Origin of the sequence: Nocardia sp. NPDC051929, from assembly GCF_044548645.1 — a bacterium.
Lineage (GTDB): Bacteria > Actinomycetota > Actinomycetes > Mycobacteriales > Mycobacteriaceae > Nocardia > Nocardia sichangensis.
The window spans coordinates 112,008-155,932 of record NZ_JBIUCG010000023.1; the positions used below are offsets into that span (position 1 = coordinate 112,008).

43 protein-coding genes (2 of these 43 cut by a window edge) are annotated in these 43,925 nt (G+C 68.7%); 22 read left to right on the top strand and 21 right to left on the bottom strand.

Going from position 1 to position 43,925, the window contains the following annotated elements; genetic code table 11:
- Positions 1-17, top strand: partial view of an MMPL family transporter gene (locus ACIHAX_RS28880; protein ID WP_397280676.1) — the final stretch only. It extends 2,101 nt beyond the left edge of the window; the window shows 17 of its 2,118 coding nt (coding positions 2,102-2,118); the start codon falls outside the window, past its left edge; the stop codon is at positions 15-17.
- On the opposite strand, the gene ACIHAX_RS28885 is transcribed toward ACIHAX_RS28880, so the two are convergent.
- The 7 genes from ACIHAX_RS28885 to ACIHAX_RS28915 form a co-directional block, all read right to left on the bottom strand.
- Positions 1-805 carry the 5' portion of a sterol desaturase family protein gene (locus ACIHAX_RS28885; RefSeq protein ID WP_397280678.1) on the bottom strand. Its footprint begins 23 nt before the window's first position, so the window shows 805 of its 828 coding nt (coding positions 1-805); it begins with the start codon at positions 803-805; the stop codon falls past the left edge of the window. The two genes, ACIHAX_RS28880 and ACIHAX_RS28885, sit on opposite strands and share 40 nt — an antisense overlap.
- A 4-nt stretch (positions 806-809) precedes the next feature.
- A complete protein-coding gene (locus tag ACIHAX_RS28890; RefSeq protein ID WP_355072674.1) occupies positions 810-1,523 on the bottom strand; it encodes a GntR family transcriptional regulator in 714 nt (237 codons plus the stop codon).
- A gap of 206 nt (positions 1,524-1,729) precedes the next feature.
- Positions 1,730-1,903: a CsbD family protein gene (locus ACIHAX_RS28895; RefSeq protein ID WP_355072675.1), complete on the bottom strand. Its 174-nt coding sequence runs from the start codon at positions 1,901-1,903 to the stop codon at positions 1,730-1,732.
- A gap of 202 nt (positions 1,904-2,105) precedes the next feature.
- A complete protein-coding gene (locus ACIHAX_RS28900) occupies positions 2,106-2,933 on the bottom strand; it encodes a hypothetical protein (protein ID WP_379252936.1) in 828 nt (275 codons plus the stop codon).
- A 674-nt stretch (positions 2,934-3,607) separates the two neighbouring features.
- Positions 3,608-4,903, bottom strand: a complete 1,296-nt coding sequence (locus ACIHAX_RS28905) for a bifunctional o-acetylhomoserine/o-acetylserine sulfhydrylase (protein ID WP_355072679.1) — start codon at positions 4,901-4,903, stop codon at positions 3,608-3,610.
- Positions 4,904-4,951: 48 nt separating this feature from the next.
- Positions 4,952-5,467 carry an OsmC family protein gene (locus ACIHAX_RS28910; protein ID WP_355072680.1) on the bottom strand — a complete coding sequence of 172 codons (516 nt, stop codon included), beginning with the start codon at positions 5,465-5,467 and terminating at the stop codon, positions 4,952-4,954.
- Positions 5,468-5,548: 81 nt separating this feature from the next.
- A complete protein-coding gene (locus ACIHAX_RS28915; RefSeq protein WP_355072682.1) occupies positions 5,549-6,688 on the bottom strand; it encodes an AI-2E family transporter in 1,140 nt (379 codons plus the stop codon).
- A gap of 147 nt (positions 6,689-6,835) precedes the next feature.
- On the opposite strand from ACIHAX_RS28915, the gene ACIHAX_RS28920 reads away from it, so the two are divergent.
- Positions 6,836-8,296, top strand: a complete 1,461-nt coding sequence (locus tag ACIHAX_RS28920; RefSeq protein WP_364427586.1) for an SDR family oxidoreductase — start codon at positions 6,836-6,838, stop codon at positions 8,294-8,296.
- A gap of 18 nt (positions 8,297-8,314) precedes the next feature.
- Here the strand turns inward: ACIHAX_RS28920 and ACIHAX_RS28925 are convergent, their stop codons facing one another.
- Positions 8,315-9,376, bottom strand: a complete 1,062-nt coding sequence (locus tag ACIHAX_RS28925; protein WP_397280681.1) for an alpha/beta hydrolase — start codon at positions 9,374-9,376, stop codon at positions 8,315-8,317.
- A gap of 235 nt (positions 9,377-9,611) precedes the next feature.
- Here ACIHAX_RS28925 and ACIHAX_RS28930 point away from each other — a divergent pair, with 235 nt between their 5' ends.
- From ACIHAX_RS28930 to ACIHAX_RS28945, 4 genes are all read left to right on the top strand, one after another.
- Positions 9,612-11,033, top strand: a complete 1,422-nt coding sequence (locus tag ACIHAX_RS28930) for a condensation domain-containing protein (protein ID WP_397280683.1) — start codon at positions 9,612-9,614, stop codon at positions 11,031-11,033.
- Complete coding sequence (locus ACIHAX_RS28935) at positions 11,030-12,670, top strand: MFS transporter (RefSeq protein ID WP_364427592.1); 1,641 nt, start codon at positions 11,030-11,032, stop codon at positions 12,668-12,670. Before ACIHAX_RS28930 ends, ACIHAX_RS28935 begins: the two co-directional genes overlap by 4 nt.
- Complete coding sequence (locus ACIHAX_RS28940; RefSeq protein WP_364427595.1) at positions 12,667-13,566, top strand: glucosyl-3-phosphoglycerate synthase; 900 nt, start codon at positions 12,667-12,669, stop codon at positions 13,564-13,566. The genes ACIHAX_RS28935 and ACIHAX_RS28940 overlap by 4 nt, the downstream gene beginning before the upstream one ends.
- Positions 13,567-13,690: 124 nt before the next feature.
- A complete protein-coding gene (locus ACIHAX_RS28945) occupies positions 13,691-14,977 on the top strand; it encodes a VWA domain-containing protein (protein WP_397280686.1) in 1,287 nt (428 codons plus the stop codon).
- Between the two features lie 85 nt (positions 14,978-15,062).
- On the opposite strand, the gene ACIHAX_RS28950 is transcribed toward ACIHAX_RS28945, so the two are convergent.
- Complete coding sequence (locus ACIHAX_RS28950) at positions 15,063-15,338, bottom strand: hypothetical protein (RefSeq protein ID WP_355072692.1); 276 nt, start codon at positions 15,336-15,338, stop codon at positions 15,063-15,065.
- A 316-nt stretch (positions 15,339-15,654) separates the two neighbouring features.
- On the opposite strand from ACIHAX_RS28950, the gene ACIHAX_RS28955 reads away from it, so the two are divergent.
- The 3 genes from ACIHAX_RS28955 (at position 15,655) to ACIHAX_RS28965 (ending at position 17,842) form a co-directional block, all read left to right on the top strand.
- Positions 15,655-15,948: a hypothetical protein gene (locus ACIHAX_RS28955; RefSeq protein WP_195077704.1), complete on the top strand. Its 294-nt coding sequence runs from the start codon at positions 15,655-15,657 to the stop codon at positions 15,946-15,948.
- A gap of 137 nt (positions 15,949-16,085) precedes the next feature.
- On the top strand, positions 16,086-17,507 hold the full coding sequence (locus ACIHAX_RS28960) for a DUF1254 domain-containing protein (protein ID WP_397280688.1): 1,422 nt from the start codon (positions 16,086-16,088) through the stop codon (positions 17,505-17,507).
- A 143-nt stretch (positions 17,508-17,650) separates the two neighbouring features.
- Positions 17,651-17,842, top strand: a complete 192-nt coding sequence (locus tag ACIHAX_RS28965; protein WP_397280690.1) for a hypothetical protein — start codon at positions 17,651-17,653, stop codon at positions 17,840-17,842.
- Between the two features lies 1 nt (position 17,843).
- Here the strand turns inward: ACIHAX_RS28965 and ACIHAX_RS28970 are convergent, their stop codons facing one another.
- Positions 17,844-18,287, bottom strand: a complete 444-nt coding sequence (locus ACIHAX_RS28970) for a hypothetical protein (protein ID WP_364427606.1) — start codon at positions 18,285-18,287, stop codon at positions 17,844-17,846.
- A gap of 246 nt (positions 18,288-18,533) precedes the next feature.
- Between ACIHAX_RS28970 and ACIHAX_RS28975 the strand changes: the two genes are divergently transcribed.
- Together ACIHAX_RS28975 and ACIHAX_RS28980 are read left to right on the top strand one after the other, a co-directional pair.
- The gene (locus tag ACIHAX_RS28975; protein WP_397280727.1) at positions 18,534-19,763 is read left to right on the top strand and encodes a cytochrome P450; all 1,230 of its coding nucleotides are present in this window, start codon (positions 18,534-18,536) and stop codon (positions 19,761-19,763) included.
- Between the two features lie 8 nt (positions 19,764-19,771).
- Positions 19,772-20,497, top strand: a complete 726-nt coding sequence (locus ACIHAX_RS28980) for a TetR/AcrR family transcriptional regulator (RefSeq protein ID WP_355072698.1) — start codon at positions 19,772-19,774, stop codon at positions 20,495-20,497.
- Between the two features lie 7 nt (positions 20,498-20,504).
- Here the strand turns inward: ACIHAX_RS28980 and ACIHAX_RS28985 are convergent, their stop codons facing one another.
- Positions 20,505-22,517, bottom strand: coding sequence for a TerD family protein (locus tag ACIHAX_RS28985; protein WP_397280692.1), 2,013 nt, complete (start codon positions 22,515-22,517; stop codon positions 20,505-20,507).
- A gap of 85 nt (positions 22,518-22,602) precedes the next feature.
- Here ACIHAX_RS28985 and ACIHAX_RS28990 point away from each other — a divergent pair, with 85 nt between their 5' ends.
- Complete coding sequence (locus ACIHAX_RS28990; protein ID WP_364427613.1) at positions 22,603-23,100, top strand: hypothetical protein; 498 nt, start codon at positions 22,603-22,605, stop codon at positions 23,098-23,100.
- Positions 23,101-23,114: 14 nt separating this feature from the next.
- Here the strand turns inward: ACIHAX_RS28990 and pabB are convergent, their stop codons facing one another.
- Positions 23,115-25,334: an aminodeoxychorismate synthase component I gene (pabB, locus tag ACIHAX_RS28995; RefSeq protein ID WP_397280694.1), complete on the bottom strand. Its 2,220-nt coding sequence runs from the start codon at positions 25,332-25,334 to the stop codon at positions 23,115-23,117.
- 89 nt (positions 25,335-25,423) lie between these two features.
- On the opposite strand from pabB, the gene ACIHAX_RS29000 reads away from it, so the two are divergent.
- From ACIHAX_RS29000 to ACIHAX_RS29010, 3 genes are all read left to right on the top strand, one after another.
- A complete protein-coding gene (locus ACIHAX_RS29000) occupies positions 25,424-26,479 on the top strand; it encodes a phosphotransferase family protein (protein WP_397280696.1) in 1,056 nt (351 codons plus the stop codon).
- A 73-nt stretch (positions 26,480-26,552) separates the two neighbouring features.
- The gene (locus tag ACIHAX_RS29005) at positions 26,553-27,083 is read left to right on the top strand and encodes a DinB family protein (RefSeq protein ID WP_355072707.1); all 531 of its coding nucleotides are present in this window, start codon (positions 26,553-26,555) and stop codon (positions 27,081-27,083) included.
- Positions 27,084-27,226: 143 nt separating this feature from the next.
- Entirely contained in the window at positions 27,227-28,357 is a 1,131-nt protein-coding gene (locus ACIHAX_RS29010) for an NDMA-dependent alcohol dehydrogenase (RefSeq protein ID WP_355072708.1), read from the top strand.
- 88 nt (positions 28,358-28,445) lie between these two features.
- Here ACIHAX_RS29010 and ACIHAX_RS29015 read toward each other — a convergent pair whose 3' ends face one another.
- Entirely contained in the window at positions 28,446-29,639 is a 1,194-nt protein-coding gene (locus ACIHAX_RS29015) for a serine hydrolase domain-containing protein (protein ID WP_364427624.1), read from the bottom strand.
- 42 nt (positions 29,640-29,681) lie between these two features.
- On the opposite strand from ACIHAX_RS29015, the gene ACIHAX_RS29020 reads away from it, so the two are divergent.
- Together ACIHAX_RS29020 and ACIHAX_RS29025 are read left to right on the top strand one after the other, a co-directional pair.
- Positions 29,682-30,515, top strand: coding sequence for a serine hydrolase domain-containing protein (locus ACIHAX_RS29020; RefSeq protein WP_397280699.1), 834 nt, complete (start codon positions 29,682-29,684; stop codon positions 30,513-30,515).
- Positions 30,516-30,610: 95 nt separating this feature from the next.
- Entirely contained in the window at positions 30,611-31,144 is a 534-nt protein-coding gene (locus ACIHAX_RS29025; RefSeq protein WP_355072714.1) for a DUF3145 domain-containing protein, read from the top strand.
- Between the two features lie 26 nt (positions 31,145-31,170).
- Here the strand turns inward: ACIHAX_RS29025 and ACIHAX_RS29030 are convergent, their stop codons facing one another.
- The 4 genes from ACIHAX_RS29030 to ACIHAX_RS29045 form a co-directional block, all read right to left on the bottom strand.
- Entirely contained in the window at positions 31,171-31,701 is a 531-nt protein-coding gene (locus ACIHAX_RS29030) for a VOC family protein (RefSeq protein WP_364427629.1), read from the bottom strand.
- Positions 31,702-31,769: 68 nt separating this feature from the next.
- A complete protein-coding gene (locus ACIHAX_RS29035) occupies positions 31,770-32,984 on the bottom strand; it encodes an FAD-dependent monooxygenase (protein WP_397280701.1) in 1,215 nt (404 codons plus the stop codon).
- 45 nt (positions 32,985-33,029) lie between these two features.
- Positions 33,030-36,128: a BTAD domain-containing putative transcriptional regulator gene (locus tag ACIHAX_RS29040; RefSeq protein WP_397280703.1), complete on the bottom strand. Its 3,099-nt coding sequence runs from the start codon at positions 36,126-36,128 to the stop codon at positions 33,030-33,032.
- Positions 36,129-36,406: 278 nt separating this feature from the next.
- The gene (locus ACIHAX_RS29045; protein ID WP_397280705.1) at positions 36,407-37,249 is read right to left on the bottom strand and encodes a methyltransferase domain-containing protein; all 843 of its coding nucleotides are present in this window, start codon (positions 37,247-37,249) and stop codon (positions 36,407-36,409) included.
- Positions 37,250-37,320: 71 nt separating this feature from the next.
- On the opposite strand from ACIHAX_RS29045, the gene ACIHAX_RS29050 reads away from it, so the two are divergent.
- Together ACIHAX_RS29050 and ACIHAX_RS29055 are read left to right on the top strand one after the other, a co-directional pair.
- Positions 37,321-38,016 carry a class I SAM-dependent methyltransferase gene (locus ACIHAX_RS29050; RefSeq protein WP_397280729.1) on the top strand — a complete coding sequence of 232 codons (696 nt, stop codon included), beginning with the start codon at positions 37,321-37,323 and terminating at the stop codon, positions 38,014-38,016.
- Between the two features lie 10 nt (positions 38,017-38,026).
- A complete protein-coding gene (locus ACIHAX_RS29055) occupies positions 38,027-38,842 on the top strand; it encodes a class I SAM-dependent methyltransferase (RefSeq protein ID WP_397280707.1) in 816 nt (271 codons plus the stop codon).
- Between the two features lie 66 nt (positions 38,843-38,908).
- Here the strand turns inward: ACIHAX_RS29055 and ACIHAX_RS29060 are convergent, their stop codons facing one another.
- Positions 38,909-39,508, bottom strand: coding sequence for a TetR/AcrR family transcriptional regulator (locus tag ACIHAX_RS29060; protein ID WP_364427644.1), 600 nt, complete (start codon positions 39,506-39,508; stop codon positions 38,909-38,911).
- A 61-nt stretch (positions 39,509-39,569) separates the two neighbouring features.
- On the opposite strand from ACIHAX_RS29060, the gene ACIHAX_RS29065 reads away from it, so the two are divergent.
- A complete protein-coding gene (locus tag ACIHAX_RS29065) occupies positions 39,570-40,934 on the top strand; it encodes a flavin monoamine oxidase family protein (RefSeq protein WP_397280709.1) in 1,365 nt (454 codons plus the stop codon).
- Between the two features lie 52 nt (positions 40,935-40,986).
- Here ACIHAX_RS29065 and ACIHAX_RS29070 read toward each other — a convergent pair whose 3' ends face one another.
- On the bottom strand, positions 40,987-41,406 hold the full coding sequence (locus ACIHAX_RS29070) for a heme-binding protein (protein ID WP_397280711.1): 420 nt from the start codon (positions 41,404-41,406) through the stop codon (positions 40,987-40,989).
- 97 nt (positions 41,407-41,503) lie between these two features.
- Between ACIHAX_RS29070 and ACIHAX_RS29075 the strand changes: the two genes are divergently transcribed.
- On the top strand, positions 41,504-41,935 hold the full coding sequence (locus ACIHAX_RS29075; protein WP_364427653.1) for a MarR family transcriptional regulator: 432 nt from the start codon (positions 41,504-41,506) through the stop codon (positions 41,933-41,935).
- Between the two features lie 511 nt (positions 41,936-42,446).
- Positions 42,447-42,689: a hypothetical protein gene (locus tag ACIHAX_RS29080; protein WP_397280713.1), complete on the top strand. Its 243-nt coding sequence runs from the start codon at positions 42,447-42,449 to the stop codon at positions 42,687-42,689.
- A 10-nt stretch (positions 42,690-42,699) separates the two neighbouring features.
- Here the strand turns inward: ACIHAX_RS29080 and ACIHAX_RS29085 are convergent, their stop codons facing one another.
- A complete protein-coding gene (locus ACIHAX_RS29085; protein WP_397280715.1) occupies positions 42,700-42,855 on the bottom strand; it encodes a hypothetical protein in 156 nt (51 codons plus the stop codon).
- A 158-nt stretch (positions 42,856-43,013) separates the two neighbouring features.
- Positions 43,014-43,925, bottom strand: coding sequence for a GAF domain-containing protein (locus ACIHAX_RS29090; protein WP_397280717.1), 912 nt, complete (start codon positions 43,923-43,925; stop codon positions 43,014-43,016).

Genomic DNA, 43,925 nt, shown 5'->3' on the forward strand with positions numbered 1-43,925 from the left:
GGCCGCGGAACAAGTAGCCGCCGCGGGCGCGCCACGAGGGCGCGCTACGCAGGTCCCGCCAGATCGAGGCGAACTCGTGGGTGGCGACCTTCGCCAGATTGAACGTCTCGATGTTCTTGGTCAGCCCGTAGCGGACGCGTTCGTCCTCCGGCTCGAAGGTGCCGAACAGCCGATCCCAGATGATCAGGATGCCGCCGTAGTTCTTGTCCAGGTAGCGATCGTTGGAGCCGTGGTGCACCCGGTGATGGGACGGGGTGTTGAACACGAATTCCACGGGACGCCATAGCGTCGCGACCCGCTCGGTGTGGATGAAGAACTGGTAGACGAGGCTGACCGACTGTTGCAGCAGGATCATCCAGGGCGGGAAACCGGCCAGCGCCAGCGGCAACCAATAGGGCAGCGAGCTGAACGGGGTCCACGGCTGGCGCAGCGCGGTGGAGAGGTTGTAGAACTCGCTGGAGTGGTGCACCACGTGGCTGGCCCAGAACACGCGCACCGTGTGGTGCGTGCGGTGATACCAGTAGTAGGCGATCTCGTCGGCGAAGAACAGCGCGACCCAGGTCAACGGATGGTCCGTCGGGAGATGGAACGGGGCGGCCAGGTACGCCGCGGCGTACACCGCGACGACCGCGAGTTTCCAGCCGAGGTTCACCACCACGTTCCCCAGCCCCATGAGCACGCTGGTGCGCGCGTCGCGGAACTGGTAGCCGAGTTGGTCGTCGTCGGGCAGCAGGTGGAAGGAGGCCGCTTCGAGGGCAAGGCAGAGCACGAAAACCGGTATGGCGTGGGCGATCAGGTCGAACAATGGGTCAATCTTTCGGTGCTGCTTGGGCGTCCACCAGGCGGGTGAGCAGGGCGTAGGCGGTGTCGTAGGCCGCGGCCGAATCGCGGCGGGCAATGTGTTCCGCGAGCGCGCGATGGGCGCCGGGATCGATGTATTCCTTGTTCAGGCCCAGTTCGGCGACGACTTCCATCCCGATCCCGAAATAGCCGGAGACCAGGGTGTTCAACGCCAGCCGGTAGGCGAGATTGCCGGAGCCGTCCAGGATCGCCACCCAGAACGCCAGATCGGCATCGACCACGGCGCCGAACGGGGCGGTGGCGTCCGGATAGGCCGCGGCGGCGCGTTGCACCGTCGCCAGTTGGTCGGCGTCGGCGTGCTCGGCGCACAACCGGGCCGCGTCGGCGGCGACCGAACGCCGCATCACCGCGATGTCGTGCAGGATCCGTCTGGCCGGTACCGCGCCGGAGCGAGTGAGCGCGGTCAGGATGTCCAGGCCCGCGTGCGAGCGCCAGTCGAGAACCCGGGTCTTGCCACCGGGCGTGACGCGGACCAGCCCGCTCTGCTGTACGCGCTTGAGCGCTTCGCGGACGGCGTGGCGGTTCACCTGGAACATCTCGGCCAGCTCGCGCTCGGAGGGGAGCGTCGCCTCGGGGGCGAGTTTGCCGCTCAGGATGGCGTCGATGATCTGGCCGAAGACCGTATCGGAGACGGCGGTGCGGGCGACCGCGGCGAATTCCATGTCACCGAGTCTCGCGTATGGCGGTCAACAGGTCAACTGGTTGGACCAGTTCCTGGAAAGCAAGGCGGATGCCCGCTTCATGCGGCCATCCGCCTACGACCTATCTGCCTCCGCTTTCGCTCGGCCGTGCGCGGTGCTACCACGCGTTCGCTACGGCCGTGCGCGGCGCCAGGCACGGACAACGTCCGATAGCGCACGTGCAGCGGTCAGTGCCGGAAGGCGTCCTTGACCTTCTCGCCGGCGTCCTTCAGGTCGGACTTGATCTGGTCGGTGCGGCCTTCGTCGCGCTTCCCCCGGTCACCCTTGGCCTCTCCGAGCTTTTCTTTGGCCTGACCAGCGACTTTATCGGTCTTGTTCTTCGCCTTGTCGACTGCGCTCATGTCACAACCTCCCTTTGAAGCGACCGGCCGGCCATCTTCAGCCGGTCTTCTCGGCAGTAGCCCGTAATCGGGCGGCCAAACATCGGCCATTCCTCGTAAAAAGCGGAAGACCCGGCGGGCAACCGGGTCTTCGCGGAAATCGTGCGTATTCGAAATCGCCGCCGAATCCGCATGCTGCGTGCGGTCTCCGGCGCGCCGGGAATTACGCGGCCGGAACCGTGGGCGGTGTCAGAAGGCCTTGCAGCACACCGACACCCGCGCCGAGGGCCGCACCGACGGCGATGGCAGGGGAGGCGACGAATCCATAACCGATGGCGGCGCCGAAGGCCATGACGGCCACCGTCCCGGTCGGAAACATCGGCAGGCCCGCGATGGCGCCGCAGATGGCGCCGATGACCGCTCCGATCGAGGCGACCGGCGCGGCCACCATGCTGCCCGCCGAGGCGCCGATGGCGGTGGAGCCGATCAGGTCGGCGGCGATGCGGTCGGAACGCGACGGATCGAAGCCCGCCGAATCCAGGGTCTGCGCGATGCCTGCTTCCGGGCCCGCGATCGCGTCGTTGAACATCTTGCCCTGCTCGGGAGTCATGAAGTCCGGGCGGCCGATCACCACCGAACCCACGCGCAGCGTGCCGGGCGGCGCCTCGATCGGCGCGACCGCGGGAGCCGGGGCGGCGGGGTTGGGCAGGTGCAGCCGCTGCGGCTCGACCGGCGCGAGCAGGTTCGGATCCGGCATCGGCCGGTTGACGCTCAGGTCGTTGCGGCCCGCGGAAACCGGGGGCGCGGGCGGAAAAGCCTCGGGCGGAAAGGCTCCGGGGTCCGCGGGATCGGCCGCCGGGGTGATGAGGCCAGGGCCGGGCGCCGGGGCGAACGGGATCTGGACGGAGATCTGCGGCAACAGCGGGTCGGCGGTGGCGGTCGCGGCGGCGCCGACCAAGGACAACGGAATGGCGCCCGCGACGACCAGAGTGGCGGCGCGGCGGAAGAACGGGTGTGCTGGAGTTTCGATTTCGGGTACTGCTATGCCCATGGACTTACCCACCTCATTCTGAAGAGGACATGTACCTACCCTTCTAGTTCGATTCAGAAAGCCCCACGGATGCGCGGAAGTTCGAATTATTTTCCATTGCGGCGAAACGCGCCCCTGCCAATCGAATCCGCGTGACAGCGCCGAATAGTCCTGTCGCTGTGGTCAACCGATCGCGACTGCGCGACTGCCGGTTTTCTTCAACCGAAATCAGGGAAACCACCCCCGAAACGGGGCCATGCCCCGCTGTGTGGGCTCCGAGCCACGCAGCGGCCTGATCAAGAGCCCATCCGATCCCCGTCATGTGGGGGCGTTCGAGGTGGTCGGCGAACTGGTCAGCACGACACTCCGCGACGGCTACCTCACCTCGGAGCGGATGCGCTTCTTCGCGGCCAAGTTCCGCGAAGCGGCCCAGGCATCCGACAAAGCGGTCGAAGCGCCCCGCAGTGACATCGACACTCGGGTATCGAGCACGTTGAAGCAGTCTGGCTACTGGTCCTGGGCATGTACGGTGACCGTGTACGGGGTGCTGAGGAGGGGCTGCGTTCGCGGACTCCAGCGAGTTTGCGCGCAATGTTTTTCGCGGTTAGCAGCGCGCCCAAGGCGGGTGTGCGGCTCCCGTGCGGGAGGAGTTGACCACCCGATCCCCGCCGGGCACACCCGGCGGGGCCAACGCGTCAGGATGCCGCGTCGAATCCGGCGCGCAGGTCGGCGAGGATGTCGTCGATTCCCTCGATGCCGACCGCGAGTCGGACCAGGCCGGGGGTGACGCCCGCGGCCAGTTGCTCTTCCGGCGTCAGTTGCGAGTGGGTGGTGGAGGCCGGGTGGATCACCAGCGAGCGGACGTCGCCGATGTTGGCCACGTGGCTGTGCAGGCGCAGCGCCTCGACGAACCGCTTGCCCGCGTCCACGCCGCCCGCCAGCTCGAAGCCGATCACCGCGCCGGTGCCCTTCGGGGCGAGGGCGCGGCCGCGCTCGTACCACGGCGACGACGGCAGGCCCGCGTAGGACACCGAGGTGACTTCCGAACGGGTGGTGAGGAATTCGGCCACCGCCTGCGCGTTCTGCACGTGCCGCTCCACCCGCAGACTCAGCGTCTCCAGGCCCTGGCTGATCAGGAACGCGTTGAACGGCGAGACCGCCGAGCCGAGGTCGCGCAGCAGTTGCACGCGCGCCTTCAACGCGTAGGCGGGCGCGCCGAGTTCGGCGTACACGACACCGTGGTAGCTCGGGTCGGGTTCGGTGAAGCCGGGGAAGCGGCCGCCGGTCCAGTCGAACTTGCCGCCGTCCACGATCACGCCCGCGATGGCCGCGCCGTGTCCGCCGAGGTACTTGGTGGCCGAGTGCACGACGATGTCGGCGCCATGGGCCAGCGGCTGGATCAGGTACGGCGTGGCGACGGTGTTGTCCACGATCAACGGCACACCGTTGTCGTGGGCGACGCCCGCGATCCCCGGGATGTCGAGGATGTGGTTCTGCGGGTTGGAGATCGTTTCGCCGTACAGCGCCTTGGTGTTCGGGCGGATGGCGGCTTTCCACTGCTCGAGGTCGTCGGGGTCGTCGACGAACGAGACCTCGATGCCGAGCTTGGGCAGCGAGTAGTGGAAGAGGTTGTAGGTGCCGCCGTAGAGCCGGGGGCTGGACACGATGTGGTCGCCCGCTCCGGCGATGTTGAGGATCGCGAAGGTCTCCGCGGCCTGCCCGGAGGCCAGCAGCAGAGCGGCCACGCCGCCTTCCAGGGCGGCGATGCGCTGCTCCACCGCGTCCTGGGTCGGGTTCATGATCCGGGTGTAGATGTTGCCGGGCTCGGCCAGACCGAACAGCGCCGCCGCGTGCGCGGTGTCGCGGAAGGTGTAGGAGGTGGTCTGGTAGATCGGCAGGGCGCGGGCGTTGGTCGTGCCGTCCGGAATCTGTCCGACGTGGATCTGCTTCGTCTCGAAGCTCCAGTCCTGCGACAGGTCGGGTTCGGTCATCGGGAAGGTCCTCCTTCTGGTGAGTGATCGAGCTGGTTGGGACGGCGGCTAATCGGTGATCAGCCTGGTGTCGACCGGAGTGCGCCCGGTCGTGAGATCCAGTACCGGGCAGTGTGCGTCGACGGCCTGCTGGAGTTCGGCATAGCGCTGCTCGGTCTCGGGCCCGCTGAGGCGGACGGTCACCCGCACCGCCTGGAAGCCGGGGCGAACGTTCTCATCCAAGCCGAAGAACCCGCGCACGTCGAGATCGCCTTCGGCGCTCACCGCCAGTTCGTCGATCGTGATGCCGAGGCGCTGGGCCCAGAACCGATAGGTCACCACTTGACAGGCGATGAGCGACGCCAGGTACACCTCGACCGGATTGGGCGCGGTGTCCGCGCCGCCGAGCGCGGGTGGTTCGTCCACGCGCACGGTGTGCCTACCGAGCGTGATCGCGCTGCCCACTGTCCCTTCCGGAGTCCCGGAGGCACGGAACACCACCAGCGCGTTCGCCGGGTCGTCGGCGACCGCCTTCGCCGTCGCGTCGGCGATGTCGTTGAGCGGGGTGCCCACATCAGTTGTCATGTCCACTGACGCTAGAAACCGCAGGGGGCGACGGCGATAGTTACATTCGGACTGAGTGCAAGGATGGTGCGCGGTACTGCGTCAGTCCGCGGGTTCGCTCTCCGGTTCCGGCGGTGGCGCGGTGGCCGCGTCGATCTGCTCGCCGAGGTAACGCAGGACCACCGCGGCGATCGCGACGACCGGCACGGCCAGGAACGCGCCGACGATCCCGTAGAGCGAGCCGCCCGCGGTGACCGCGAGCAGCACGATGACCGCGTGCAACTGCATGCTGCGGCTCTGCAACACCGGTTGCAGCACGTTGCCCTCCAGTTGCTGTACGGCCACGACGATGCCGAGCACGATCAGCGCGGTGACGAAGCCGTTGCCCACCAGCGCGACCAGCACCGCCAGGGCGCCCGCGACGAACGCGCCGACCATCGGCACGAATCCGCCGAGGAACGTGATCACCGCGAGCACCAGCGCCAGCGGTACCCCGAGGATGACCAGACCGGCGCCGATGAGCACCGCGTCGACCAGGCTGACCAGCGCCTGGGTCCGGATGAACCCGCCGAGCACGACCCAGATCCGGCTGAGCACCTCTTCCAGGTGCCTGCCGCCGCGGCTGCCGGAGACGCTGTGCAGCCAGGGCAGGAAGCGCGGCCCGTCCTTGACGAAGAAGAAGCTCAGTACCAGCACGAGGAACAGGGTGATCAGCGCCGACGTCGCGGTGGTCACGCCGCTGAATACGCCGGTGGCGATCTGCGCGGAACTCGACTGCAACCGGGACACGATGGCGTCGACCGCCGAATTCAACTGCTCTTCGCGGATTCGCAACGGCGGCCCCTGCAACCAGTCGCGCACCTGGTTGACGCCCGCGCTCGCCTTGTCGGCCAGTTCCGGGACCTGGTCGACCACCGAGGGCACGATCAGCGCGATGACACCGGCGAGCACACCGAGGAAACCGAGCACCGCGAGCGAGGCCGCCGCGGCGGGCGGCAAGCCGCGGGCGGTGAGCCAGCGCACCGGCGGCCACAGCACGGTGGCGATCACGATCGCCAGCGCCACCGGCAGGATCACTACCCACAGCCGGGCGACCAGGAAGCCGAGCACCCACGCGCCCGCCGCGATCGCGACGATGCACACCGCCCACTTGGCCAGCCACAGCAGGCCCACACCGATGACATCACCGCGATCACGCGGCGTGAGTTCGTCCGGTTTGTCGCTTTTGCTGCGTTCGCTCACCGGCCCAGTCTGGCACGCGCCACGAGATCGAGCGGGACTCGTGATCAGGCGACGCGGTCGATTCCGGGTTCTGTGCGCACTGGAGTCGCTGTTTGGCCCCGGCATCCCCGGTCATCACCTGAGCAGGTCATCGGAAGGGTGGTTGCCGTGCGGTGTGTGGTGTTCGGTGCGACCGGCTACATCGGCGGACGGCTGGTGCCGGAGTTGCTACGCGCGGGTCACTCGGTTCGCGTGCTGGCACGCACACCCGGCAAGCTCGCCGAGGCCCCCTGGCGCGATCGCGTCGAAGTGGTGGCGGGCGACGTGACCTCGGCCGCCGACGTGCGCGGCGCGCTGGCGGGGCAGGAGGTGCTGTACTACCTGGTCCATTCGCTGACCCGCGCTGACTTCGACACGGTGGACCGGGAGGCCGCCACGCTGGTCGCGGCCGAGGCGGCGCACGCGAGGCTGACCAGGATCGTCTACTTGGGCGGCATCGTCCCGGGTGCGCAGCGGCTGTCGCGGCACCTGGCCTCCCGCACCGAGGTCGGCGAGATCCTGCAGGCGGGCGCGGTACCCGCCCTGGTGCTGCGGGCCGCGGTGATCATCGGTTCCGGCTCGGCCAGTTTCGAGATGCTGCGCTATCTGACCGAGCGTCTGCCGCTGATGGTCACCCCGCGCTGGGTGCGCAACCGGATCCAGCCGATCGCGGTGCGTGACGTGCTGTATTACCTGACGCGGGCGGCGACGCTGCCCGAAGGCGCGGGCGGCGCGTTCGACATCGGCGGCCCGGACGTGCTGACCTACGTACAGATGATGCGCGCCTACGCCGAAGTGGCCCAGCTGCCGCGACGGCTGATCGTGCCGGTGCCGGTGCTGACGCCGTGGTTGTCGGCGCAGTGGGTGAATCTGGTGACCCCGGTGCCGCGCGCGATCGCCGTTCCGCTCATGGAGTCGCTGATCAACGACGTGGTCTGCCGCGACCACGCGATCGCGGGCCTCATCCCGGACCCACCGGACGGACCGACCGGTTACCGCAGAGCAGTCGCGTTGGCGCTGGAGAAGATTCGCGATCTGGACGTACCGACCAGGTGGTCGGACGCCCATCCGCCGGGCGCGCCGTCGGACCCGCTGCCCACCGACCCGGCGTGGTCGGGCGGGTCGCTGTACCGGGACGTGCGCGAACGCCACACCGATGCCGACCCCGCGACGCTGTGGCGGGTGATCGAGGCTATCGGGGGCGAGCACGGCTGGTATTCCTTCCCGCTGGCCTGGTCGCTGCGCGGTTGGATCGACCGGCTCGCCGGCGGCGTCGGTCTCGGCCGTGGACGCCGCGATCCACACCGGCTGCACGAAGGGGAGGCGCTGGATTGGTGGCGGGTGGAGCGGATCGAACGACCTCGGATGCTGCGCCTGCGCGCCGAGATGCGGGTACCGGGACGGGCGTGGCTCGAGCTCGCGGTCGAGCCGGACGGTCCGGGCGCCACCTACCGCCAGTGCGCGGTGTTCGAACCGCACGGACTGGCCGGGCATCTGTACTGGAAATCCATCGCGCCGTTCCACGCGGCCATCTTCGGCGGGATGGCGCGCAATATCACCGGCGCCGCGGAATCTTCCCGCGCGCGGTGACGCGGCCCGCTCACCCGGCTATCTGGTGGCGGGGGTCGCCAGCGCCGCGGCGATCAGCGGCCACGAGTTGTGCAAGTCCTCTTGCCAGTAGCCCCAGGAGTGCGTGCCGGAGGGACGGAAGTCGAACGTCGCGGGGATGTTCAAGGCACGCAATCGATCGCTCAGGTCGCGAGCGCACTGGTTGATGATCGCCTCCAGGAAACCGCCGGTGACGAGCTGGCTGACCAGTTTGTCGCGATTGCCGTCGATGCCGGGCCCGTCGGGCCGGTCGAACGGTCCCGGCATGCCGGTGCCGGTGGAGACGTAGATGGCAGTGCCGCGCAGTTGATCCGCGTGCAGGTACGGGTCGTTGGCGGCCCATCGGGGATCGGTGGGCGGGCCCCACATGTTGAGGGCGTTGCCGCGCCAGCGGGTGACGACGGCGGCGACCATGGCTTGGCCTTGCGGATCGCTGGTGCGGACGCATCCGCTGTAGGAGCCGACGGCTCGATAGAGCCCGGGTGCGTTGAGGGCGAGCTGGAATACCGAGGTGGCCGCCATGGAGATTCCGGCGACGGCGTTGGCGCCGTTGCCGGCGAAAGTGGCGTCGATCAGCGGCGGCAGTTCTCTGGTGAGAAATGTCGTCCAGCGTTGCCTGCCCAGCACCGGATCGTCCGTCCGCCAATCCGCGAAATAACTTCCCTCGCCGCCCATGGGCACGACGACATTCACTTGTTTGTCCCGGAAGAAATCCTCGATATCGGTCCGATCGGTCCAGTTGCTTCCTTCCGAGCCGCCGCTGGCTCCGTTGAGCAGATACAGCGTCGGCGCGGGTGCCGAATTATCCGGTGCGCGGATGACTTTCACCGGGATCGTCGTACCCATAGCGGCGGAATGGATCCGCACGTCGGTCAGCCGACCGGTGCCAGGCTCGATGCCGACCACTCGGGCGTCATCCGCGGTCACCGTGTCCGGTGTCCGGGCCGTAGGTTCCGCTGTCGCCGCAGGCCAGGCCGGTGACAGCGGTGTAGCGGCGAGCGCGAGCGCGACGGCGATCGAGGTGATGATCGCGCCTGGCCTGCCTGTCGTTCGTGCCCGCACGCAAGACCTCCGAACCTGCTTCGTGCACCGTAGTGGTGGCGAAAGTAGGGCGCGGTCACGATGCCCGGCAAGCGCTCGCGAGCATTCTTGGGAAACTCGACGACCCGCCCGCGCCGTCTGCTGGTGGTGGTCACAAGATTCCGTGCTACCCATGGTCGTCGGATGATCGAAGTCGTTAACTTTCATGGGGGTTCAGCCGAGGATTTCTCCTCGCCGGCACGAATCGAGAACACCTGTGGTCAATTTCGGTTTCATCGACGAATGGCATCCCGCTGCGGGAAAGCTCACCAGTTGGCGCGCGGCACCGGAATCGCTCGCCGCGGCGCGCCGTGCCCCGGCGCATCCGGCGCCGCCGTCACATCAGCAGGAGGAATACCTGCGCACCACATACCGCAATGCCGATGCGGGCTTCCGCGTTTCGCGGGTGTGCATGCTCGCGTTCACGATTCCCGGCGTCCCGGACCATGCCGCGCTCACGCGCACGGTCGACGCTTTCCTGCGCAGGCACGACACGTTCTGGAGCTGGTTCGTCCGCACCCCGGAGGACCGGGTGGAGCGCCGGGTACTCGACCCGGCGGACATCCGGATGGTGCCGACCGAACACGGCGTCCACAGCGAAAGCGACACCATCCGAGCGCACGTCTTCGCCGAGACGCCCGGCCCGCTGGACTGGGACTGCTTCAGTTTCGGCGTCATCGAGCACGCGGAGTCGTTCACGATGTACGCGGCAGTGGATCACCTGCACACCGACGGTGTGGCACAGGCACTGTCGTGCGTAGACCTGCTGACGCTCTACGGCAGCGAATTGTCCGGCGGCAGCCTGACTCTCGCGCCGGTGACCGGCCACATCGCGTACTGCGAGCGCGAGCGCCGCCACAGCGCCGAGCTGACCGCCGACTCACCGCGGATCTCCGTCTGGCTGGATCTGCTGCGGCGCAACGGCGGTGACGTGCCCGGTTTCCCGGTGGACCTGTGGGTCGACGGAGACCAGCACGTCCGGGGCGCGCAGGTGACCACCGTCCTCATCGACGAACCGGGTGCGCTGCGCTTCGAGGAGGCCTGCCGGGCGCACGACGGCCGGTTCACCGGCGGACTGTTCGCCGCGGCCGCGCTCGCGGAGATCGAATTGGCGGGTGGCGACTGGTATTTCGGTCTCACGCCGGTGAACACGCGCCGCACCGACGGCGAGGCCGCATCGGTCGGGTGGTACACGAATCTGATCCCGGTGGCCTTCTCGGTGGGCGCCGAGCAGTCTTTCGCGGACGTGGTAGCGGCGGCGCAGCAGGCATATGACCAGGGCAAAGACCTGACCGACGTGTCCTTGCACCGGGCACTGCAACTGGCGCCGCCCGAACTCGGTATCCGCACTCGGCCGGGTTGGAACGCGCGCATGCTGTCCTACCTGGACATTCGCAAAATGGCGGGCGTCGAGATGTTCGACAAGATCGACGGCGGCATGTTCGCCAACCGCGGCAGTTCGCGCGAGGTCTACATCTGGATCAACAGGTTCACCGACGTCACCACCCTCAGCCTGCTGTTCCCCGACACGCCGCAGGCGCACGAGGCGATCGGGCGCTACGTCACCGCCATGCAGGCGATCGTGGCCGACGTCGCCGCGAAAGGCGACCGCGCGGTGCGGGTCGGCGCCCTTCCATGAGTACGCGGGCGAGCATCGCCACCGGCACGCCTTCGGTGGTCGTCGGCCCGCCGGAGTGGGCCGCGCTGGGCGCGTGCCTGCTCGCGGTGTTCATGCAGATGCTGGACATGACGATCGTCAACACCGCGCTGCCGAGCATCGCCAAGGATCTGGCGGCGCCCGGTTCGGCGCAGGTGTTCGTCGTGGCGGGCTACAGCCTGGCCTTCGCGGGCACACTGATGACCGCCGCGCGGATCGGGGAGTCGATCGGGCGGCGGCGCGTCTTCCTCGGCGCCATGGCGGCGTTCACCATGGCCTCGGTGTGGTGCGGCCTGGCCCACCTGCCCGGCGAGCTGATCGCGGCGCGCGCTGTCCAGGGCCTGTCCGCCGCGGCGATGTCCGCGCAGGTCATCGCCATCATCAGCGCGGTGTTCCCGAAGGGCAAGCAGCCGTTGGCCTTCGGGTTCTACGGCGCGGCCGCCGGTCTGGCGGCCATCGTGGGGCCGTTGCTCGGCGGCGCGGTCATCGCTTCCGATCCGTTCGGCCTGGGCTGGCGCGCGATCTTCCTGCTGAACGTGCCGCTGTGCGTCCTGGGGTTGCTGCTGGCGCACCGGCATCTGCACGTCGGCAGGCCCCCGACCAGGGAACGGCTGGATGTCGCCGGCGCGCTGCTGGCGAGCAGCGGACTGGTCGCCCTGCTGTATCCGCTCGCGGCCGGACGGGAACAACGCTGGCCCCTACAGCTGTTCGGGCTGCTCGGCGCCGGGCTCGGGCTGCTCGTCGTATTCGTCTGGCATCAGCGCAGGCGGCTGCGGGCCGGGGAAAGCCCGCTGCTGCGGATCGATCTCTTCGCGGACCGGGGTTTCGCGGTCGGCTCCGTGCTCACGCTGCTGTTCTTCGGGATCTTCGCCGCGTTCTTGTTCACCGTGTCGGTGATGGCGCAATCCGGCTTGGGATTCACCGCCTTGCGAACCGGAATCCTGGTGCTGCCCTTCGCGCTCGGCGGCGCGTGTGGCGCGCTCACCTCGCCGATCCTGGTGGCGCGGCTCGGCAGTCGCGGGCTCACCCTCGGGGTGCTGGTGTTCGCGGTCGCCATCGTGGTCATCGCGCTGACCGTCGACCCCGAGGACGCGGCGATCGATCTGGGGCGGCTCGCCGTACCGGTCTTCGCCGCCGGAGCCGGGATGGGGCTGTTCGCCGCGCCGCTGCCCGCGGCCATGATGGCGGGCGTCGCGGAACGGGCGACCGGTTCGGCGTCCGGAACGGTGCCGACCGTGCAGCAGATCGGCAGTTCGCTGGGCGTGGCGGTACTCGGCGCGCTGTTCTTCCGCCGGGTCGACGCCGACACCGACCTCGGCGTCGGTCATGCGAAAGCCGTTCTGGCGGCATCGCTGACGAACTCTCCGGCGACGACCGCCCAGCGCGACGGTGTCGTCACGTCGTTCGCCGACTGCGCCGAATCGGCGCTGCGTTCGCCGACCCCGCACCTCGACGCGCACACCTGTCCCGGCGCGGGGGCCGACGTGGCCGGACAGATCGCCGCCGCGCACACCTTCCTCGCCGCCTGCGTCACTGTGCTGTGGATGGTCGCGGCGATCGCGCTGGTGCTCGTCGTGCTCAGTCTCGCGCTGCCGTCGCGGAACGGGGAGCCACGGTGACGGCAACCGGCGTCGTGCACTACGACCGCGCGTGGTCGCACGACGAGCTACTCGAACGCAAGCGGCACCGCACCGTCTCGGTGGTCGTTCCCGCTCTGAACGAGGAGGACACCGTCGCGGATGTGGTGGGCTCGATCCGTGACCTGGTCGGCACCTTGGTCGACGAGCTGATCGTGCTCGATTCCGGCTCCACCGACCGGACCGCCGCCCGCGCCCGAGCGGCGGGCGCGACCGTCTATTCCCGCGAGCAAGCGCTGCCCGCCGTGCCGCCGTGTCCGGGCAAAGGGGAGGTGCTGTGGCGGTCGCTGGCGGTGGCGTCCGGTGATCTCATCGTGTTCGTCGACGCGGATCTCGTCGCTCCCGACCCGCGGTTCGTGCCGTCGCTGCTCGCGCCACTGCTGTCCGACGACCGACTGCGGTTGGTGAAAGGGTTCTACCGCCGGCCGTTCGGCGACGCTCCCGACGGCGGCGGACGCGTCACCCAACTCGTGGCCCGGCCGCTGCTCACCGCGCTCGCGCCGGAGCTGGCCGAGTTGCGCCAGCCGCTGGGCGGCGAGTACGCGGCCACCCGGGAACTGCTGCGGTCGTTGCCGTTCGCACCTGCCTACGGCGTCGAGATCGGCATCCTGATCGACACCTGGCGCAGGCACGGGGCCGGCGCCATCGGGCAGGTCGATCTCGGCGCCCGCGTGCATCGCAATCGGCCGCTGCACGAATTGGCCGAGATGAGCAGGCAGGTGATCGCGACGCTGCTCGACCGGTTCGGAATCCCCGATTCGGGCGTCCCGCTGACGCAGTATCTCCCGGACGGCTCGAGCTGGCATGCGGTGCCGGGCGCGGCGCCCGCGGCCGATCGCCCGCCGATGGCCACGCTGAGCGGCACCGGTATCCGCTGACGGCGATGGCGAATTCTGCGGCGGGTGAACCGGTATCGCCGCGGCGAACACTCCGCATCCGGCCCGGGCCGGCCTTACCCTGATCCCGGTGACGATTGCGGAGTGACGACGGCTGGGAGCTTCGATGGGCGCGGCATTGGTCAAGGGTCAGAACGGTGTGCTGGACCTGGCTCACGTACTGGTGTCGGTGCGCACCGAGGCGGCGGTCGACGTGTCGGCGCTAATGGTGACCGAAGTGGGGCGCGTGCGATCCGACGCGGATTTCGTGTTCTTCAACCAGCCCAGCGCGCCCGGTGTCTCGCTGGCGGCGGGAACGCCCGGAGTGCTGTCGGTTTCGCTGGGTGATCTGCCCGCGGACATCGCCCAGTTGCGTGCGGTGCTCACACTCGACGATCCGGCGCAGACCTTCGGCCGGTTCGCGCCGCCGGTCGCCACGGTCGCCGACGCCGCGGGAAACGTTCTGTACGAGTACCGCATAGAAGGGTTGAGCAGCGAATCCGTGGTGATCGCGCTCGAGCTGTACCGCCGCCAGGGGACGTGGAAGGTGCGTGCGGTCGGGCAAGGCTATGCGGGTGGGTTCGCCGCGCTGGTCACCGATCACGGGGTGAGTGTGGACGAGGAACCCGCCGGTGCGAACGTTCCTTCTCCGGATCGGCCGGTGGCGAATCTCGCCCCGGCGGCGGAGGTGTTCACCGTTCCCGGCGAGGCGAAGCTCTCCTTCGAAAAGCGCGCGAAACTGGACCTGCGCAAGCGTGAGGTCGCGAAGGTCCTCATCGACAAGGACGCTTTCGGCATCCGTGCCCGCGTCGTGCTGGTCATCGACAAGACCGGCAGCATGCAACGGCAGTACCGCGATCAGGTGGTGCACCGCGTCGTGCAGCGGATGATTCCGGTGGCCACCCAGCTCGACGACGACGGCACCTTGGAGGCGTACCTGTACGCCCTCTCGTTCGCCAAGCTGCCCGACATCACCGTCGAGCACGGTGACGACTGGGCCCGGACCTATCTGCATCTCGGCGGAACCCACGGCGACATCGATTACGACCGGCTCGGCGGCCGCAACGACGAACTGCCGGTCATGCGCGACATTATCGACTCGTTGCGCCCTGGTGGCCGTCCCACGCTCGTGTTGTTCTTCACCGACGGCGGCTTCGCCAAGAAGCGCGAGATCACGGCGCTCATGCGCGAAGCCGCGCGGTTGCCCGCCTTCTGGCAGTTCGTCGGGCTCGGTCGCGCCAACTACGGTCTGCTGCGCGCTCTGGACGAATTGTCCGACCGGGCGGTCGACAACGCGGGTTTCTTCGCCCTCGACGACATCGATCAGGTCGACGACGCGCAGCTCTACGCCCGTTTGCTCGGGGAGTTCCCGGACTGGCTGCGCGCAGCGCGAAACGCGGGCATTCTGCGCTGACAGCGCGAACCTGCCCTGCTCACCGCGCATCGCCCGCTTGTCATAGCGAAAGGCTATAGCGGTTCGCGATTCGGTCCGCGGCGGATCAGCCGATGACGGCGTTCATGATGGTGCCCGCGCTGGTGGCCACCACCCCGCCGATCATGGCTCCGGCCACCATCTTCGGTGACTCGAGTCCGCCGCCGGTCCACTTCTCCCAGGCGAAGCGGCCACCGGCGTAGATGATGCCGCAGATGCCCGACAGGAGCACGAACCACGTCAGGTAGCGGACCAGTTGGAGGAACTTGTCGGAGATCGGCGGTGCCTCGGGGCTGGGATTGCCGATCTGCGCCAGGGTGTCGTAAGCGGCGGCCAGGATCATCGTCGTTCGCTCATTCTGGATTCGGGACAGGGGCAAGTGATTCGCTGAGAAGATCGTATCCGTTCGCTCGCCGCGATGCAGTCAGGTCCATGTAGCGCAGGGAAGTTCGTGTTTCCCTCGCCCGCGCCCGGGTAGCCGAACTCCTGAGCCTGCTGCCCGTTCCGCCGCTGGGCGCGAAGGTTCCGCGCAGTGCGCGCACCGCGGCGGCGTCTGGGCCCGTATCCTGGTTCGTGGCCGAATTCATCGGTGGTCGAACGGCTTTCGCAAAGCGGCTGGTCGGCGGCAGGGTTGTATTCGAGCGTAGAGGGAGTAGACGGTGAGCATCATTCTTGCGTCGGTCGGCGATTCGTTCACGACGTTGGCGCAGATCGGCAATCCGACCCCGGAGGCGCCGCCCTTGGCGGACAAGCTCTTACAGTTCGTCCGGTACCTGACCTGGTTCGCGCTCGCGTCGGGCATCGTCAGCATCATCTACGCGGGCGGCAGATTCGCCTGGGAGAAGTGGAGCGGCGGCGGATTGCAGTCGCCGAAGATGATCGCCGGCGCGATGATCGGCGGGGTGGTGGCCACCAGTGCGGGCACCATCATGAACACCGTCCTGGAATTCTGAGCGAGGGCGGCGCTCCTTCCCGCGTGTTCTCGCGGCGAACCTCCGCAAACGCCTCGAGCTGCGATTTCCGTCGCGGAGTGCGGTCGCGCTCCGGTGCGGGAATCGCGGTGCCGATAGGATCGGAGGCGGAGCGGATCATGGACGAGAGGACCGAAGGCAAGCTCACGATGTCGCGGCGCACGGCGCTCGGCATCGCGATGTCGTCGGTGGCCGCGTTGGGATCGGCGGCATGCGGCGGATTCGGCCAGGATTCCGGGCCGCATCCCGTCCCAGGTGACGCTGCCACGATCGCCAAAGACGCCTATGTATTCGGCTACCCTCTGGTGCTGCTGGACGTCACCCGGGTGGCTGCGGAGATGGTCACGCCGATCAACCGCTTCCACCACGCCGCCTCGCTGCCCACCCCGGCGCAGCGAGACGTGGTACGGCTCGACCGCGACACGCTGCGTTCCACCGCGTGGCTCGATGTGGCGAGCGAGCCGATGGTGCTGAGCGTCCCCGCGCTGGACGAGGGCCGGTTCTGGCTGGCCAAGGTGACGGACGCCTGGACGAACAACGTGCACAACCCCAGCAGCCGTCGGCCGGCGACTGAGTCGGCCGGGCCGCCGTATACCTATGCGGTGACCGGTCCGGGGTGGTCGGGTGCGCTACCGGAAGGTCTCACGCCGTTGCCGATGCCGACGCCGACGGTGTGGCTGATCGTCCGGATCCGGGTCGACGGCGAGAGCGATCTCCCGGCGGTGCGCGCCGCGCAAGAGGGATTGCGATTGGTGCCGTTGAGCGCTTGGGTGGCGGGCACCGAGCCGCCTGCGCCCACCGGGACGGGGCAATCGAGCGTACAGCCGCCACCCGAGTGGGTCGCCGGGATGGACCCGCGGGTGTTCTTCGACCGGATGTGCGCGTTGCTGTCGACCAACCCGACCGCGCCCGAGGACGCGCCCGCCATGCGGCGGTTCGAGAAGATCGGGATCCGGCCGGGTGGCACAGTCGAGGGCATCTCGGATACCGAGCTCACGGCGGCGGTGGAGACCGCACGGCAGCAGATCCCGGTATCTCTGGGTGCGCGGACGGTCAACGAGAACGGCTGGCTGGTCGACCCCGACGTCGGCAGGTTCGGCACCAACTATCTGCTGCGCGCCGTCATCGCTCACGTGGCGCTCGGCGCCAGCCTGATGACCGAGAACGCCTACTATCCGACGCTGTTCGCGTCGACGGACGCCGGAGGTGGCACGGGCCGATTCCGGCTGCATTTCGCGCCCGGCCAGTTGCCGCCCGTGGACGAGTTCTGGTCGCTGACCGCCTATGCCGCCGACAACTATCTGGTGCCCAATCCGGCCGGCATCTACGCGGTCGGCCATCCGGATCCGGTGACGGTCAACCCCGATGGGTCCGTCGACATCGCGTTGCAGTACACCGACCCGAGGGCGGGCGTCGCGGCCGGGAACTGGCTGCCGATTCCCGAATCCGGACAATTCTCGCTGACCCTGCGCCTGTACGCGCCGAAGGCGGAGGCCGTCCAGGGGCGCTGGCGTCCCCCGCCGCTGTTACCGGCGCTCTGACGCGATTCGCGCGAAGTCCCGCCGCCGCTCTCGGCGATCGGGTGACAGGTACCGCTGGTCAGCTACTTTTCCGCAAACAGACGGATATGCTCCGGGACGGATCTGGCGCTGCGACCGATCGCATCGGGAGGCGGAACGGGATCATGGAGGACTGGACCTCATCGCGATACGATCTCACACTCCAGCAGCACGATCCCGGGTCCGGCGTCCCCAGGGGCAACTGGTTGCCCATACCGGAATCCGATCCGTTCTCGGCGAGCCTGGCGTTGTTCGCGCCCAAGCCGGTGGTGTTGCGGAGGCGATGGCAGCCGCCGGCGCTGATCACGCTGCGCTGAGTCAGTCGTCGCCCGCCCAACTCCAGCGTGGGACCTCGCGGATCGGGTGCAACTCCGAATCGCTGGTCGCATGCGAATTCTGCTGCGCCACCCGTGATCCGAATGCGACGTGCTCATAGACCGCGGTGCGGAACTCTTCGTTCTCCAGCAGTCCGGCCTCCTCGAAGGTCTGCATGTACACCTCGACGAAACGTTCCCGCTGCTCGTCGGTGATCCGCAGGCCGCGGTGCACCGCGATGATGTATTCGAATCCGAGCTCTCGGGTAAATCGATCCGGGCCGCCGAACGATTCGGCGGTGAACCAGGTGAGATGGTCGACGTGTCGCGGCAGTCGTTCGGTGAACAACGTCTTCAGCACCGGGTCGCTGAGCGCTTTGTCGTAGAACGCCGCTTCGACACGATGGAGCACCTCGTCGCCGCCGACGTGGTCGTAGAGACTGGGCATGGCACCTCCGGCCGGAGTAGGGCTGCTGCTCTCATTAGAGGTGGTCCGCCGCGTCGGTGTACACCTGAATCGGGGTAATGGCCGATACCTGCCACCTCCGTCCGTGGTCCGGTGGGCGGACCGGCGGCATGAAAAGTAAACGGGTTTTACTAAACGCTGTTCACGAAGCTCGGTTCTGTGGTTGCATCACTGGTGACCGTGTTCGCCAGGTCTGCGCCCAGACCGCCGTAGGAGTTAGCCGTGACCGTGACCACGCCCTCGATCCCGACGGGTTTCGACTTCACCGACCCCGATCTGCTCGCCACCCGCCTGCCCATCGAGGAGTTCGCCGAACTGCGCCGCACCGCCCCGGTATGGTGGTGCGCTCAGTCCGGTCGGGCCAGCGGTTTCGACGACGGCGGCTACTGGGTCGTCTCCAAGCTCGCGCACATCAAGGAGATCTCCAAGAATCCCGAGGTGTTCTCCTCGCACGAGAACACCGCGATCATCCGGTTCAACGAGGAGACCACGCGCGAGCAGATCGACATGCTCGGCGACATGCTGTTGCTCAACCAAGACCCGCCCAAGCACACCAAGACCCGCCGCATCATCTCCAAGGGCTTCACCCCGCGGGCGGTGGAGAGCCTGCGCGCCGCGCTGACCGAACGCGCCGCGCGGATCGTGCACGAGGCCAGAAAGTCCGGCAGCGGCGACTTCGTCGAACAGGTCGCCTGTGAACTGCCGTTGCAGGCCATCGCCGAACTGATCGGCATCCCGCAGGAGGACCGCAAGAAGATCTTCGACTGGTCCAACCAGATGATCTCCTACGACGATCCCGAATTCGAGGGCGATCACCACGCCGCCACCGCCGAGGTGATGGGCTACGCCTGGAACATGGCCGAACAGCGGCGCGCCTGCCCGGCCGAGGACATCGTCACCCAGTTGGTGAACGCCGATATCGACGGCGAGCACCTCGGCTCGGACGAGTTCGCGTTCTTCGTCATCCTGCTGTCGGTGGCGGGAAACGAGACCACGCGCAACTCGATCACCCACGGCATGAAAGCGTTCGTTGACCATCCCGAGCAGTGGGAGATCTACCGGCAGCAGCGTCCGCGCACCGCGCCCGACGAGATCGTCCGGTGGGCGACCCCGGTCACGGCCTTCCAGCGCACCGCCACACAGGACACCGTGCTCGGGGGCCAGGAGATCAAGAAGGGCCAACGGCTCGGACTGTTCTACAGCTCGGCCAATTTCGACGAGGAAGCGTTCGCGGATCCGTTCACCTTCGACGTGCTGCGCGATCCGAACCCGCACGTGGGCTTCGGCGGCACCGGCACGCACTACTGCGTCGGCGCGAACCTGGCCCGGTTGCAGATCGATCTGATGTTCAACGCCATCGCCGACGTGATGCCCAACCTGCGCCAGGTGTCCGAGCCGGTGCGGCTGCGGTCGGGCTGGCTGAACGGGATCAAGCGCTGGGACGTCGAATACGCTTGAATCGATCAGTGCAACAGTCCAGACCACGGGGCCGCGCGCCGGTGGTGACCGACACCGACATCCGGCGGGTGGCCAGCGCGCTGCTGGTCGAGCGCGGGCCCGATGCGGTCACCCTGCGTGCCATCGCGCGCGAACTCGGAGTCACCGCGCCCGCGCTGTACCGGTACTACGACTCGCTCGAAGACCTGCTGGAGCGGCTGCGGCTGGACTTCTGCGCCGACCTGGCCGGGGAACTGACCGCCGAGATCGCCACGCTGCCCGACGACGGCGCCGCGCAGTTCTTCGCCATCTGCCGTGGCTTCCGGCGCTGGGCGCTGACGCACACCAGGGAGTTCACCCTGGTGTTCGCCTCGCCCGGCGCGGGCCAGGCCCGCGCGCTGCGCCGCTTCGACGAGCCCTTCGGCCGGGTTTTCCTGGCCGCGGCGGGCAGGCTGCTGGCGAACTACGACATCGTCACGCCATCGACGGACGTCATCCCGCCGGAGTTGCGTGAGGATCTGGTGCACTTCCAGACCGAACTGCTGGCGGCGCTGTCGGAGTCGGGCCAGAAGTTCCCCGCCGAGAAACTGGATCTGGGTGTGACGTACCTGATGATCCAGATCTGGGCGCGGCTCTACGGCCACGTCACGCTCGAGGTGTTCGGGAATTACCCGATACCGCTGGACAATCCGGAGATCCTGTTCGACGCGATGCTCGCCGATCTGGGCCGCACCGCGGGCCTGCTCGGCGAGTGAGCCGGGTTCAGATGCGGGCGCCTTTGGCCCGGTTGCACGCGCGGCACAGGATCTGGAGGTTGGCGGCGCTGGTCGCGCCGCCGCGGCTGAGCGGGATGACGTGGTCGAACTCCAGGTAGTGCCCGTCGCCGCATTCGACGCAGCGGCCACCGTCGCGCTGCCACACCTCCGCTTTCACCTCTTGCGGGATGCTGCGGGTGTCGCGCTGGCCTGGCGTGAGAACGAGACGTTTGGCCACGCGCAGCGCGCCTTCCAGCGCGGCCGAGACATAATCCGGATCGTCGACGGCGAAGGTCGCGCCGCCGCGCGCGGACGTGGCCGCTAGTACCACCGTTCCCTGTTCCGCGTGCACGGAAACCACTCGTGACCACGGCATCTCGATGCCGGTGTCGGCGCCGACGAAACGTAGCTTCTTGTTGCTGCCGATCAGCCTGCCCTCGGTGAACTTCGGGCCGCGTGCGAGCTGACGCACGTGCGTCGCGGGCAGATCGAGGTGCACCGTCTCCTCTGGGTCCAGGTGCAGGCCGGGCGTGCGGATGATCGGCAGATCGCCCGTACGCAGCCGGTAGAGGGTGTGCCCGCGATGCATTCGCCTGCGCAGATCCTCGATCAGCGGTCCGCCGAGCGCGAGTTCGGTGACCGCGTGCTCGAACAGTTCCAGTTCCGCGTGCCGTACTTCACCGTCGGCGAAGGCGAAGGTCACCAGCCGCTCCACGTAGCTGAGCCCCGCGTCGCGCAGGACCGCGCGGCCCGCTTCGGCGTCGATGCGCTGGTAACGCAGTGATGCCCACAGGTCCGCCCACTCGGGGCCGCGTGGCCCGTGGCCGGTGAGCACCCGCCACGCCCTGGTGTGCCAGTGGACGAGGTACTCCTCGATCTCCTGGGCGCATCTCTGGCACGGCGCGAACCCACCGAAGAACTTGCGGCGCAGCGTGTTTCCGCAGCGTGCGCAGTGGCGGTCGCCGGGCGGGGGTCGGAGATACCGGTCCTCGGTCCATATGGTGCCGTCCCACCAGCGCATGGTCTGCGGGTTGTCCGGATCCGGGTGCCAGTCCGCGAGTTCGGGGTGCGGGGGCGGAGGAGCGGGCGGTGCGGTGTCGCGGCTGTGCCGGTGGAGGTCGACCGTGCGGTGGGTGTGTGGGCGCGGCAGGGGAGATGTATCGCCACGGTCGAGCACTTCGGTGCGTGGCCGGGCGGGGATGTCTACGCCCGGGTGTTCTTCGGTCCCTTCGAGCCGCCCGGGCGAGTCGTCGGTGCGGATGGGTTCGCGTTGGACCGGCGCGTTTTCGGCGAGGTCCGTTCCGATTTCGGCGGGAGTCTCCCCGTTTCGCGCGGAGTGGCCGGAGGGCAACGATCCGTGGGAGAAGCGTCGGGCCGAGGTCGGGTCGTGCCGAGCGGACCGTTCGGTGGCGGGTTCCGCTCCGGCCGGAGAAAGTCGTTCTTGCGCGGACGGATTCGCCGCCGGGCGGCGCACCCGGAACGGGTTGGTGGGATGCGTGGTGCGGGCGGGCGCCGAGGGATCGTTGACCTGGACGCCGAACTCGGTGACCAACCCGGCCAGTCCGCTGGACCAGCCCTGGCCGATCGCGCGGAACCGCCACTGCCCGTCGCGGCGGTAGAACTCGCCGAACATCAGCGCCGACACCGCCTCCGCGTCGTCGATCTCGAACGTCACGACCGCCCCGTCCACCGAGTGCACGGCGACGGTGAGCCCGCGGATGTCGCCGAAGGTGCCGTCCTCCAGCGAGCCGGAGACGACGATGCGGTCGACGTCGGCTTCCGTGCGCGGCAGCGAGACGCTCAGCCGCGCGGTGCCCGGCGCGGGCTCCTGATCGAGGGTGACCGCCTGCGAAACGTGCCGCGGCGCGTTGTAGAACACCAGGTCGCGATCCGAGCGCACCGCGCCCGACGCGTCCAGCAGCAAGGCATGCGCGTCCACCGTGTGCTCCGATCGCCATGAAACGACCACGGCTAGAAGGGATGTCGGTACCGCTGCGTTCGCGCCCTTGCTGAGTTTCATGGTGCTCGAACTATGCCATGAGCCTCCGACACGCCGAACGCGCGAGGGCCGGTCCTTCGGCGGGGCGTGCGGCACAGTGTTCCCCATGACGAACCCGAAACGCCCGGGTCGTAAGCCGCCGACCCCGAAACTGCCCGGTGGGCGTGTGCCCGGCCCGGCCGACGTGCTAGCCGCCGCCCAGGCGGCGGTCGAGGCGGCGCAGACGGCTGCGGGCCAGGCGCTGGAAGCCGCTCAGCTGACCGCGACATCGGCGTTCGACACCGCGGTGCGGCTGCCGCCCGCGTCCGCTCAGCTGGCCGCGCAACTGCCCGGCCTGATCGAGAGCCTGTCGACCGCGATCGAGCGGCTCAACTCCACCATCGATCGGCTCGACCGCACGTTGGCCCTGGCCGATCCGGCCTTCGCCGCCTACGACCGCCTGCTGCCCCGGCTGGAGGCGATGATCTCGCTCGGGGAGGACGTGCTCGGGCGGTTGGCGAAGCTGCCCGGCTTCGCCTTGCTCGCCAAGCTGACCGGCTTGAGCGCGCCGGAACCGCCCGCCGAGGAGCCGCCCCGCCGAAAGTCCGGCAAGCGGCACAAATAGTCGAGGTCGGACGCTCAGCGGTGCGCGTGGTCGGCGGCCGCGCGCAACGTGGCGGCCGCCTTGAGCAGAACCTCGTGATACTCGTCGGCGGGATCGGAGTCGAGCACGATGGCCCCGCCCGCGCCGATCCGCCAGCGCCCGCCGTAGCGGACGGCGGTGCGGATCACGATGTTCAGGTCCGCGGTGCCGCCGAGACCGAGGAAACCGATGGTGCCCGAATAGATTCCGCGCGCTTCGGTTTCCAGCGCGTCGATGATCTCCATGGTGCGCAGCTTCGGCGCTCCGGTCATCGAGCCCCCGGGAAAACAGGCTCGCAGGCAATCGACCACGCCGACCTCCGGCCGCAGCCTGCCACGTACCGTCGATACCAGTTGGTGCACGGTCGCGTACTGCTCGGTGGCCATCAGTTTGGGGACGTACACACTGCCGATCTCGCAGACCCGGCCCAGATCGTTGCGCAGCAGATCGACGATCATGAGGTTTTCCGCCCTGGTCTTCGGGCTGTCGGCCAGCTCGCGGCGCAGGCGCTCGTCCTGCTCCGGCGTCGCGCCGCGCGGTGCGGTCCCCTTGATCGGCTTGCTCTCCACGATGCGGCGGCGGTCGACCTTCAGGAAGCGCTCCGGTGACGAGCATGCGATGTCGAGATCGTCGAAGCGCAGGTAGGCGGCATACGGGGCGGGGTTGCACCGGCGCAGGGTGCGGTAGAAGTCGAGGCCGTCGGCCGCGGTGGCGGGGATCGTGGCGCTGTCGGTCAGAGTGATCTCGTAGGACTCCCCGGCATGCAACCGCTGCCGGCAGACCGCGATGTCGGCGAGATAGCGCTCCCGGCCGCGGGTGAGCAGTGGCGCGACGGCGTCACCGTCCGGCGGTAATTCGAGTGGCGGTGGATTGGTCCAGGTCGGCAGGGTGTCGAGGGTTTCGCGGGTGTCGCGCAGCCAGTCGGCGGCGGACCGGGCGGTCTCCACGTCGTCGCTCAGCGCCAGCAGATGGGTCCGCTCGCCCACGTGGTCGACCACCACCATCCGGTCGGCGAAGATCCACTGCGCGTCCGGGGTCGCCGCGCGATGCGCCGCGTTGCCGCCGCAGTCGGCTTTGACCTCGTAGCCGAGATAGCCGACGTAGCCGCCGACGAAATCGAAGGGGAGATCGGGCAGTTCGAGCCTGCGTGCGCGCAGCTCGGCGGCCAGGAACTCGAGAATGCCGCCGGGTGCGGTGCGCCGGTGCCCGTCGGACGATTCCACGGTCACCTCGCCGTCGCCCACGCGGTAGCGCAGCACCTCGGCCAGCGGACCGCTCGCGTCGCCCAGGAAGGAGAACCGGTCGGCCCCCGGTTCGACGTGCTCGCTGTCCAGCCAGAACGCGGTGGGGGAGTTGGCGTACAACTGCACGAACGCGCTCTCGGTATCGATCGGCCGTTCGAGGACGGCCCGCTGGAGCCGGAAGGTCCGCGGCACCGTGCCATCGAAACCGGTGCGCCCGGCGGGACGCTCGAGTTGGGCTGCCGCGGCGGGGAACTGCTCCGGTGCGAGCGGCATCGGCGAGGCCGCGGTGCGTGTGGCGGAAAGCGGAAGGCCTGCGGCGACCGGCTCGGCGACGAACTCACCCCCGGCGTCGATCGATGGGCTCGCCGCCGGGACGGCGCGCCTGCTCCGGTGCGCCGTGGTGAGTCTCGCGAAGTTGCGCAGCAGAGCCGCGCCGAACTCACTGGCGATCGATTCCGGATGGAACTGCACGCCCCATTGCGGTCGCGTGCGGTGCCGCACACCCATCACGACGCCGTCGCCGGACAGCGCGGTGACCTCCAGATCGTCCGGCAGCGGCCGCAGCGCGCACAGCGAGTGGTAGCGCACGGCGGTGAAGCCCTGCGGCACGCCCGCGAAAAGGTCCTGGTCGTCGTGCTCGATGCGATCGAGATATCCGTGCCGGGCCGCGGGCGCCTCGGCGACCACGCCGCCCGCCGCGACCACGATTCCCTGATGGCCCAGGCACACACCGAGCAGCGGCAGGTCGCTTTCGCGAATCACCGCCGTGGAGATCCCTACGTCGCGGGCCACGTCCGGCCGCCCAGGGCCGGGTGAGACGACGACGTTGTCGTAGCGTCCCAGATCGAGTTCGGCGACCGTGCGCGCCTCGTCGTTGCGCACGACTGTCGGCTCGACGCCGTTCACCTCGCTGATCAGCTGGTACAGGTTGTAGGTGAACGAGTCGTAGTTGTCGATCAACAGCGTGCGCATGGTGCTCGAAACCCTACGCCGCGCCGGTGGTAGCCAACTGTTGTCATCTGCCTTCAGTTCGGGTCGGCAGGTGGTGCACAATGTGGGGCATGTCTGTTGCGCAACCGGTCGATGTGGATCCCGCGGTCGTCGACTTCGCCGTCGTCGGAAAGTGGATGGATGAGCAGGGTCTGTCCGGGGGTGAGTTCGAGGACGTGACCGCGCTGGGCGGCGGAACACAGAACATCATGCTCCGCTTCACCCGCGGCGGCCGGACCTACGTGCTGCGTCGCGGCCCGAAACATCTGCGCCCGAAGAGCAACGACGTGATCCGGCGTGAGGCCGGGCTGCTCGGCGCGCTGGGCGGCACCGAGGTCCGCGCGCCCAGGGTGATCGCGGCCTGCGCCGACGAGTCGGTCCTCGGCGCGGTCTTCTACCTGATGGAGCCGATCCGCGGTTTCAACCCGCAGAACGAACTGCCCGAACTGCATGCGGGCGATCCGGAGATCCGCAGGCAGATGGGCCTGTCCGCGGTCGAGGCCATCGCGCGCCTCGGCGCGTTGGACTACCAGGCGCTCGGCTTGGCCGACTACGGCAAGCCGGAGGGTTTCCTGGAACGTCAGGTGCCGCGCTGGCTGGGTGAGCTCGACTCCTATTCGGCCAACGAGGGCTACCCCGGCCCGGAGATCCCCGGTGTGGCGACGGTGGGCGAGTGGCTGGACCGCAATCGCCCCGCCCAATGGACCCCGGGCATCCTGCACGGCGACTGCCATTTGGCGAACATGATGTTCTCCTTCGACGGCCCGCAGGTCGCGGCGATGGTCGACTGGGAGATGTCCACCATCGGCGACCCGCTGCTCGACCTCGGCTGGCAGATCGCCACCCGCCCGGAGCCGGGCACCACGGGAGCGGCGCTGGTGGGCAAGCTCGGCGCGGTCGGCGGGCTGCCGACGGCCGAGGAGATGATCGCGCACTACGGGCAGTTCTCCGACCGCGACCTGAGCGCTATGTCCTGGTACACCGTGCTGGCCTGCTTCAAGCTCGGCATCGTCCTGGAGGGCACGCATGCCCGCGCGTTCGCCGGTAAGGCCCCCAGGCAGGTCGGCGACTTCCTGCACGCGATCACGCTGGAACTCTTCGAGCGGGCGCACCGGCTGATGGAGTGAACTGTCGGGATGTGCTCGATAGTTGACCGGATATCGGTGGAAGGCGCGATCCGGCCGCGCCTAGGTTGAGCGCATGCCGATCGTTCCCGATGTCAAGGACTGGACCTGGGTGCTCGAGCGCCCTTGTTCGCAATGCGGTTTCGACGCCGCCGCGACCAGCTACGCGGCCGTACCGACGCTGACCAGGGACACCGCGGTCCGCTTCGCCGCGGTGCTCGACCGTCCCGGCGTCCGCCTGCGGCCGGACGAATCGACCTGGTCCGCCCTGGAATACGGCGCACATGTGCGTGACGTCTGCCGCCTGTTCGATACTCGCCTCGGCCTGATGCTGGCCGGTGACCCCGAGGGCGAGCCGCCGCGCTTCCCGAACTGGGACCAGGACGCGACCGCGGTGGCCGACCGCTACAACGAGCAGGACCCGGCTCGGGTGGCCGCGGAGCTGGCCGATGCCGCCGAGCGGGTGGCGCGCTCCTTCGCGTCGGTGCCGCCCGAGCGCCGTGGTCTGCGCGGTGCGCGCGGCGACGGGGCGGAGTTCACGGTGGAGTCGTTCGCGCGGTATTTCGTGCACGATCTGGTGCACCACGTGCACGACGTCCAGGGCTGACGCGTCGCGGAACTGTAACGCGTTCGGCTACTGGGTCACGCTATACCGACGATTTTTTCGAGCGGTACTAGAACGCGTTACATTTTTCTCGTACTGTGGGTGCAGTCACATATAAGCACGTGCATGCGAGAGGGTCGACAGGAATGAAGACGAAGGGCGCGATCCTGTGGGGGATCGACCAGCCGTGGTCGGTGGAGGAGATCGAGGTCGGTGACCCGGTCGCCGGCGAGGTGCAGATCCGGATGGAAACCGCGGGCATGTGCCACTCCGACCACCACATCGTGACCGGCGCGACCCCGATGCCGTCCTTCCCCGTCATGGGCGGGCACGAGGGCGCGGGCGTGATCACCAAACTCGGCCCGAACTGCCCGGCCGATCTGCAGGTCGGCGACCACGTGATCCTGTCGTTCATCCCCGCCTGCGGCCGCTGTCCGGCTTGCGTGGCAGGACACATGGCGCTGTGCGACCTGGGCGCGGGTCTCCTGCTGGGGCAGGCGATCAGCGACGGCACCTATCGCATCCAGGCCCGCGGCGAGAACGTCATCCCGATGTGCCTGCTGGGCACCTTCGCGCCGTACATGACGGTGCACCACACCTCCGTGGTGAAGATCGATCCGAGCATTCCGTTCGAGGTGGCCTGCCTGGTCGGTTGCGGCGTCCCCACCGGTTTCGGCTCCTCCACCCACGTCGCCCAGGTCGCTCCGGGCGAGACCGTGGTGATCGCGGGCATCGGCGGCGTCGGCATGAGCGCCTTGCAGGGCGCGGTGCTGTCGGGCGCGTCGAAGGTGGTGGCGATCGACCCGAATCCGTGGAAGCGCGAGCAGGCGCAGAAGTTCGGCGCCACGCACACCTACGAGAGCATGGCCGCCGCGATCATGCCGCTGTTGGAGGCCACCGAGGGCCGGATGGCCGAGAAGGTCATCCTGACCATGGGCGAGATGCACGGCGAGTACATCGAAGAGGGCCTGATCCTCACCTCGAAGGCGGGCACCCTGGTGGTCACCTCGATGGGCCGGATGGACGAGAGCGACGTCAAGCTGAACAGCTTCCTGCTGTCGATGCTGCAGAAGACGGTGAAGGGCTGCATCTTCGGCGGCGGAAACGCCCGCCAGGACGCGCCGCGCCTGCTGTCGCTGTACAAGTCCGGCCAGCTCAACCTGGACGACATGGTCACCCGCAGCTACTCCCTGGAGGAGATCAACCAGGGCTACCAGGACATGCTGGACGGCAAGAACATCCGCGGGATCATCAAGTACACCGAAGCCGACTGGTAGAGCACAACACCGCCGCTCGGCGAGCGCGGTGGCGATCCGTGCGATCAGCTCGTACGGCACCGCTTCGCCGAGCCGGCGATCGAGGCGCTCAGATCCGGCAGCGCAGCAGGGCTTCGCGCAGGTTGCGGCTGCGGACGTCGTCGAGGACGGCCAGACCCAGCCGGTTCATCGTGTACCCGAAACCGAGGCCCGTTGCGGGATCGGCGAATCCGAACGAGCCGCCCAGCCCCGTGGTGCCGTAGGCGCGTTTGTCGGAGCCGAAGCGGAAAATACCGCGCGACTTGCGGAAGCCCAGGTGATAGCGGCTCTTGGTGTGCAGCACCAGATCCTCGGCGGGGACGTCGTCGGCGGTCTCGGCAGCGGCGAGCCGGTCCAGCACGGCGTCGTCGATCGGCAACGCACCGGTGCGAGCGGCGGCCGCGCCGTAGACCTTCGCCAGCGCGCGGGCGTTGCCCACTCCGTTGGATCCCGGCAGTTCCACTTCGAGGAACTCGCGCCGGGTCGCCCGCGCAGGCGCTCCGCAGCGCGGATTGGTCAGCGCCGCGTAGGACAGGCCGCGTTTGGCATAGATCTCCGCGCCGATGCGCAGCGGAAGATCGCGTTCGTAGCGCAACACGTCCAGCCCCTGGGTGGCCGACATCGTGGCGATGCGGTCCATGCGCTGCTCAGCGGGCAGGCCGATGAAGAAATCGACGCCGAGCGGTGCGGCGATGTCCTCGGCGAAGATTCGCCCGAGCGTGCGACGGCGCGGGTCCACCCGGCGCAACAGCTCGCCCTGGTACAGGCCGAGGGTGATGGCGTGATAGCCGTGCCTGGTGCCGGGACGCCAAGCCGGTTTCTGTGCCGCCAGAACGGTCGCGAGCCCGTCCAGGTCGGCGATCTGAGGCAGTCGCACGACCTCGCTCAGGCCGGACAACCCCGCCTGGTGGTCGATCAGCTGACGCACGGTGATCGCGTCCTTGCCGTGGGCGGCGAACTCCGGCCAGTACTTCGCCACCGGCTCCTCGTAGTCGAGCAGGCCCCCGGCCACGGCGGTGGCGACGGTGAACGCCGCCATGCCTTTGGTCGAGGAGAACACCGGCACGATCGTGTCCCGCTCCCACGGCAGCGTGCGCCTGCGATCGCGGAACCCGGCCCACAGGTCCACCACGGGGCGCTCACCCGCGTAGACCGCGACGGCGGCGCCGATTTCGCCGTGACGCTCGAAATTGCGGCGGAAGGCGTCGGCGACCGGCTCGAAACCGGGCGCGACGTCGCCGTGAACAGTGGGCGTTTCACTCATGGTGAATCGATGGTAGCTACGCGGTTCTCGTAGGCTCGCAGGGTGCGTTCACTCGAGCAGATCCGGGAATGGCCGGTCCACCACGCGGCGGCCGCGGTGGTCACCGCCGACGGCGGTGCCGCGAGCGAAGGCGACGTGCGGCGAGTGTTCCCGCTCGCGTCGGTGACCAAGCCCTTGGTGGCGTACGCGGTGCTGGTCGCGGTGGAGGAGGGCGCGGTCGAACTCGAGCAGCCCGCGGGCCCGCCCGGCGCTACGGTGCGTCATCTGCTGGCGCACACGTCCGGCCTCGCGTTCGACACCACCGACGTCCAAGCCGCGCCGGGGACCCGGCGGATCTACTCCAGCGCGGGTTTCGAGGTGCTCGCCGAATTCGTCACCGCCCAGACCGGGATCGCGTTCGACGAGTACCTGCGCGACGCCGTGTTCGAGCCGCTGGGCATGACCGCTTCGGTGCTTGCCGGTCCGGCCGGGCACGCGGCGCGGTCCACCGCGGCGGATCTGGCCCGCTTCGCCGCCGAATTGCTGGACCCGCAGTTGATCTCGGCGCAGACGCACGCCGAGGCCACCTCGGTCCAGTTCCCCGGCATGAACGGCGTCCTGCCCGGCTACGGTTCGCAGCGCCCCAACGACTGGGGATTGGGCTTCGAGATCCGCGACGGCAAGACTCCGCACTGGACCGGTGGCACGAATTCGCCACAAACCTATGGACATTTCGGCCAATCCGGGACATTTTTATGGGTTGACCCGAGAACGGGGTTGGCGTGTCTCGCCTTGAGCGACGAGAATTTCGGCGACTGGGCGCGCGCGGCCTGGCCACCGCTGAGCGATGCCGTCATCGCGGAGGTGGCCGCCACGCGCAACACGGTCACGAAGTAACACGTGTAACTTCGGGCACTCCAGTACACTCAGGCAACGCCAGTTCGACGAATCGTTGGGGAAGACGTTCCTCGTCGAAGCTGGAGGTGTTGGTGGTGCGCGCATCGAGTCAGTTCGCGGACGCGACGGCGGGTGTGGTCTACATCCACTCGTCGCCTGCCGCGCTGTGCCCGCATGTCGAGTGGGCGCTCACCTCGGCCCTCGGCGCCCCCGCGAAACTGCGCTGGACCGCCCAACCGGCCGACGGCCAACTGCGCGCCACCAGCGAGTGGATCGGCCCCGTCGGCACGGCGTCGAAGATCGCCCAATCGTTGCGCTCCTGGCCGGTTCTGCGCTTCGAGGTGACCGAGGACCCCAGCGACGGCGTGGACGGCGAGCGCTACAGCTTCGTTCCCGGCCTGGGCCTGTGGCACGGCTCGACGAGCGCCAACGGCGACGTCATGCTCGGCGAGATGCGCCTGCGCGCGATGCTGCAGGCCACCCGGGAACTCGGCAAGTACTCCGCCTACGACCTGGCTGAAGAAATCGACCGCGCCCTCGGCACCGCGTGGGACGAGGACCTCGAAATCTACCGCTACGGAACGGAATCCGGCGCGGAGGTCACCTGGCTGCGCCGGGACGTGGGGTGAGGACTCCAGCTGTCGCCACTGCCGTGTCATTCGCGGGAAGCGCCCTGGCCGTGTGACCACGGATTCCGGTAGCCGTCCGGAATCATGCTGTCGAACAGTGCGCGCGCGTCCGCGGGCAGCCGCAGCAATTCGACGTACGAGCCGAGTGATCCCCCGGCGAGGTAGACGAACTCCATGCCGATCTCCGCGACAGCGCAGTGTTGGACGATTTCGGCGCCGCCTGCCAGCGCCTCCGCCAGTGCGGCATCGAAATCGTCTGGCACCCAAGCGATATGGTGCAGACCGGGACCGGACCGCTCGAGCGCTTCGGTGTACAGGTTCGCCCCCGAGACCGGTGCGATCAATTCCAATTGCTGCCCGCCCGCGTAGCCGAGCGAGCTGTCGATCGTGTAGTCGGCCGGCGCACCGCGATAGCTGCACGAGTCCGGGCCGAAACGCATGCGGGGCATGCGAACCCATTTGTCGACTCCGTAGCGTTCGGTGAATTCTCGTTCCGCCGCCTCGATGTCGTGGACGACCCACGCCAACTGGAAGATCGGTCCGGATGCGATGCTCATTCTGGTGCTCCTCAGGTGCTTCAGGGATGGGGTGCTTTCGCCGGAACGGCGCGAGGTGACCGTGCGGTTCAGTAGTCGGCGAGGCGGATGGCGTTGGCCGCGCGCTCGAGCGGCTTGATGATCGGGCGCAGCGCCAGGCCCTTCCACGGCATGTGCCGCAGCATGCGCAGCATGGTGGTCTGGGTCCGGATCGCGCGCTGGTCGGACGCCACCATCTGAGTGGCGTTGTTCCAGCCCAGCGTCAGGTTCCGGGTGACATAGTCCTGCATGGCGCGCTGGTAGCGATCGAAGGCGGCGTCGTGGTCGCCTGCGGCCGCTTTCAGCTCGCCAGCGAGGACATACGCGCCGACCAGTGCCATGCTCGTGCCCTGCCCGGACAGCGGCGAGGGGCAGTAGGCGGCGTCGCCGACCAGTGCGACGCGGCCCGCGGACCACTGGTCGAGATGGATCTGGCTGACCGAGTCGAAATAGAAGTCGGGCGATTCGGGCATGGCGCGTACCAAGTTCGGTGTCTCCCAGCCCGCATCGGCGAAAGCGTCGGCCACCAGCTGCTGCTGCGCGGCGCGGTCGCGCCGGTCCGGCAGTTGTTCCGGGGCCTGGAAGATGAATTGGGCTTTGGCCGTGGAGCGGCGGGTGCTGTACACCTGCACCACTCGCCCCGGAGTCGGATGGACCAATTCCCAATGGTCGAGATCCAAATGGTTCGGCACCGAGATCACGCAGGCCGCCATGCCGGTGTGCCGGGCGAATCGCTCCTCCGGCCCGAACGCGAGGCGGCGCACCGTCGAATGGATGCCGTCGGCGCCGAGCACCAGGTCGAACACTCGCGGCTCGGCGTTGCGGAACCGCACGGTCACGCCGTCGGCGTGCTGCGCCAGGCCTATGATCGAGTCGCCGAACAGGTACTCGACCCCGTCCTTGGTGGCGTCGAAGAGAATATGGGCGAGATCGCCGCGCAGCACCTCGTCGTCGCCGGGCGACCGCAGTCCGATCAGCTCCGGCCCCAGCGTGGCCAGCGCCTTGCCCGAGTCGTCGACCCACGCGCCGCCACGCATCGCCGTCGAGGCCGCGCGGACTTCCGGCAGCAGCCCCATCCGATCGATGACATCCATGGCCACGCCCCGAATGTCGACCTTGTAGCCGCCCTCGCGCAGGGTGGGAGCCTGTTCGACGACGGTGACGGTGAACCCGTGGCGGGTCAGCCAGTAGGCCAGTGCCGGACCGGCGACGCTCGCGCCGGAGATGAGAACGGTTTTGTTGGTGAACTGTCGCGTCGTTGTCATGGGAACAGCGTCGGCCGCGGCGCTCACCACGCACTCACCATCGGCTCACCGCCGCTCACCGAGCAGGGCCGCCACCTCCTCGATCGACCGCCCGATGCCGCGGTCATAGGCGGCGCGGAACTTCTGTTCGCCGAGTTCGGCACGGCACCGTGCGGCGGTCTCGGCCGCCGCACCGTCACCCGCGGCGGGCATCCCGCGCAGCGAATCGGCAGCGCCGAGCAGCAGCGCGGCCCGCGCCGGATCGCCGATCACCGCGGCGGCCTCCGCCAGACCGGCCACCGCGTCCGCGGCCACCGATCGGGATCGGTCACGGGCCAGCTCGAAGGCCTCGCGGTGCGCCGCCTGCCCGGCTTCGCTGTCGGCTTCGGCGAGCGAGACCCAGCCCAGTCCGATGAGGCTGCGCGCACGGGCCTCGGCCATGCCGAACGAACCGTTGTCGGGCAGGGCGACGGCCGTGCCGTAGTACTCCCTGGCGCCGATGAGGTCGCCCGCCGCACGGCGCAGATCGCCGAGTCCGCGTATCGCGTTGGCGTACATGTCCGTCGCGCCCGCCGCCCGGGCAGATTCGGCGGCACGCTCGTAGGCGGCGCGGGCTCCGTCCGCGTCGTGGCAAGCGTCCCGGCGGGCGAGGAGGTCGCCACGCCGGTTGAGCAGGTCGGCGGCCTCGTCACCCGCGCCCAACTCGGTTTGCAGGGCAACGGCCTCGTCGATCAGGTCCAGCGCGACCGCCCGCTCACCGCGCCAGTCGGCGACAGCGGCGAGTTTGTCCAGGGTGGTGGCGATCGCCCAGCGGTCGCGGGTGGCGCGGAAACCTTCCAGGGCGCAGTAAAATTCGGGTTCGGCCGCCACCGGCTCACCGGACATGAGCAGGTGCAGTCCCGCGCCCAGCCGGAGGAACGCCTGCGACCACGGGTCGGCACCGAAGAGCAGGCGCTGCCGCTGCGGCGGCAGGTCCAGCAACCCGCCGACGGTCGCCAGCAGGAACACCAGATGCGGGCGTTGCAGGGGTTTCTCGACACCGGACAACTCCGTGACCGCGCGGGTGACCGCGACCGGCAGTCCGTTTCCCGCTCGCGCGGCGATCGCCGCGCACAGGCCGTATTTCTCGACGTCGGCCGCCGGATCGAGTGCGGGCAGCAGCTTGCCCGCGAGCTCGACGGCACCGCCCGGATGACCGCGCAGCCACCAGCACCACGCGTGCGCGGCGATGAGTCGTTGTGCCAATGGCGGATCGGCGGCCACCGCCCAGCGCAGCGCCACCTGCACGTTGTCGTGTTCGGCGCTCAGTCGTGCCAGCCAGTCCAGCTGGTCCGGGCCGCGCAGTCGCGGATCGGCCCGCTCGGCCAGGGCGGTGAAGAATGCCGCGTGGGCACGCTGCATGCGCTCACGCTCGCTGGAGTCGGTCAAACGTGCCAGACCGTAGGCTCGGATGGTCTCCAGCATCCGGTAGCGGCCGCCGTGCACCTCCACCAGCGATTTGTCGGCCAGGCCGTCGAGCAGTTCGTCGGCATCGTCGAGTTCGCAGACCGAAGCGGCTGTCGCGGCCGACGCGCCGCCCGCGAAGACCGCGAAGCGCCGCGCCATGAGGCGCTCGGCCGGTTCCAGCAGACCCCAGCTCCATTCGACTACCGCCTGCAAGGTCTGATGTCGGGGCTCCGCGGTCCGGTCTCCTCGTGACAGCAGCCGGAACCGGTCGGAGAGGCGTCCGTCGATGTCGTCCACTTCGAGGTTGCGCAGACGGGCGGCGGCGAGTTCCAAAGCCAGCGGCAAGCCGTCCAATCGCGCGCAGACGCGCCGCACGGCCGCGATCGTGCCCGCGTCGACGGTGAATCCGGGCCGCGCCGCGGCCGCGCGGTCGGCGAACAAGCGGACCGCCGCGCAGCCGAGCTGCTCGGACAGCGGCGCTTCGGCGGCCGCGACCGGCAGTTGCCCGATCGACAGGACGGTCTCGCCGGTGATGCGCAGGGCTTCCCTGCTGGTCGCCAGCACCCGAAGGCCCGGGCATTCGCGCAACAACCGGTGGACGAGCCGCGCGGCGTCGAGCACCAGATGCTCACAATTGTCGAGAATGATCAGCAGAGACCGGCCTGCGAGCATCGCGTGGAGCCGGTTTTCCGCGTCTTCGTGCTCACCGGCGGTCGCGCGGCCGCCGAGCGTCGCCGCGATCTCCTGCGCCATCTGCGCGCCGTCCACCAATGGCGACAGATCCACGAAACAGACCTCGCCCTGAGCCCGGGAGCCTGCCTCCAACGCCAGCCGGGTCTTGCCGGTGCCCCCCGGACCGGTCAAGGTGACCAGGCGGGCCCGCGCCAGCAGCGACGCGATCTGCGCCAACTCGTCGTCGCGGCCGACGAAACTGGTGAGCTGGGCAGGTAGGCGGCGCAACGAGGCCGCGGCGACGGTGTCCCCGCGCAGGATCGCGAGATGGGCCCGGGCCAGCTCGGCCGAAGGATCCGCCCCCAGCTCATCGGCGAGCAGCCGACGGCCCTGCTCGAACAGCTCCAGCGCCTCCGCTTGCCGGTCGGTCCCGGACAACCCGCGCATCAGCAGCGCTCGAGCCCGCTCCCGCAGCGGATGTGCGGCGACGAGTTCGGTCAGCATCGAGACCACCGCTCGATGGTCGCGCAGCGCCAGACCGGCCTCCGCCCGATCCTCCCGCGCTGTCAGCCACGCTTCGGTGAGGCGGGTCACCGCCGTCGCGGCGAACGGCGCATCGCGGACGTCGGCCAGCGCCGCACCCCGCCACAGCCCGGCGGCTTCGTCCAGCAGCACGGCCGCGGAAGCGGGATCCCCGTCGCGCAACGCGATCCGGCCCTCCTCGGCGAGCCGATCGAACCGGTGCGCGTCCACCGTGACCGGGTCGACCGCGAGCCGGTAGCCCGCGGTCGAGGACTCCACCAGCTCGTCGGCGCTCGCCGAACGCAGCGCCCGCCGCAGCCGCGACACCTGGGACTGCAGCGCGTGCCCGGCGTCGCCCGGCGGATCCTCCCCGTAGAGATCGTCGATCAACCGCTCGCGGGAGACGACCCGCCCGGCCTCCGACGCCAACACCGCCAGCAGCGCCCGCACCTGCGGCCCACCCACCGCGACCGGACCCCCATCGGGCCGCCGCACCTCCACCGGACCCAGGATCCCGAACCGCACGATCGTCAGTATGGCCCGGGGATCGATGGGCTGCCGCTTCGGTGGGTTCTCAGCACCGGCTTGTCTGCGCTGCGTCGTGGACGCCGCTGTGGTTCGGTCCGACGGCTTTCGAGACCAGCTATGGCCGCAGCCGCGTTATCGGTCCCATCGCTCGCTCAGGAACTCCTCGTTCCGCGGCGAAGCACCCGCGTCCCGCTCACGGTCCCGCAACCGCGAGCCGCACCGTATGTCGACACGCCATCGACTCCGGTGCTCGGCAGCGGTCGGAGCCAGGTCGTTCAGTCCGCTCGGTGGGCGAGCACAGCGAACATGGTCACCGACAGGTGGTAATCGCCTTTGGCGATGCCCGCGTCCATGGTGGCCAGTAGGTCGCGCCCTTCCTGTTCGGTGATGGCACCGCTGGTGCTCGCGGACGAGATCATTTGCATGTACAGCGGGAGGGCGGTGTCCGGATTCCAGATCACCGCCTCCGAACCCATGTCATCGATGGTGAAACCGGCGGCTGTGAGCAGGCCGCGCAAGCGCCGGCCCGACGCGGGGTTGGGGGTGGTGGTGAGCATCGCCTTCGACAGGCGGGCGAGCACATCGGGGTCGCCGGGATGCGCGATCACGGTGTGCCAGTCGGTGTCGATGAGCAGCACACGGCCGCCCTGTCGCAGGACGCGGGCGATCTCGGCGGTCGCGGCCGCCGGGTCGTCGAGGTGCTGGTAGACCCGCTCGCAACGCACCGCGTCGAAGTAGCCGTCGGAGAACGGCAGCTGATAGGCGGTGGCTTCGACGAAGCGGGCCCGAGAGTCCGCGGTCTCGGCTCGCCCACGAGCTATGGCGAGCATCGCGGGATTCGGGTCGGCTCCCACCGCGTCGCCATCGGGGCCGACTCGCTCGGACAACTCGATCACCTCGGTGCCGGTACCGGAACCTATGTCCAGTACCCGCTCGCCCGGCTCGACGGCCAAGACCTCGTGCCCCCACGCACGCATGCGCCGGATACCGGGCAGCGCCGCTTGCAGGTCGAGCATGCCGACCAGCGTGGCCATCGGGTCGTCGTCGGTGGTGTGGGAAGAGTCAGGGATCGCGTTCACGTGGAACGACGGGATAGGCGACGAGGGATCGCTCGACATGGTCCGACACTAACCCCGCACCGCCGCTCCCCGCAGTGTGCGGACGACCGATCGCAGGCTGGGCATTGGCGATGCTGCCCACCCGGCGTACCGTCGAGTTCGTGAGCAGTGGCGCCGTGTCGGGGGCAGCGGTGAAGGGCTCGGATCCGTGGGCCCGGGTTTTCGCGGCGCTGTACGACCCTCTGCTGTGGATGGGCGAGAGGGCGGGTATGGGCGCTCGCCGACGAGATCTGCTCAGCCGGGCGAGGGGGCGAACTGTCGAGCTGGGCAGCGGCACCGGTCTCAACATGGGGTACTACCCTGACGACCTCGAAGAATTGATCTTGACCGAACCGGAAGCCGCGATGCGTACGCGGCTGGCGCGGAAGCTGCGTCGCAGTGGACGACGGGCACGTGTGCTCGACGCATCGGCGGAACAACTGCCGTTCGACGACGAAACCGTGGATACGGTCGTCTCGACGCTCGTGCTGTGTACTGTCGACCACCCCGAGCCCGTATTGCGCGAGATCGGGCGTGTGTTGCGCCCCGGCGGCCAGCTGCTGTTCATCGAGCATGTGCGTTCGGAGTCGCCGCGACTCGCCCAGTGGCAAGACCGCCTCGCCGGCCCGTGGCGCCGGTTCGCGGAGGGCTGCCATTGCAACCGTGCCACACTCGAGCTCATCCAGGGGTCCGAACTGAAGCTCGAAGACGTACAGGAAGCTTCGTGGCGGGGAGAGCCCCCGATCATTCGACCGCTGATCTTGGGTGTGGCTACCAAAAACACCTAGGGAGCGTCAGATGACCGAGTCCGGCTCCGCTGAGCTGAAGCGGCGGCATCGCGCGATGTGGGCACTGGGCGACTATCCGTCCGTCGCCACCGAGGTCATCTCTGGATTGGGCAGGCGTCTGGTCGAGGCTTGCCGTATCGGCGCTGGTCAGCACGTGTTGGACATCGCGGCAGGGTCCGGCAACGCCGCGATCCCGGCGGCCGAGACCGGTGCGGAGGTCGTGGCGAGCGACCTCACGCCCGAGCTGTTCGAGGCGGGTCGGCGTCTCGCCGCGGAAAGGGGTGTCGAGCTGCGGTGGCAGCAAGCCGATGCCGAGGCATTGCCCTACGCGGATGCCGACTTCGATGCCGTGATCTCCTGCGTCGGCGTCATGTTCGCGCCGTTCCACCAAGCGGCGGCGGACGAAATGCTCCGCGTGACCAGGCCGGGCGGCACGATCGGGCTGATCAACTGGACGCCGACCGGATTCATCGGGCAGATGTTCGCCACGATGAAACCGTTCGCTCCGCCACCCCCGCCCGGCGCCCAGCCGCCCCCGCTGTGGGGCGACGAGACGCACGTACGGTCGCTGTTGGGCGATCGCGTCACCGATCTGGAGCTGCGGCGCGAAAACGCGGTCATCGACCGCTTCGCCGACGGCGCCGAGTTCCGCGACTTCTTCAAGTCCTGTTACGGCCCGGCGGTCGCGGTGTACAAGGCCATCGCCGCCGAGCCCGACCGCGTCGCACAGTTGGACCGGGAACTCGCGGAACTCGCTGCCCGACATGACCTGGGCGACGGGCGCATGGAGTGGGAGTACCTCCTGGTCACCGCGCGCCGCTCCTGAGCGACGGGGATTGGAACCGGGCGTTCGTGCCACATCGCTCCCCCCTTCCCCGGCGGGTTCGTAGTGTCAGGAAGTCGCGCCGATCGTCAACCCTGCGAGGAGATCGTGCACAAGGCTTGCCGCCTGCTCGTGAGCGCGTTGCCGATCATCGGTCTCGGCGATGGTCAGCGACAGTTCGGTCAGGGCCCCATAGAAGGCACTCGCCAGTAATGCGGCGGGGTAGGGACGGATGAGCGCCGCATCGAGCAGATTCTGCACCGCCTCGACGACCAGGCCGCCGAGATGGCGTTGATCGAGTTCGCGCCAGCGCTGCCAGCCGAGGCCGATCGGTCCCTGGAGGAGCACGATGTGCCGGTAGTCGGGTTGGGCGCAGACGTCGAGAAACTCCCGCACACCGCGGTCGACCCGGTCGAACGGGTCCGAGGCCGAGTCGATCGCGGTGCGGATGCGTTGCGCCGCTCGAGTCTCCAGATCGTCGACGATCGCCTCGAACAGCCCCTTCTTGCCGTCGAAGTGGTGATACAGCGCGCCGCGAGTAAGGCCGGTGGCGCGAACCAGCTCTTCCGCCGACAGATCCGCGTACTCGCGTTCGGCGAACAGCCGCCCCGCGGTCTCCAGCAGCGCCTGGCGGGTGTTCTCCGCGTACTTCTCGCGAAACGACTCCATGCGGTATGGATATCACATACAGTATGTATGTGAGATGCGTACTGTATGAAGGTGGGTCGTAATGGGCGAATCAGTGGACGTCGTCGTTGTCGGAGCCGGGATAGCGGGTCTGGTAGCCGCCCGCGACCTGGCGCGAAGTGGTGCGGAGGTGCTCGTGCTGGAGGCGCGCGACCGGGTCGGCGGGCGGCTGCTGAACGATGAACTCCCCGGTGGTGCGCCCATCGAGGTGGGTGGTCAATGGGTCGGGCCCGGCCAGCAGCACGTGCTCGCGCTGATCGATGACCTCGGCCTGAAGACCTTCCCCACGTACACCGCGGGCCGTCATATCGCCGAACTCAGCACGGCCCGCTCGGTATACACCGGCCGGATTCCCAAGCTGAACCCGCTGGCACTGGCCGATGTAGCGCAGATCCAGTGGAGGCTCGACCGGGTGGCGCGCCGGGTCGCGGCGGCGGAGCCGTGGCTCGCCGACCGGGCTGGGGTGCTGGACGCGCAAACCTTCGCCACCTGGCTGCGGCGGACCGCCCACACCTCCGCGGGTCGGTCGTTCTTGCAGCTGATCACCGAGGCGGTGTTCTCCGCGGAGCCGGAGGATATGTCGGCACTGTGGGCCGCCTACTACGTCGGCGCCGCCGGTGGGCTGGACGCGTTGATCAATACCGCGGGCGGTGCGCAGCAGGACCGCGTTGTCGGCGGTTCGCAGACCATCGCGTTGGCGCTGGCCCAGGAACTCGGTGACCGTGTCCTCCTGGAAAGCGTGGTGACCGATGTCGAGTGGGACGTCTCGGGTGTCCGGGTCGTCGCGGGCGGCACGACCGTTCGCGCTCGTCGAGCCGTGATCGCGGTTCCGCCGCCACTGGCGGCGCGCATCCGCTTCACCCCCGGCCTGCCCGGCGATCGTGACCAACTCGTGCAGCGCATGCCGATGGGCCGGGTCATCAAAGTCAATGTCGCCTACGACGAGCCCTTCTGGCGCGAAGCGGGTCTGAGCGGCCAAGCCAACAGCGACCATCGGCCCCTGGGCACCGTCTTCGACAACACCCCGCTCGACGGTTCACCCGGCGTGCTCGTCGGCTTCCTCGAGGGACGGCACGCCGACAGAGGCGCGCGCCTCGACCTCACCGATCGTCGTGCACAGGTGATCGACGATCTCGCAGGCTACTTCGGGCCACGGGCCCGCAACCCCATCGCCTACATCGAACGTGACTGGGCCGAAGAGGAATTCAGCCGCGGCTGCTACGGCGCGTTCACCACGCCCGGCACCCTCACCCGCTTCGGTCCGGCCCTGCGCACACCCATCGGCCCGCTGCATTGGGCAGGCACCGAAACCGCTACCCGGTGGGCCGGCTACATGGACGGAGCCGCCGAATCCGGCCACCGCGCCGCCCGCGAAGTCGCTCCCGAGCTCGGCCGCAGTGGGGTGTAGAGGCGGTTCGACCACGACTGCTGGCAGAAGTGGGCGAACGCCCGAATGAGACTTAGTCCGACACGGCCGACCGGACCGAAACCAGCCCAATCTCAGCGCAGACGTCGTCGTGTTCAGGTGCGCTCCCACTGACCGCAATCGCACCGACCACGACATCGCCACGTCGGATCAGTCGAGAACCTGCACCCGCGATGATGGGTGTGCCCGCAACCTGATCCAGCTGTGCGAACAGTGCGGGCCATGCCTGCTGCAATCGCACCAACTCACCGCCGTCGCGGTGGAACAGCGCAACACTGGATGCTTTCGCTGGGGCGATTCGAGCCGACAACGGCGGCGCGCCGTCCATCCGATCGACAACCAGCACGTGTCCACCGCCGTCAACGATGGCGACCGTGATTCGGGCACCGAGCCCTGCGGCATGCTCGCGTACGCAGGCGCTGACCGCTCGCGCTTGTTCCGAAGTGAGTGACATCGCTCCACCTTCAAATCTCTTGGATCAACCAAGCTTGGACGTCCCAAGGATAACCATATTCATGGGTCGGACCAAGAGTTTGACTAGACTTTCGTGCATGGAGCTGGAGGAAACGCCCACGCGCCTGCGCAGCAAACCGACCTGGCTGATCAGCAAGGCGGCCGTGCGGGCGCATCGGCTCATCGGCGAAGCGATGGCCGCATCCGGCGGCCGTGCCTATCACTTCGCGATCCTCGCCACGCTGGACGAATTCGGCCCCGACAGTCAGGCGCGGATCGGCCAACGGTGCGGAATCGACCAGAGCGATATGCACACCATGCTCAAGGAATTGATAGAGCAGGGGCACGTCGCGCGCACCTCGGACCCCAACGATCGACGCCGCAATCTGATCGCCTTGACGCGCTCTGGCCGACAACGACTGACGGAACTGGACGCGACACTCTCGGGCGTTCAACGCGATCTTCTCAACGCCTTGTCGACTACCGAGAGGGACCATCTCGCAGCGCTACTCGTCCGGGTTCTCGAGTAGATCGTCATCGAGGACGCACCAACGCACTCCCGTAGCCGCGTTCCGCGCGTCCGGGCAGTGCCTGTCGGTCAGTGAGCAGCGCGGGAACCGGGTTCTACTTCTGGGCTCGCGACAGTTGTCCCATGATCGGCAACGAGGTGGTCAGTCGGGGATGGCAATCAACACGAATGATTCTCCACAGCAAGGTGTTCCGGGCACCAGCCCAGCTAACGCCAGTTTCCGTTCAACTGGACCCCACGTGGGTGCCTGGGGTGCTCGACGTGCACCGACTGCGCCGGAACCTGCTATTGCGGCGCCGCCGAAGACGAGGACCCGCCCGTCCACCTCCTGGATCTCGCCAGCTGATCCGATCAGCTCGACCGCGTCGTCGGGTGCTCGCAGTCCGCACCGACGGGCGGTGTGTAGACGACGTGACCACACCGGATGCACCAGTGGAGGCGGTGCAGACCGCCAGCCTGAAGCTGGCCAACGACCCGACGAGCATCTGTCTCGGGCCGAACTGATGCCCGCGATGCGGGCAGCTGCGAGGCCACGGCTCGGCCCACTTTCCGTTGCGCAGCCGGTAGAGGCGGCCGGGCTCGACGATCCGGCCGTCACTGAGCCGGTACACCACGCGCGGGTTGTCGAACACACTTTCGATCACGTCGCGTACTGGTCGGCGATGGTGCAGGCCGTGCTCGAGGCGCCCGGCCGCTACCCGTTCAGCGTCCGCACCGCGACGCTCGTAGCGGCGGATCCCGCGTCGGAGGCGTAGGGCGTCAGCTCTACCTTCTGCCGTCGATGCGTTCGAGCGCCGCGGCGAGCAGTGGCAGGGTGCCTTCGGCCAGCCGGTACTCCACGATCGTGGGGTTCTGCGGGTCATCGGCGCTGCGTGACTCGATCACGCGTGGTGGCGGGAGCTCGTCGGTCGTGTCGTGCATGGCCCGCCGCATCGTCGTGCGCATGCCGCCCAAGGCAGTGACGCCCAGGGGAAACAACCAGTGGACCACGGGGCCGGTAGCTGCGGGTGCGCGCGTGGCGGGCGGTCACCCGGGCTGCCGGTGCCGCACGGGGCCGGGAGGTTGGTTCGTGGTGACGGTCAGCGGTTGAGGTAGGCGGCCAGGCCACCGAGTTCCTCGTTGGCGATGAACACCGAACGGACGTTGATGATGGCCTCTTCGACGTGGGTGGTGCAGCCCCAGGCCGAGTCGCCCCACGAATCGGCGATCTTCAGCTCGGCCGGCGCGGTGCAGCCGGCGGTGCCGCCGAGCTGGCAGTGCTCAGGGTGCGGCGTGGTGGCCTGTACGGCGGCCGCGGCTCGTATCTGGGCGGCGAGTTCGGCGGCGGCAGCGGCGCGTTGCTCGGCATCGTCGCGCAACTGGCGTTCGGCGCGTACCGCCTTGATGGTGGCCAGGCGCAGCTCCAGGTGCTGCGCGACCTGGTCGGCGAGATAGCCGAGCACGGTCGCCTGCACCTCGCTCAACTCCCGAGGCATGGCGTCGATTGCGGTAACGGTGCCGAGGTGGTGCCCGTCGGCGGTGACGATCGGGGCGGCGGCGTAGAACCGCAGCCCCAGCTCACCACGTACCAACGGATGATCGAGGGTGCGCGGATCGGTGACCGCGTCGTTGACCACGTACGGGCCCTCGGCGCAGAACGCCGACGCGCACAGTCCCGGTTCCGTGCCGACCTGCGCGACACCATCCAGTCCCTTGACCGCGGCGAACCAGACCCGATCGGCGTCGACGATGCTGACCGTGGCGATCGGGGTGCCGCACACCGCTGCGGCGGTCGCCGCGATGGTGTCGAACTGGCCGTCGGTCGGAGCGTCGAGGATCTCGTAACGGCGTACCGCAGCTAGGGGGTGTTTCGAAGTAGTTGATGGGGTGGGGCCCCCCCGCCGGGGGCCCCCCCCAAAAAGGTTTGCGGGCGGGGGTTGGGGCGGGGGGTGGGTGGGGTGGGTTGCGGGGGTTTGTTTTTGGTGTGGAGAATAAAAAAAAATAAAAAGCAA

Coding starts and splice junctions, on each gene's coding strand:
- ACIHAX_RS29005 (WP_355072707.1), top strand. CDS start 26,553: ATGCCGATCGTTCCCGATGTCAAGGACTGGACCTGGGTGCTCGAGCGC.
- ACIHAX_RS28910 (WP_355072680.1), bottom strand. CDS start 5,467: ATGACAACTGATGTGGGCACCCCGCTCAACGACATCGCCGACGCGACG.
- ACIHAX_RS28945 (WP_397280686.1), top strand. CDS start 13,691: ATGGGCGCGGCATTGGTCAAGGGTCAGAACGGTGTGCTGGACCTGGCT.
- ACIHAX_RS29050 (WP_397280729.1), top strand. CDS start 37,321: ATGCTGCCCACCCGGCGTACCGTCGAGTTCGTGAGCAGTGGCGCCGTG.
- ACIHAX_RS28990 (WP_364427613.1), top strand. CDS start 22,603: ATGACGAACCCGAAACGCCCGGGTCGTAAGCCGCCGACCCCGAAACTG.
- ACIHAX_RS29035 (WP_397280701.1), bottom strand. CDS start 32,984: ATGACAACGACGCGACAGTTCACCAACAAAACCGTTCTCATCTCCGGC.
- ACIHAX_RS29055 (WP_397280707.1), top strand. CDS start 38,027: ATGACCGAGTCCGGCTCCGCTGAGCTGAAGCGGCGGCATCGCGCGATG.
- ACIHAX_RS29070 (WP_397280711.1), bottom strand. CDS start 41,406: ATGTCACTCACTTCGGAACAAGCGCGAGCGGTCAGCGCCTGCGTACGC.
- ACIHAX_RS29085 (WP_397280715.1), bottom strand. CDS start 42,855: ATGCACGACACGACCGACGAGCTCCCGCCACCACGCGTGATCGAGTCA.
- ACIHAX_RS29010 (WP_355072708.1), top strand. CDS start 27,227: ATGAAGACGAAGGGCGCGATCCTGTGGGGGATCGACCAGCCGTGGTCG.
- ACIHAX_RS29045 (WP_397280705.1), bottom strand. CDS start 37,249: ATGTCGAGCGATCCCTCGTCGCCTATCCCGTCGTTCCACGTGAACGCG.
- ACIHAX_RS28935 (WP_364427592.1), top strand. CDS start 11,030: ATGAGTACGCGGGCGAGCATCGCCACCGGCACGCCTTCGGTGGTCGTC.
- ACIHAX_RS29065 (WP_397280709.1), top strand. CDS start 39,570: ATGGGCGAATCAGTGGACGTCGTCGTTGTCGGAGCCGGGATAGCGGGT.
- ACIHAX_RS29000 (WP_397280696.1), top strand. CDS start 25,424: ATGTCTGTTGCGCAACCGGTCGATGTGGATCCCGCGGTCGTCGACTTC.
- ACIHAX_RS29015 (WP_364427624.1), bottom strand. CDS start 29,639: ATGAGTGAAACGCCCACTGTTCACGGCGACGTCGCGCCCGGTTTCGAG.
- ACIHAX_RS28905 (WP_355072679.1), bottom strand. CDS start 4,903: ATGACCGAACCCGACCTGTCGCAGGACTGGAGCTTCGAGACGAAGCAG.
- ACIHAX_RS28985 (WP_397280692.1), bottom strand. CDS start 22,517: ATGAAACTCAGCAAGGGCGCGAACGCAGCGGTACCGACATCCCTTCTA.
- ACIHAX_RS28965 (WP_397280690.1), top strand. CDS start 17,651: ATGGAGGACTGGACCTCATCGCGATACGATCTCACACTCCAGCAGCAC.
- ACIHAX_RS28900 (WP_379252936.1), bottom strand. CDS start 2,933: ATGGGCATAGCAGTACCCGAAATCGAAACTCCAGCACACCCGTTCTTC.
- ACIHAX_RS28890 (WP_355072674.1), bottom strand. CDS start 1,523: ATGGAATTCGCCGCGGTCGCCCGCACCGCCGTCTCCGATACGGTCTTC.
- pabB (WP_397280694.1), bottom strand. CDS start 25,334: ATGCGCACGCTGTTGATCGACAACTACGACTCGTTCACCTACAACCTG.
- ACIHAX_RS28950 (WP_355072692.1), bottom strand. CDS start 15,338: ATGATCCTGGCCGCCGCTTACGACACCCTGGCGCAGATCGGCAATCCC.
- ACIHAX_RS29075 (WP_364427653.1), top strand. CDS start 41,504: ATGGAGCTGGAGGAAACGCCCACGCGCCTGCGCAGCAAACCGACCTGG.
- ACIHAX_RS28895 (WP_355072675.1), bottom strand. CDS start 1,903: ATGAGCGCAGTCGACAAGGCGAAGAACAAGACCGATAAAGTCGCTGGT.
- ACIHAX_RS28960 (WP_397280688.1), top strand. CDS start 16,086: ATGGACGAGAGGACCGAAGGCAAGCTCACGATGTCGCGGCGCACGGCG.
- ACIHAX_RS29030 (WP_364427629.1), bottom strand. CDS start 31,701: ATGAGCATCGCATCCGGACCGATCTTCCAGTTGGCGTGGGTCGTCCAC.
- ACIHAX_RS29060 (WP_364427644.1), bottom strand. CDS start 39,508: ATGGAGTCGTTTCGCGAGAAGTACGCGGAGAACACCCGCCAGGCGCTG.
- ACIHAX_RS28970 (WP_364427606.1), bottom strand. CDS start 18,287: ATGCCCAGTCTCTACGACCACGTCGGCGGCGACGAGGTGCTCCATCGT.
- ACIHAX_RS29080 (WP_397280713.1), top strand. CDS start 42,447: ATGCGGGCAGCTGCGAGGCCACGGCTCGGCCCACTTTCCGTTGCGCAG.